The sequence below is a fragment of the Acinetobacter sp. NIPH 2699 genome (assembly GCF_022549355.1).
Taxonomy (GTDB): Bacteria; Pseudomonadota; Gammaproteobacteria; order Pseudomonadales; family Moraxellaceae; genus Acinetobacter.
On record NZ_JAKZGL010000018.1, the window covers coordinates 1 to 57,671 of the forward strand.

Below are 57,671 nucleotides of genomic sequence, written 5' to 3' on the forward strand. Positions count from 1 at the left end.
AGCTATAATCTCGTTGAGTGCGCTTAACTCGTTGTTCTCTTTCGTGTTCCATAAAATAAGTCTCTTAATGTGTAAACTTATTTCAGGACAGGACAGTTGCTGTACTCTAAAAAGGATGTCGTTAGGCATCCTTTTTTTATTTGACAATTTGTATTGTCACAAATAGTATGGAAGTAATTTATATAACACAGATAACTGAAATGGAAATAAAAACAATTGCATTACCGACACGTCAAATCGAAGTAGAAGTGTATGCACCAGCACAGACTTCGGAAAAACAACCTGCAATCTTATTACTACATGAATTATTTGGCATACTCGATGTATATCGAGAAGATGCTCAAGACTTGGCAGATCGTGGTTATCTGGTTTATGTACCCAACTTATTTAGTGGTGGTGCAGTAAAATACTGTATTCGGGCGATGGTCAGTAAAGCAAGCCGTGTGAATGCTGCGGATAGTGAGGTTAACCAAGAAATTCATGTACTCTTAGATGCGTTAAAAACTGATCCAAGATCAAATGGTCGTTTAGGCATGTTAGGGCAGTGTTTAACCGGTGGCTATGTCATTCAGATGGCGAAACGGGATGATATGCTTGCACCTGTTGTTTATCACCATTCATTAGGGGTGCAGGGGGCTGGTGTTCCGAAAAAAGAATCTTTAGATGAGATTCGAATTTTGCAAGGGCATTGGTCTACGGTTGATCCATTTTGTCCTGCGGCGAAACGGAATAAATTAATTCAGCAACTCGGCGATCGTGTAGAAGCTTATACTTATAATATGCCGCATGGTTTCCGCAGCGTGAGTCGTGGATTGCCTGATGCCAAAGTGGTGTGGCAGCGTACAGTTGAGTTTTTTGACCGTGAATTAAAACAAAATGTAATATGAATTATTGCATCAACAGTTTATTATTTATCAGTATTTATCTTTCATATAGAAATAAAAAAGCGAGGGGAAAATGTCTCATAAATATGAATATGCTGGTTTTTGGATACGCGTAGGTGCAGCCATTCTGGATACGATCATTATTATTGTTGCTTTGATTCCATTCACCATGATTTTTGGTGGTGGTAGCACAACTGTATCATCAGATGGTCTTTCTTCATTCCAATTAATGTCAACATTTGATTGGATTTGGCAAATCGTGACAGCAGCTTTTTATATATTTTGCTGGGTTAAATTTGCAGGAACACCAGGAAAACGTTTATTGCGTTTAAAGGTGTTGGATGAGAAAACTGGTGAACATGTATCTGTTGGGCAAGGTATTATTCGTTATATCGGTTATTTCCCAGCAACCTTAGTGTTATTTATTGGTTTAATCTGGGTGGCCTTTGATCCTAAAAAGCAAGGCTGGCATGACAAAATGGCAAAAACAGTCGTTGTCAGAGAGCTGTAGTTTTGATTGTATTCCGATGAAAGTGAAGAAGAGTCATCATTTATGGTGGCTTTTTTTATTTTAGTACACTGAAAATAAATGAAACAGGAAGCATTGTCTCATAAATGATATATAAGTCTTTTATTGTTTCACATAGAATAAAATCGAATAAATAACAATGAGAACAGTATGAGTTCAGAGGCTGATTCAATAAGTTTAATTGCTCCAGTGGTTTTGTTGGCTGCGGCAGTGATTGCTGTGCCTATTTTTAAGCGAATTGGACTAGGTTCAGTATTAGGTTATCTAATTGCTGGCCTGATCATTGGGCCATTTGGTTTTGCATTTTTTCATGAATCGACATCCATCTTGCATATTGCTGAATTGGGCATTGTGATGTACCTATTCGTGATTGGTCTAGAAATGCAACCCTCACATTTATGGAGTCTTAGACGAGAAATCTTTGGTTTAGGTACCTTACAGATTGTAGTCAGTGCCTTAGCATTAACAGGTGTAGGCATTCTATTTGGATTTACATGGCAAGTTGCTTTTATTGCCGCAGCAGGTTTTGTGCTGACCTCAACCGCCATTGTGATGCAACTCCTTGGTGAGCGTGGTGACATTGCTCAACCACGAGGACAGAAGGTAGTTTCAATATTATTATTTGAAGACCTGCTTATCGTTCCATTATTGGCCGTCATTGCATTTATGGCACCCAATCATGTGGTGGAAACGACTTCAGCACGTATGGAAACCATTGGTATAGGTCTGATTGCGATAGCGGGTCTTATCGCAGCAGGGTATTGGTTGCTCAATCCGTTATTTAGATTATTGGCAGCGGCTAAAGCACGCGAAGTCATGACTGCCGCAGCACTTTTGGTGGTATTGGGTGCGGCATTGTTGATGCAAGTCAGTGGCTTATCGATGGCGATGGGTGCTTTTCTAGCAGGTGTACTGTTATCAGAGTCGACTTTTCGACATCAAATTGAGGCGGATATTGAGCCGTTTCGTGGGTTGTTACTGGGGCTCTTTTTCCTCGGTGTTGGGATGTCGCTAGATTTATCCGTAGTCGCACAGAATTGGCAGCTCATTATTAGTGGCGTTTTAGCCATGATGTTTGTCAAAGCATTGATGATTTATATTGTCGCTCGTGTCACTAAAAGTTCTCATACGGATGCTTTGGATCGTGCCTTACTCATGGCACAAGGGGGGGAGTTTGCATTTGTACTCTTTGCTGCCGCAGTCAGTGCTCAAGTAATTGATAATACAATCAAGTCAAATCTTACCGCAATCGTGGTACTTTCAATGGTACTCACACCTCTTTTTGGTATTATTTTTAAGCGATTTACAGAGGAAAAAGATACGATTTCTCTAGAAAACGTCAATATTGCGGAAGGTCTAAGTGGTCGTGTTTTAATGATTGGATTTGGCCGTTTTGGCCAGGTAGCCAGTCAATTATTATTGGCCAGAGGTGTTGATGTCACCATTATTGATAATGACATTGACATGATTCAAAACGCAGAGAAATTTGGTTTCAAAATCTATTATGGTGATGGCGCACGGTTAGATATTTTACATGCTTCTGGGGCTGAAAATGCCCAAGCCATCGTGGTTTGTGTCGATAATAAGGCAACAACCAATAAAATCGTCGAATTGGTAGGACATGAATTTCCACTGTCGAAACTACTGGTGAGATCTTATGACCGCGAACACTCGCTTTATTTGGTTAAGCACAAAGTCGATCACATCGTACGTGAAACCTTTGAATCGGCTATCAAGTTTGGCGGCGTGATTTTAAAAGAGTTAGGTGTCGATCAGGATGAAGTTAAACGGATTACTGATGAAATTCGTGATCGTGATGATGAGCGTTTTGAAACTGAAATTGCTGCGGATGATGTTTATGCGGGTGTCGGTTTACAGTACACGCATACACATCCACGACCTACAGAACCGCTGATTCGACCTAAGCAGGCTGGACGAATTTTAAATGATAACGAAGCACTAAAGGATTTAGAGGATAAATAGAGTTCAGTGCTTTTTGAAATGTAGTGAATAAGCCTTAGTTTGACTAAGGCTTATTTTTAAATCTAAATAATATTAAGACAACAATACCCAGAATAAGCCCCCAAAATGCAGAGCCTATTCCCCAAAACTGCACACCAGAAGCACTACATAAAAAGGTCAATAGGGCAGCTTCGCGTTCCTCAACATTTGAAAAAGCGACCGCAATGTTATGGCTAATGGTCGCAAATAATGCAATACCCGCAAGTGCCACAATAAAGATTTGTGGAAATGACATGAGTAGACTGACTAAGGTCGCCGCGAAAAGCCCCATGAAAATATAGAATAAACCACAACTGATCCCTGCAATATAGCGTTTGCTTGGATCAGGATGAACTTGATCGTCTAAACTTACGGCTGCACTAATCGCTGCCAAATTTACCGAAAAACAGCCAAAAGGTGCAAAAATAGTATGTGCAACACCAGTCCAACCAACCAGTTGATTGACATGAGGTTGATAGCCATAACTTTTGATCATCGCAATACCAGGTAAGTTTTGTGAGGTCATATTAATCACAAATAAAGGTAGAGCTAAACCCAGTAAAGCAGACCATGAAAATGCAGGTTGCATCCATACGGGCTGAGTTAAAGACCATGTAATGGGCTGGAGTTGAAAATCAATAAACAGCGGACAAATCGCAGCACCTAAAATCACAGTCAATACGATGCTATAGCGTGGAAATAGGCGCTTGGAGACAAGGTAAATCACCAACATGCTTAAGATAAAGCCGAGATGGCTTTCTAGACCACTAAAGATTTGAATCCCGAATTTGAGTAGAATTCCTGCCAGCATGGCACAGGTGAGACTGGCTGGAATATGCGCCAATAGCCTTTGAAAAACCCCTGAAAATCCAACGATTGCAATCGCAATACCACAGATGACAAATGCGCCAATGGCCTGATAAAGATCATAATGCCCAGTAGAAGCAATAATCAGTGCGATACCCGGGGTCGACCATGCCGTTGCTACAGGATATTTATATTTCCATGAGAGGATTAAGCCTGATAAGCCGATTGCTAGCCCGAGTGCCCAAAACCATGAGCTGATTTGTGCTGTGTTCGCACCTAAAGATTGGGCACCTTGAATGACCAGAACAGCCGAAACACTAATACCAATCAAAAAGGTAATAAAACCAGCAAATACTGCGGGGATTGAAAAATCTTGAATGAGGCGTTGCATTATATGCATCTATACGTGATTAAAATTTGTTGAAAAGTATATCGTTAATATGCCTTGAATCGTAGTTCTAAGATGATTGAATAAATTGATTAGTCGATCAAAATTTTTATTAAGATAGAGTTGAAGTCGCCAGTCTTAAGCCAAAACCAAAGAACAGAATCCCAACAAGGCAAATGCCACTCGCTGCAAGTTTATAATTGTGTTTGAAAAAACCAGCCAATTTTATACCTGAAAAAATCAAAGCAGTTAAATAGCTGAAGCTCACGATTTGTAAAATGATCGCTAAAAGCAAGAAACTTAATGCTGGATAAGCATAACTTGGTTCAACAAATTGTACGAAGAATGAGAGGAAAAATAAAATTGCTTTTGGATTTAACAAACTGATACTGAGCGCAGTACGATAAGGGTGAACCTTATCTAATTGTGGTAAATCAGCCATTTCTGCACGACGGGGTGGTCGATTCCAAGTCTGATAAGCGCCTTGCAGTAGCTTAAAGCCTAAATAAGCGAGGTAGCAGGCACCAGTTAATTTTAGAATGACAAACAGAATCGGAAAGGCTTTGAGTAATGAGGCTGCACCTAATACGGTACAAATAATTAAAATAAAATCACCTGTAAAAACGCCACCTGCCGCGGCATATCCTGTACGGACACCGTAGCGTGAAGCCACTGACATGACATAGATCGAGTTAGGGCCAGGTAATAATATGATTAAGATTGTACCAATAATATAAGTGGGTAAATCTATGATACCGAACACGATAAACTCATTAAAAAAACCGATTTTCGCTAATATAACAAAAATCGGTTTTTTTAGGTGAAAAATAGATTAATTATGGGGTGATTTCAGCGTCGATACCAAAAGATTGACGCAGTAACAAACTCAATTGATTTCGCGCTTTAATAAAGCCATCAATACCACCTTGGAGGAGTTGAAATGCCATTAAATCGTGTTCGAGTTCGGCTTTAAAACTTTCTTTGGTTTGAGCTGAACGTTCGATTGTTTCAGCTTGTTGAGCTGAAGTCGTTGATAATTGAGCTTCAACAAGCTGTTGATCTTGTTCTAATTGATTTAATAAATTCGGAGCAATGGTCAACAAATCACAACCTGCCAAACCAAGTACTTGGGCTGTACTGCGGAAACTCGCCCCCATGACTTGAGTTGAGATATCTTGTTGTTTGTAGTAATTATAAATTTTCTTAACTGATAAGACACCCGGATCTTTTTCAATGGGGTAGTGTTCAACAGCTTCGGCTTTTTTATACCAATCTAAGATTCGCCCAACGAAAGGTGAGATTAGGGTCACTTTTGCATCTGCACAGGCTTGTGCTTGATGTAAACCAAACAATAACGTGAGGTTACATGGAATCCCTTCAGCTTCTAAAACCTTAGCTGCTTGAATCCCTTCCCACGTAGACGCAATTTTAATCAAGATGCGTGATTGTTGAATACCATAATCTTGATAGAGTTTGGACAGTTCACGTGCTTTGGCAATCGTTGCTTCCGTATCATAAGAAAGCAAGGCATCAACTTCAGTCGAAACACGACCATCAATCAGTTTTAAAATTTCAACGCCAAATTTGACTGTTAAGATATCAATGGTACGTTCAACTAACTCATCACCTTGATAACCCTCTTGTTTTGCTTGTGCATAAGCATCTTCAATCAGTTGTCTACTGTCAGGTTGTTCAGCTGCTGCTGTAATCAGTGATGGATTTGTTGTTGCATCTAATGGGCGAAATTTTTCAATTGCTTCTAGATCACTACTATCTGCGACAACAGTCGTTAAATTCTTTAATTGGTTTAATGCGGTTTGAGTCATTGATATAACGTTCTTTCTTAAACAATATTATGGGTGACTTCATTTATAACACAATCTACAGGAAAGCAAAGCATCGCTTTTTTTAGAGAAATGTTTAGAATTTATTGAAGCTTCCTATTTCATTTGTTGACGTTGATTTCGAATGTACTCAATCAGAAAACGTGCGGCAGCGCCTAATTCGCTTTCACGACTCCAGACAAGATCAACGTAATATTCAAATTTTGGGCTAAAATCATATAAGTTTAAGATTTTTAGCTTCTTCTTTAATTCTGGGTTTTCGTTGAACATTTCTAAGGGAAGAACGCCCCAACCAAGATTCCGGACGATCATCATACAAGCTGAATGATGGTTATCAGTACGCCAATAATCTTTGGAAAAGAGGAGTTCTGGCTTGATGTTTTTGTCACGACTCGCAACAACGATTTGGCGTGTTTGCACCATTTGTTCGAACGACACTTTTTCAAGTTGAGCTAAAGGATGACTTTCAGCAATCACAGGCACCAAAGCTTCTCTTTTTAATTCAACAAACTGTTCACGACTATCCAAATGTTCTCGTTCAAACATCAAGGCCAATTGTGCAGATTGGTCGAGTAACATTTGCAGTGCATCTTCTTGAGGTGCGGAAACGATATTAATCGCAAGGCTAGGGAACTGCTGCTCAAGCAGGGTAATATAATCCGTCCAATTGGTATGTAATAGTTCTGAGACCACGACGATATTTAAAGTGGATTCTAGTCCTGTACTTAAGGCAAAGGCATGCTGTTTCCATTGATTCATTTCAATTAAAAGCTGTTGTGTTTTTTCGTAGAGGACGATTGCTTCTGCTGTTGGAGTTGGCTCACGTCCAATACGATCAAATAGGTTAAGGTCGAGGTCTATTTCCAAATTCGCAATCGACATGCTTACTGCAGAAGGCACTTTGCCTAACTTACGGGCAGCGGCGGAAAATGAACCTGTTTCGATCACGGTTTGAAACATGTGTAGTTGTTCTTGATTTATATTCATTTGTCAAAGCTGCTCATCTATCAAAAAAACTGAAAGAACCTGATTGGATCAATCAACATTATAAAAATAAAATGACTCATATCCAAACAATAGAGTGTTTTAAAAATGTTGATTTCCAAAAGAAGACTCATTCATGCGATTGTCTATGAAGTGATTTTATTGGTCATCATCGCAATTGCGTTAAGTTTTATTTTTAGCATGCCGTTAGAAGTCACGGGTGTTTTAGGTACGATTATGGCCGTGATTTCCGTGATTTGGAATATGATTTTTAACCATTATTTTGAGAAGGTGGAATATAAACACCAGTGGGAAAGAACCATTCCAGTACGTATTTTACATGCGATTGGCTTTGAGGGCGGTTTGATGCTCGCAACCATTCCAATTATTGCTTATATGATGCATATGAGTTTCATTGATGCATTAATTTTAGATTTTGGTTTAACCATGTGTATCTTGGTTTATACCTTTATCTTCCAGTGGTGTTATGACTCAGTAGAAGGTCGTTTCTTCCCAAATGCAAAGTTAGTATCGTAATTTGATTGATAAAGCATTCTTTGGACTGGGTCTAAAGAATGCTTTTTTGTATCTAAATAAAAGACATTTATAAGATTAATTCAATATCATCATGGTCGATGGCCAAGCGTTTGGCCTTCTTTGCAAAAGTTATTCTCGATTAGAAAATTATGCAAAGCTTATCTTATAAAAATATTTTTATTTATCACATGAAAAAGTTAATTTATTTGGAATGTGAATACACATCACAACATTGAATGTAATAACGTTTTAATTTTTGGAATTTTTCTTGAACTGGCTGTATATCCATAGTGTTGCTCCGCAATTTTTCTCTGCTTTGCTGACTACGCTGAAGATTTCGATCATCAGCATTATTCTGGCAATCTTGCTGGGTCTGGTCTGTAGTGTCCTTATTACTTATCGAGTTCGTATACTTGATAAAGTTGCAAAAATATATATTGAAATATCACGTAATACGCCGCTGTTGATTCAACTCTTTTTCCTATATTACGGTTTACCGAAAATCGGGATCAAAATTGATGGATTTACGTGTGGTGTCATCGGGCTGACCTTTCTGGGAGGCAGCTATATGGCCGAAGCCTTTAGAGCAGGATTGCAATCGGTTGCCAAAGGGCAAATTGATTCTGCACAAAGTATTGGACTCAAGCCTTATCAGATTTTTCAGTATGTGATTTTTCCTCAGGCACTTGCCGTGTCTATTCCTGCTATCGGTGCAAACTGTCTTTTTCTGATCAAGGAAAGTTCGGTGGTGAGTGCGATAGCCGTGGTTGAACTGTTGTTTGTGACCAAAGACCTAATTGGGATGGACTATAAGACCACAGAAGCCCTGTTTTTATTGATCATGTCTTATTTAATTATTTTATTGCCAGTGTCCATCTTGATCAGTTATTTGGAATACAGAAGTCGTCGGGTGAGCCATGGGGTTTGAATATTTATTTCAGCCAAGCCATCTCGAACGTTTGATGTATGGTTTGTGGGTGACCGCCCAGATCGCTTTTATTTCCGTATTTTTTTCAGCGATTTTTGGCACGCTTTTAGGTGTCATCATGACTTCTAAAAATCTACTGATCAGAAGTCTGTGTAAGCTGTATTTAGAAGCGATTCGGATTATTCCAATCTTGGTTTTGCTGTTTGTCTTCTACTTCGGTTTTGCCACTTGGTTTAACTGGCAATTTTCTGCTGTTTCAGTGTGCATTTTAGTGTTTGTATTATGGGGAACAGCCGAAATGGGGGATCTGGTTCGAGCTGCGATTAGCTCCATTGATCAGCATCAACGGGATGCTGCTTATGCACTGGGCTTAAGTCATGTACAGGCACTAGGCTATGTGATTTTTCCTCAAAGTTTAAAACGGGTCACGCCTGGAGCGATCAACCTGTTTACCCGAATGATCAAAACCAGTTCTCTAGCGGTATTGATCGGCGTGGTTGAAGTGATCAAAGTTGGGCAGCAAATTATTGAAAATTCTTTGTTGACGGTACCAACGGCTTCATTGTCGATCTATGGCTTTATTTTTATTTTGTATTTTTTGATCTGTTATCCCTTGTCTCGGTTGGCAGCACATCTGGAAAAAGCTTGGGAGTCATCATGACCTTGTTATCTATACAACAATTACAGAAATCATTTGCACAAAGTCATATTTTACAAGGTATTGATCTCGACGTAGAACAAGGTGAAGTGGTGGTGATTTTAGGGCCATCAGGTTGTGGTAAGAGCACTCTGTTACGGTGTATCAATGGGCTTGAACCTATACAAGGCGGAGAAATTTCTCTGGCTGGCTCTGGTGTGTTGGGTAAAGATTTACCTTGGGTGGATGTGCGTCAGAAGATCGGCATGGTCTTTCAGAACTATGAGCTCTTTGGGCATATGAACGTAATCGACAATATTCTGTTGGGTCCTTTAAAAGTACAGAAGCGACAACGTGCAGAGGCTGAACAGGTCGCAGATGCACTACTCAAACGGGTTGGGCTGTATGAACGCAAGCTGGATTATCCAAGACAGTTATCTGGTGGTCAAAAACAGCGTATTGCGATTGTTCGGTCACTGGTCATGCAACCTGAAGTGATTTTGCTGGACGAAATTACTGCGGCGCTTGACCCGGAAATGGTTCGGGAGGTTCTGGATGTGGTGCTGAAATTGGCCAATGAAGGCATGACCATGTTGATCGTGACGCATGAGATGTCTTTTGCGCGCAAGGTGGCTGATCGCATTATTTTTATGGACAAAGGCAAGATTGTTGAACAGGCACCACCACAGCAATTTTTTGAGCAGCCGCAAACAGAGCGAGCAAAGGCTTTTTTAAATATTTTGGCATATTGAACGATTTAATAATGAATATGAGAACATATATGAGCAGAGTACAATCATTCAAAACTTTCAGCAGTATTCTTTTGTTGGCTGCCTTATTCAGTGCATGTAGTAAAGCACCACAAACAGAAACGACTCAGGCGGATCATTCACTGGATCAAATCAAGAATCAGGATGTGTTAATAGTCGCAGTTTTTGCAGATAATCCACCATTTGGCTATGTCGATAGCCGTGGGGAACATCAAGGTTTTGATATCGAGCTGGCAAAACAGGTGACCAAGGATCTGTTGGGTGATGAAAACAAAGTACAGTTTGTGATCACTGAGGCAGCCAATCGGGTCGAATTCTTGAAATCCAATAAAGTTGATGTGGTTTTTGCCAGTTTTTCTGTCACACCAGAACGTCAGGAAGTGGTGGATTTTGCTGAGCCTTATTTAAAAGCCGCATTGGGAATTGTTTCACCTAAAAAGACAGCCATCACAGCAGTGGAACAGTTACAAGGGAAAACCTTGATCGTTAATAAAGGTTCAAGCTCAGATATATTTTTCACGAAAAATTATCCAAAAGTTAAGTTGCTTAAGTTTGAGCAAAATACTGATGCCTTTAATGCCCTTAAGGATGGTCGTGGTGATGCTATTTCGCAGGATAGTACTTATGCATTGGCTTGGGTTGCAAAAAATCCAGAATATGTGGCAGGTATCCAGCAGATTGGCAATGAAGATTTCATTGCTCCTGCGGTTAGAAAAGGTAATACCCAGTTATTGAATTGGCTGAATACCGAAATTACACAATTAAGAAATACGGGGGAGGTACAAAAAATCTACGACCAAACCCTTAAACCTGTTTATGGCGAAAGTGTAGATGCCAACGTTTTTTTAAATGTGGCTCAATCATAATTTCTCACTATTCTCAATACACAACTTAAAACATAAACCTAATCAGAGGTAGAATAATGACCAGTTTAAGCTTTAAAAATCTAAAATATTTGTTTGCAGCATCATTAATCGGTATCAGCTTATCTGCATGCGATAAAAATAATCAGCATCCAACCGAACAGGATCAGCAAGTATCGAGTATTGAGCAAATTAAGAAAAATGGTGTAGTTCGGATTGGTGTGTTTAGTGATAAACCACCATTTGGTTATTTGGATGAACAAGGGAAAAATCAGGGATTTGACGTTGAAATTGCTAAACATGTCGCCAAGGATCTGCTGGGAGACGAAAATAAAGTCGAGTTTGTTTTGACGGAAGCCGCGAATCGTGTGGAATACTTAAAAGCCAATAAAGTCGATATTATTTTTGCCAACTTTACGGTTACACCAGAACGTCAAGAAGTCGTGGATTTTGCTAGCCCATATTTAAAGGTTGCCTTGGGCGTGGTATCTCCTAAAGGTCAGGTAATTACCGATATTGCCCAGCTAAAAGATAAAACCTTGTTGGTTAATAAGGGGACAACTGCGGATGCATTCTTCAGTAAACAACATCCAGAGATTAAACTGCAAAAGTATGAGCAAAATACCGAAACTTTTGATGCTTTGAGAGATGGTCGTGGCGTAGCACTTGCACACGATAATCTACTGGTCTTGGCTTGGGCTAAAGAAAATCCGAATTATACGGTGGGTATTACCAGTCTAGGACAACAGGACTTGATTGCACCCGCGGTGAAAAAAGGCAATCAGGAACTTTTAGATTGGCTCAATCAAGATCTTGAAAAACTGGCAAAAGAAGGTGTCATTCATCAAGCCTATGAGAAAACTTTAAAACCAGTGTATGGCGATGCGATTGCCGCACAAGATCTGATCATTGAATAACAGCATATTAATTTGATTTAAAAAGCGGCACTAATAAGATGCCGCTTTTTAAATGTTACTTTCATACTGAAAACTTGGTACTGTCATAAAGAAAGTGGTTTATATCATGGAGTTTTTAAATTTGGATATATATATTCACTAGACCACTTTCATCATTATTTAGCCTCTTTGTCTTCCTCCCATCGGAAGAATGAGGAACGATTGAAGTTCCGCAAGGGGATCTATGAAAGACGTCTACTTAGATTTGATCAAAATGGCAAACAGAAAAATAATCTTAGGTCAAAGCAATAAGATCAAAATGGGTTATATATGGACAGTATTGAGAATAGGAAAAAAGTACGATGAATTTAAAAGGAAAAACAATTGTACTTACTGGTGCATCTGGTGGGATAGGTGAACAGGCTGCAATTCAACTGGCTTTATTAGGTGCAAATATTTGTTTGATTGCTCGTCGTGCAGACGAATTAGAGCGTGTACAGAATATTATCCACGGACAAGGTGGTAATGCATGGATTTATCCTGTTGATATTACCTTGGATGAAGACGCGAAACAGTGTATTGAACAAATCTTAAGTGAACATGTAAAAGTTGATGTATTAATTAACAATGCTGCTCGTTCTATACGTCGTCCTATTACTCAAGCATTGGATCGGTTACATGATTATGAGCGGACCATGCAAATTAATTATTTTGCAGCATTACGTTTGACATTAGGCTTCTTACCACACTTTCTCGCAAATGGTCGTGGACATATTATCAATATATCAACGATGTCTACTCAAGTACCCATTCCCTTGTTTTCAGCATATTTAGCCAGTAAATCTGCATTGGAATCCTTTTCTCGATCACTCAGCATGGAGTTAGGCGATCAAGGAATTGACGTGAGTATTGTATATTTTCCAATGGTACGAACCCCGATGTCATCTAAAACCACTATCTATAAACATATGCGTATGCTGGATACCTCTACGGCAGCGAGTTGGATCGTCAAGGCTGTACAGCAAAAATCATATCGTATAACGAGTACCAGTGGTGCAATTGCAAATGCTTTGCTTAATACAGCACCTGCTACTGTCATGAATTTAACTCGACCGTTATTTCGCTTGATGGATCGTCGGCTAGAAAAAAAGTTAAAAGATAAATCCAGCTAACCTTTTGTTAACGTATAAAGAAAGAGCTAATTCATTGTAAATGGATAAGTAAGTTGATTGGATTGCTTGTGTCAATAACTTAGATAATAGCGAGTTTATAAGGCGTCTATCTTATTTCTACTGCTGTTTTTTTACTTTCTAGATTCATATCCACATAAAAAACAACATGCTAAACTAGGCTACTTGTCTTTCAAATTGCATGATTTTCTCTATGTTTCAGCAAGAAATCTCTCAATTAAACTTACAACAACTCAAAGCAGGCGAAAAACGCTGGATTGGTTCCTTACTAGGATCATCAGCCGCACTATTATTTAAAGAAATTGCCACGCAAAGTTCAAACCTATATGTGATTGTGACGAGGAATAATCAGCACCTTGCACAGTTAGAAAGTGAACTCGAATTTTATGGTATCAAACCAGTAATTTTCCCAGACTGGGAAATTTTACCTTATGACCGATTGTCCCCACACCAAGATATTGTTTCAGAACGCTTGGCTATTTTATCCAACATGCCACAAAAAGGCATTTTACTTGTTTCAGCCAGCACCTTAGCGCAACGAGTTGCACCTTATTCATGGGTCGTCGGTGAACACTTTGATATCAAAGTGGGACAAAAGCTAGATTTAGAGGTGCAGAAAAAGCAACTGGTTCAGGCTGGCTACCGTTTAGTTGATACCGTCTATGATCATGGTGAGTTTGCTGTTCGCGGCAGCATTATGGATATTTTTGCATCTGGGCAAGAACAACCGATCCGAATAGATCTATTTGATGATGAAATAGAAAGCCTAAAATTCTTTGATCCCGAAACGCAACGAACCACAGAATCCTTAAAAAACTTTACAGTTTTACCTGCAAAAGAATTTCCGCTAAAAGAAGGGCGCTCTACCTTTAGAGATCGTTATGCAGAAAGTTTTCCGACCGCCAATCCGAAGAAAAATCCCATTTATCAAGATGTATTAGAAGGGATTGCGACGCCTGGATTGGAGTTCTACTTACCATTGTTTTTTGATAAAAAGACAATGGAAGCACAAAGCACGCTAACGATGTACTTACCAAAGAATTGCATTGTCATTACAAATAATGAAGTTGAAGATGAATTAATCAACTTTTGGAAAGAAGTCGTACGTCGTTACGAAGATCGCCGTCACAATATCGATCAACCGATTCTTCCACCTGAAGAATTATTTTTAACGCCAAACCATGTGTTGCAGGCGTTAAATCAACTTCCACGAATTATTGCATCTGCTGACGCTTTTGAAAACAAAGCTGGTGTACTGAATTTAACGGCTGAGCCACCGACTAAACTTGCAGTTGAGCCAAAAAAAGAGCAGCCTTTTGAAGCGGTCAAACGTTATGTGGATCGAAGCAATCACCCTGTTTTATTGGTGGCTGAAAGTGCGGGTCGTCGTGAAACCTTAAAAGATGCATTACGTTCAGCTTTGGGTGAAATTACGACAGTAGAAAGTTTTGCTCAATTCCAAAAAGAAAAATTACGTGTTGCGATTACCAATGCACCTTTAGATCGTGGGTTATTGTTAACTGATCAACTCTCCGTTATTTCAGAAAATCAGTTGTATGAACATCGTGTCATGCAACGCCGTCGAAAGCGTCAACAAGAAGTTTCTGAAGAGTTCTTAGTCCGTAGTTTAACTGAGTTAAATATTGGCGCGCCTGTGGTTCATATTGATCATGGTGTGGGACGTTATGCTGGTTTGGTTACACTGGAAATTGATCAACAAGATTATGAGTTCTTACAACTTGATTATGCGGATAGTGCAAAAATATATGTACCTGTCACTAACTTACATTTAATCAGTCGTTATAGCGGTGGTGATCCTGATCTTGCGCCTTTACATAAAATTGGTACGGATACGTGGAGCAAAGCCAAACGCAAAGCTTTAGAACAAATTCATGATGTTGCTGCTGAGTTGTTGCATATTCAGGCACGTCGTCAAGCTAAACCTGGCTTTGCTTTTGAGCTTGATCAAATGGCATATATGCAATTTTCCAGTGGTTTTGCTTATGAAGAAACGCTGGACCAAGCCAACGCCATTGATGCCACATTACATGATATGCAATTGGCTAAGCCGATGGATCGTTTAGTCTGTGGTGATGTCGGTTTTGGTAAAACCGAAGTTGCGATGCGAGCAGCTTTTGTCGCAGTGCAAAATGGTAAACAAGTCGCTGTACTTGTGCCGACGACATTATTGGCACAACAGCATTTTGAATCATTTAAAGATCGCTTTGCTGATACCGCCGTTAGAATTGAGGTTTTATCTCGTTTTGGCAGTAATAAAACACATTTAAAAATCATCGAAGATTTAGCAGATGGTAAAGTCGATATCGTGGTGGGAACGCATAAGATCCTACAAGAAAATATCCAATTTAATCATTTAGGTTTAATGATTGTAGATGAAGAACACCGCTTTGGGGTTCGAGACAAAGAGCGGATCAAAGCTTTACGTGCCGATGTCGATATGTTGACCTTAACCGCAACACCGATTCCGCGGACATTGAACATGGCATTTTCTGGCATGCGTGATCTGTCGATTATTGCTACGCCTCCTGCACGTCGTTTAGCGGTAAAAACCTTTGTGCAAGAACATACCGATGACTCAATCAAAGAAGCCATTTTGCGTGAGTTATTGCGTGGTGGGCAGGTATATCTTCTACACAATGAAGTGGAAAGCATTGAGCGAGCGGCTGAAACGATTCGTACTTTAGTCCCTGAAGCACGTGTCGCAGTTGCACATGGGCAAATGCGCGAACGTGAACTCGAACAAGTGATGCAGCAGTTCTATCACAAAGAATATAATGTTTTGGTGTGCTCGACGATTATCGAAACAGGGATTGATGTCCCAAATGCCAATACTATTATTATTGAGCGTGCTGATAAGTTAGGTTTAGCGCAGCTCCACCAATTACGTGGGCGTGTTGGTCGTTCGCATCATCAGGCTTATGCATACTTATTGGTACCTTCGCTGAAGCACTTAAAAGGGGATGCCGAAAAGCGTTTAGATGCGATTCAGCGTGCTTCAACTTTAGGTGCTGGCTTTATGCTGGCGACAGAGGATTTGGAAATCCGTGGTGCGGGTGAGCTGTTAGGTGAGCAGCAAAGTGGTTCTATGCATGCCATTGGTTATAGCTTGTATATGGAAATGCTTGAAAAGGCGACCAAAGCGATTCAAAAAGGAAAAACACCAAACTTTGATGCGCCATTGTCATTGACTGCTGAGATTAATCTTCATATGCCAGCACTCATTCCAGACGATTATTTGGGTGATGTACATCAGCGTTTACTGTTCTATAAGCGTATTAGTAATACCGATACGCAGGAAAAGTTGGACAATATCCGCATGGAATTGATCGACCGTTTTGGTATTCCACCACAATCAGTTAAGCAACTCTTTAGCGTTCATCAAATCCGCTTGAAAGCTGAACAACTTGGGATGACCAAAGTTGATATCAATAGCAATGGGGGCTATGTTGAATTTTCACCTGATACCCCAGTACAAGCGGTCAGCATTATTCAATTGATGCAGAAAAATCCAACTTATTATCGAATGGAGGGTGGTCAACGCTTGAAAATTATGGTGCAGCTTGCTGAATATGATAAGCGTATTCAATTCATTATTGATTTATTGAATAAATTATTAAGTGAAATGAATGACTAGAAAAAAACCATGATTTGTTGGTTAATTGAGCAAGTTGGTTTTTTTACAAGCTAACGACTTTCTTTGATTAAAGCCTTATGTAATAAATGAGGAAAATCATTGTTATTTGTAATCAAATAGCATACTTAGAATATTCACATCAGAACTGATGTGATAGTATTGATCATCATTATTCTGCATCATTTATAAAGATATGTTTAGTTTGCATCCCCAACTTGCTCAAGATACATTTTTTGTAGGCGATTTCCCGCTTTCAACATGTCGTTTAATGAATGATATGCAATTTCCTTGGTTGATCCTTGTGCCACGTGTGCCAGGGGTTACAGAGCTGTATGAACTCAGCCAAGCAGATCAGGAACAGTTTTTGCGTGAATCAAGCTGGTTATCCAGCCAACTTGCGCGTGTATTCCGTGCGGATAAAATGAATGTTGCTGCTTTAGGGAATGTTGTACCTCAATTGCATTTTCATCATGTCGTGCGCTATCAAAACGATGTGGCGTGGCCTAAACCAGTATGGGGAACACCTGCTGTTCCTTATAGTAATGATGTGTTGGCACATATGCGCCAAACATTAATGCTTGCATTGCGTGGTCAAGGTGATATGCCATTCGATTGGCGTATGGACTGATCTAAAAATAGAAGAAGAATAGTATTCTATAATAAGAAAGGAGGATAGAGTGCCGCTAGATAGGTTGATTGATAAAGAACCTAGACAGTTCGCTTACTTCCATCGTTTGATGGGATATTCGATTCTGTCACTCATTTTGGTAATTTATACATTTACCTCATCGAGTGCTAACTATCAACTTTATATCCTCCCTTTATTATTGATTTATTTTTTATTTTGTCCTCGACTCGAAAAATGGCTGCAATATAAATACGATAAAAAAACTGAAAAAAATGTTTTTTTCGCCAATGAGGCGATCATTGTTGCCATCGTTCTTGCTGCACTGCATCTAAGTTTAGTTCCAACCTTTGTTATTATTTTTGCCTTATTATATGTTGGATTGAACAATAGAATTTCTTTACCGATTGCCTGTCTGATCGGACTTATTGGCGTTATTACGTTTTATTTTAGTACTTTTTTTATTTTTGGCGCTGAGCAGTATTTTGAACCGACTAACCCTGAACTGACCGTGGTCAGTTTGTTGGGTCTAATGGTCTTTATTGTGATTGGTAATTATTACCAGCATCGTCGATTGAGTATCTTGGGGCAGCAACGCCAGCATTACCATAATCAAATGACACGTTATATTGCCTTTGCAAATCAGCTTAGTCGCTATGCGCCACTACAACTGTGGCAATCGATCATGCGTGGTGAAGCTGAAGCAAAAATTGAATATAAACGTAAAAAACTCACCATTTTTTTCTCTGATATCCAAGGTTTTACCGAGCTTTCAGAAACGCTTATTCCAGATGATTTGGCTTTTTTACTCAATGATTATCTAAGCCATATGACTGAAATTGCCAAACAGTATGAAGCGACTGTAGATAAGTTTATGGGCGATGCCATTCTTATTTTCTTTGGTGATCCAAACTCGCAAGGTACCGAACAAGATGCAAAATCTTGTGTGGAAATGGCGATTGCGATGCGTCAACAAATGAAATTGTTACGTGAGCGCTGGAAGAAAATGGGCTATCCCGCACTGCATATACGCATGGGAATAAGTACAGGTTATTGTCACGTAGGTAATTATGGTGCATCGCATCGTATGGCTTATACCATTGTTGGTCGTGATGTGAATTTGGCATCACGATTACAATCTGCCGCAGAAGTAGACGAGATTTTAATTGCAGATGACACACATCAACTCATCAAAAGTGAATTTTTATGTGTGCCTAAAGTGCCTATTTATTTAAAAGGAATTCAAGGCCCTGTTAAAACTTGGCAAGTGATGGAGAAATTCACTGGCAAGAAATCTGATACGCAAAAATGGTTTGATTATGATTATAAGGGCTTTCATTTGGTCTTGAACCTAGAAGAAGTCCAAAACTACGAATATCCTGAGTTGGTCGAGATTTTAGAAACAATGATTGAGCGTATTCAGACGCATCAAAAAATTACCAATGCGCAGGGTGTTCCGAAACTCACATTGGATGATGAAGTTAAACAATAAACGCTGAGTGATCATATTTTATTTTCAGCATAAAAAAATCCTCTTTTAAAAGATTAAAAGAGGATTTTTTAAATCATGAAACGATTAGCTTAATGATTTTCAGAAGCATGATTGATGGTGTATTTAGGAATCTCAATTTCCAGATCTTCATCAACAATGGCCACTTGGCATGATAGGCGAGAGTCAGGCTCTAAACCCCAAGCACGGTCAAGTAAATCAGCTTCGATATCATTCATTTCTTCAAGGCTGTCAAATCCTTTACGAACAACGACGTGGCATGTGGTACATGCCGCAGACATGTCACAAGCATGTTCAATTTTAATGCCTTGCTTGAGCAAGCTTTGGCATAAATTGGCATTATGTTCGACTTCAAATTCAGCACCTTCAGGACAAATTTGGGCGTGAGGGAGCACTTTAATACGTGGCATATTGATCACCTATACCGTTAGTTTGAGTTTGACCAATCTTCAAGTTTTGTACCCTTTAAGGCATGGTCAATATGTCGGTTCATACGAAGTGCAGCAAATGCATCACTATGAATTTTAAGTTGTTGAACAGCTTTTTCTATTGCTTCAAGCTCATTGGTTTCAAGACGAACTTTTAAGGCTTCGGCAGCTAGGATTAAATCACGAGCTTGTTGCTGAGTTAATAAGTCCGTATCTGCTTTTAAAGCTTGTTCCAAAGCTTCCAGCTCACGCTGTGCTTCAACTTTGGTTTCTTGCAAATGACGGAGTTGTTTATCTTCCTCGGCATGTTGGAAACCTTCTATCAGTAAGCGTTCGGTATCTGTTGATGACAAGCCATAAGATGGTTTGATATCAATTTTAGCTTGAACGCCAGAAGTATTTTCTTTAGCAGAAACAGTGAGAAGTCCATCTGCATCGACTTGGAAAGTCACCTCAATACGGGCTTGTCCAGCAGTCATTGGTGGAATACCATGTAAAACAAAACGGCCTAATGAACGACAGTGTTCGACTAAATCACGCTCGCCTTGTACAACATGAATCAACATTGCTGTCTGACCATCTTGATAGGTCGTGAATTCTTGGCGACGTGCAACAGGAATAGCGGTGTTACGTGAGATTAAGCGTTCAACTAGACCACCCATGGTTTCTAAGCCAAGAGAAAGTGGGGTGACATCGAGTAATAGCGAACCATCCTGACTATTTCCAATCAGTTGATTGGCTGTAATCGATGCGCCAATTGCAACGACTTCATCTGGATTTATCGTGCACAATGGTTCACGTTCAAACAATTCAGCTACCGCTTTTTTTACAGCATAAGAGCGCGTTGAGCCACCGACTAAAACCACGTTTTCAATATCAGCTAATTTAAGTTTTGCATCACGTAAAACACGTTTACATACGCTTATGGTTTTATCGAGTGCCACTTGAATGATGGATTCAAACGTCGTGCGGTCTAAAGTCAGACGGTCATCTAATAGTTTTAATTCAGCAGATTCGTGGTCTGTTAAATATTCTTTTGCTTGGCGAGCGGCAACAATGAAAACAGCATATTCTTCATCGTTTAGTGTCTCAATGCTGAGTTGTTTCTTTGCCCATTTTACGATGAGACGATCTAGGTCATCACCGCCAAGAGCAGTGTGGCCACCAGTGGCTAAAACCTCAAATACACCTTGGGAAAAACGCAAGATAGATACGTCAAAAGTACCGCCACCTAAATCGTAAATAACATAGTTACGATCAGTGCTTAGATTGGTTTCTTGGTCAAGACCGTAAGCAACCGCAGCAGCAGTTGGTTCGTTTAACAAACGTAAAACATTTAAGCCTGCCAGTTGGGCTGCATCACGTGTCGCTTGACGTTGTGCTTCATCGAAATAAGCAGGAACAGTAATGACAGCACCATTCACTGGATTGTTGAAGCTTGCTTCCGCACGTTCTTTAAGTTGTTTTAAAATTTCAGCAGAAATTTCCACAGGGGTTTTGCGACCTGCTGGTGTTTCAAAAGCTGGCATTTCATTTTCAGCACCAACAAGTGTATATGGGTGCTGGAATTTAATATCTGATTGTGAACGACCCATAAATCGTTTAACTGAAACGATCGTATTTTTTGGATCGGTCATCATAAAGGGTTTGGCTTCATAACCAAAGGTTGTTGTATCCTTTGCATAATGAACAATAGAGGGGAGTAAGACTCTATTTTTTTCATCTTGTAGAACTTTCGGTTTTCCCGATAGCACTGTCGCCACTAAAGAGTGGGTTGTCCCTAAGTCAATGCCAATCGCAATACGGTGTTGATGCGGGGCAGTAGATTGACCAGGTTCAGCAATTTGCAAAAGTGCCATGCGTGAGTTATCCCTTGAAAATAATCGGTTAAAGCGGACTAAAAATCATCGTCTAAATCGAAGCTATCTTCTGCATCGAACATGCGATCTTCAGCTTTATCAATATCATTCATAACACGTTGGAAGAAACGCAGCTTACGTACGGTATCGCGTGCTTCAGCCCAGTCTTCCTCTGTATAATCGATTTTAAACTCACGCACTAAACTATCAATCCACTGTTGCACATCTACTTTTAATGTATGGAGTTGATCTGTCGATGTTGCTTCATCGAGTTGCTCACGCATTTCCAGTGCAGATTGTAAGAACTCAAAATCATTGATAGATTGATCAAGATGATGATCCTGCTTTTTTAAGGCAAGCAAATACGCAGCGCGGCTATCAACGTGTGATAAAACTTTATACGCTTGATTGATGTCGCTTGACTTGATCAAAGCTTGATCTTTATCACTGGTCTTATCTGGGTGATATTGCTGTTGCAAACTTAAAAACTGTTTTTTTAAAGCTGCTAAATCTATATCGAGTGCTTCGGGTAATAAGAACAACTCAAAATGATTCATGGGAGATGAATTCCGCTATTGTTAAATACGTTAAAACAGTGCGGACACACTGTTTTGACGAAAAGAAAGGAGCGTGTGCTTAAACAGTAAATGATTCACCGCAGCCACATTCACCTTTTTGATTTGGGTTGCTAAATTCAAAGCCTTCATTTAAGCCATTTTTCACATAGTCCATTTCTAAACCATCGAGATAAACTAAGCTTTTAGGATCAACAAAAACTTTAACACCAGATTGTTCAAAAATTTGATCATGTGCGTCTATGTCATCAACAAATTCGAGCACATAAGCCAAGCCAGAACAACCTGAAGTTTTCACACCAACACGAATGCCTTCACCTTTACCTCGATTTTGGAGGTAATTGCTGATATGAGTCGCAGCATTTTCAGTTAAATGGATCATGAAAACTCCAATGTTTGATCGGTCATCAATTAAGCTTTAACTTTTTTGCCGCGATAATCTTCAATCGCAGCTTTAATCGCATCTTCAGCCAATACAGAACAGTGTACTTTTACTGGTGGAAGTGCTAGCTCAGTTGCAATATCAATATTCTTGATCGCTTGTGCTTGATCAAGCGTTTTGCCTTTTAGCCACTCGGTGACCAAAGAGCTTGATGCAATTGCAGAACCGCAACCATAAGTTTTAAAACGTGCTTCTTCAATTACGCCATTGTCGTCGACTTGAATTTGTAAGCGCATAACGTCACCACATGCAGGTGCACCGACCATACCTGTGCCTACGTTTTCTGCATTCTTGTCTAAAACACCAACATTACGAGGGTTTTCGTAATGATCAATTACTTTTTCGCTATAAGCCATGTTGCTTCTCCAAAACTCGGGGTCAGCCTAATATTAATATGAGGGTGAAAATACGTTTTTCAATTGAAAGTTCAATGAATTAGTGTTCAGCCCACTCAACTGTCGAAAGGTCAATACCTTCTTTATACATATCCCAAAGCGGAGAAAGTTCACGCAATTTCTCAACAGCGGCTTTGGTAATGGTTAGCACGTGGTCAATATCTGCTTCAGTCGTGTATTTACCAAAACTAAAGCGGATTGAGCTATGTGCTAACTCATCAGATAGACCTAAAGCTCGTAAAACGTATGACGGCTCTAAGGTTGCAGATGTACATGCAGAACCACTTGAAACTGCTGCATCTTTTAGTGCCATCATGAGTGATTCGCCTTCAACAAAGTTGAAGCTGACGTTTAAGTAATTTGCAACGCTTTGAGTTTGATGGCCATTTAAGAAGACTTGTTCAAGGTCTTGTAAACCATTCCATAACTTGTCACGGAGCTGACGAATACGCGTTTGTTCTGCTTGTAGATTTTTGCCAGCAATTTCAAAAGCCTCGCCCATACCTACAATTTGATGCGTCGCTAAAGTACCAGAACGCATACCACGTTCATGACCGCCACCGTGCATTTGTGCTTTTAAGCGAACACGTGGACTGCGGCGAACGAAGAGCGCGCCAATCCCTTTGGGACCATAAATTTTGTGTGCAGAGAAACTCATCAAATCGATTTTCATGGTTGAAAGATCAATTTCAACTTTACCAGCAGCTTGAGCCGCATCCACATGAAAGAATGTTTTGTTTGCACGCGTCAATTCACCGATTGCAGTAACATCTGTTACTGTGCCGATCTCATTATTGACCATCATCAATGAGACCAGAATCGTATCAGGACGTAGTGCAGCTTGAACCATTTCAGGGGTAATTAAACCTGTACGTGGTTCAGGCTCTAAATAAGTAATTTCGAAACCTTGTTCTTCAAGTTCACGGCAAGGATCTAACACAGCTTTGTGTTCGATTTTACTTGTGATGATGTGTTTGCCTCTTGAAGCGTAGAACTGAGCAATACCTTTTAGGGCTAAGTTGTCAGATTCAGTTGCACCAGAAGTCCAAACGATTTCGCGTGGATCAGCCTTGATTAAATTTGCAACTTGCTCACGAGCATATTCCGCTTTTTCTTCAGATTGCCAACCATAAGCATGCGAACGTGAGGCAGGGTTACCGAAAGACCCTTCGAAGGTTAAGCATTCCATCATACGTTCCGCAACTTCAGGAAGCACGGGAGTGGTTGCTGCGTAATCAAGATAAATTGGACGTTTCATGTCAAATACCTGTAACCGATAGAAGGGCTGAATCTAAACTTACTGAATTTTGACGGACTGCAACGGTTTGAACGTTGTCACGTGCGACTAGATCGGCAAGGGTGATTTTTGCAAGATAATCGGCAATATGGTGGGAGAGTTCTTGCCATAAGTCATGCGTTAAACACATTGCACCATTTTGGCAGTTGCCTTTATGGTCACAACGCGTTGCATCGACAGTTTCATTTACAGCTTCAATAATTGCTAGTACTGTGATTTCACTTGCACGACGCGCAAGATGATATCCGCCATTTGCACCACGAACGCTTGAAACTAAGCCGTGTCGTTTGAGTTTTGCGAATAACTGTTCTAGATAAGCGACTGAGATGGATTGACGATTTGCTATTTCAGCAAGCGTGATCGTTTGTTCAGTTGGCTGCAAAGCTAAATCAAGTAGAGCAGTCACTGCGTAACGACCGCGAGTAGTAAGGCGCATGATTCGATACACATGGTTAGACTAGATGTCTAAATTTTATGAATTCCGACTAAAATAGTCAAGTTTTTTAATTGCCATTATGCAAGTGAAAAGTAAAATATCAGAGAATTATTGTATCCACGCATTATAAACAAAAAAAGCAATAAAAATAAAGCTCAATACCGCAAAGCTGATATTGATCAAACGCTGACGTTTTTGTAGACGAAGAATGCGATTTTGGTGTTGCTTAACTTCAACGAGCAAGCTGTTGATTTCGGAACGTTGTTGATCAATTTTTTCTAGAAGTGGGGCGATCCGATGCTGCGATGCAATTGTGTCGGCATCATCACCAAACGCATTAAACCACTGTTTCCAGTTTACCAATATGCTAGATAAGGTAAAATGAGGAACCAAGTCGATGAATTGCTCAGCGAGCGTTGAATCTCCTAAAATACGCATATTGCTAATGCTACGTTGATTATTGAATACAAAGATTTTGACGAGATCGATCAGTGTACTGTTAATTTCTAAATCTATTTTTCGATCGAGTGCTTTCATATCAAATAACAACCCTTTTTCTGTGAATTGAATATAAAAGTCAAAGAAAGGGATGTAGCTGTTAATACGAATCGTAACTTTTTGATCAATTAAATTTTTTGCTTGCAAACGCAGCGCAGCATCATGTGTGAGGATGAAAGAGGAAAAAGTTTCTAAAACAATGATGACAATGTTTAGCAACAAATGGGGGTGTTTATGTCTTTGTTGCGTATCACTCATAAGTCTCTTTATCCTTACCTATTTAATCTAAAAAAACAAAGCCTGTAAAACTTGAGTATCCTTACTCAACTGTTAAAAACAATTTACATGACTATATTGCTTTGTAGAACAGTTTTTTAAAACGATCAAGTCCTAATTTTGATATTATAAAAACATTTTTATGGTTAAATACGACATGTTGTTTGTAAAGTGCTTAGGAGCAATGGTTCATGGATAAGGCAAATAGAGAGAATGTGAGTGAAGATGCGGAGGCAGGAACTAAGCTAAAATCAAAGAGTTCTAAGAAATCCGCGCTTGATTTTAAAAAATACACACAACAAATTTGGCTAGCAGGTTTAGGAGCATTTTCTCGAGCAGAGGAAGAAGGGAATAAATTATTCGACTCGTTAGTCAAAGTGGGCGAAGAGTTAGAATCAAAGACAGTTGATTTTGCTGATAACACAGTTGGGAAGGTGACTGAGAAAGCCAAAGAATCTGTCACGGATACTAAAGATAAGGTTGAAAAGATTTTAGATAGTGGCGTGAACCACTCTTTAAATCGAATTGGTTTGGTTACACCGAAGGATCTTCAGCATATTGAGCAGTTGTTGGTGCAACTTCATATTAAGGTCGATGCTTTAATCGAAGAAAATGATCAACTTAAGGCTAAATTGAATAAAAAGTAAAAAATTTGCTAGCAACTCGTCCGTTTATGTCGTATTTCGGTATTTATTTTAATTAAAAGGTCTTTCTAGTATTGCGTTCTCCCCTAAAGCATTGCTATAAAGGCTGCATGGCCTTTTAAACTATAGCCTTGGATCTTAACAAACGATATTAAGAGGATATTTTTTATCATGAATAAATCAGAATTAATTGATGCGATTGCTGAAAAAGGGGGAGTGTCTAAGTCGGATGCCGGTAAAGCACTTGACGCGACAATTGCATCAATCACTGAAGCACTTAAAAAAGGTGATACGGTTACTTTAGTCGGTTTTGGTACTTTTAGCGTAAAAGAACGTGCTGCACGTACTGGTCGTAATCCTAAAACTGGTGAAGAGCTTCAAATCAAAGCAAGCAAAGTACCTAGCTTTAAAGCTGGTAAGGGTTTAAAAGATTCGGTTGCGTAATCTTTCTAAATCAATAAACGCACCATTTCGGGTGCGTTTTTTATTTATCGAATGAAAAAACTAATTTGATCCTCATTCGGCATTCATTCACTTTGGTTTTTCAGTTAAAATTGCCCCGAAATAAAATATTGGAATACTTATGGAATCATTTCGTACAGTCATTAAGGGTTGGCTTGGCAAAGTCCTATTATTTTTGTTTTTGACCCCTTTAGCACTTGTAGGTATTGAAGGATATTTTAGTGGTGGCAATAAAGTCGATGTTGCCAAATCGGTAAATGGTCAGGATATTTCTAATAAAGAATTAGAAAATGCAATCAAGAACTATAAAGACCAATACTTATCATTGGTTCAAGGTGATGAATCGCTGCTCAATCTGCCTGTTATTCAGGAAAAAGCCTTAGATGCACTTGTTGCACGTAGTTTATTGTCGCAGCAAGCAGATAAGTTAGGAATCTCCTTAAGTGATGTGCAGCTTGAGCAAATGTTGGCTCAACAGCCGGGTTTTCAAGAAAATGGCAAGTTTTCTCAACAATTATATGAAAACTATTTACGCTCTGCGGGTATGACCAATCAGGGCTTGATCGCGAGTCTGCGCCAAGATCATGCATTGAAAATGATTTCTTCAACGCTAGTAGAATATGCATTGGTCAGTCAGTCCGATTTGCAGCAATTGGCTAATCTGCAAACGGAGCAGCGCACGCTACATTTAGCAAGTATCAAATTAGATGACTACAAAAAAGGAATAACAGCCACTAATCAAGAAATCACTGATTACTACAACAAGCATAAAAATGAATTTAAGCAAGTTGCAAGTGTCGATGTTGATTATGTGGTTTTAAGCCCAGCTTTATTACCTCAAGCAAATCTGGCAGTAACCGAAGCTAATTTACAACAGGCTTATGCAGCATTTGTGGAAAAACAACAAAAAGATGTAAAGCGTGAAGTTAAGCACATCTTGATCACAACAGATGAACGTGATGATGTGGCTGCTCAAAAGCTTGCCAATGATGTCTATGCCAAAATTCAAGCAGGGATGACATTTGCTCAAGCAGCAGCGCAATTCTCTGACGACCCTACCTCAAAAACACAAGGTGGTTTGGTTGAGTCTTATGCACCTGGCGCTTTCTCTGCTGATTTTGACAGTGCGGTAAATGCGCTAAAGAATGGTCAAGTTTCAAAACCAGTGAAAACTCAGTATGGTTATCATATTATTGAGACAAACACACCAGAAGCAAACATTCCATCATTCGAGTCTGAAAAAACACGTTTAACCGCAGAAGTTGAAAAGACCAAAGTTGCTAATTCATTTAGTGATACGGTGAATAACTTAAATGAAATGGTTGTAGGCGGGGACTCCTTGGATGTGGTTGCACAAGAGATTAAAGCGGCACGTATTGAATCTGCACATACAGTGACTTTAGCAACACAAAATCCAGTGTTAAGCGATCTAAGTGTCAAAGCAAAATTGTTTAGTGATGATGTAAAAAATGGTGATCGTAATGCATCATCCAATATTCAATTGGCGAATGGTGATACGGTTTGGATTAAAGTTCGTGATTATCATCCAGCAGGGACTAAACCTTTGTCCCAAGTTACAGCTGATGTAAAAGCCAAAGTAATTGAAGATAAGGCTTATAAAGCAGCACAAGCGAAAGTTGCGAAAACCTTAGCGGATTTCAAGACTCAACCCGCTGCTAACGTCGTTGCTCAATCAAATGTTGCTTTTGAGAATGCAGGTACTTTTGCACGCTCTCAAGGTTTGAAACGTGCGATTGAACGTGCCGCATTTAGTCTTGCAGCACCGAGCAAAGATGGGATGTGGTCTGCAACAACGACGAAGTTACCAAATGAGTTGGTGATCGTTGCGGTTTCAAAAGTAGATAGCAGTGTAGCAAGTGGTTTGCCAGCAGAGGAGTTGAAGGAGTTAAAACAGCTTTATCAGCAGTTCCGTGGGCAACAAATTCTGGAAGACTATACTGAATATTTAAGATCACAAGCAGAAATCAAATAAGTTTGATTGAAGCAAAAAAGCCAGTTTTCTTAAAACTGGCTTTTTTTATGCAGAGTTGAAAATTATTTCTTCTGAATAAATTTTGCTTCCTCTGATTGAGGGTATTGGGTCAGCAATTTGGTTTTGTACTGATTTGCTTGGGCTGTATTCTTATCTACTTCATTTGCGATGCTGTAAAGTTGATATAAGGCACGTGAGGCTCTAGCCGAGTTTGGGTAATTATTGGCGACCGTACTATAGTTTTGTTTAGCAGCGCTATAGTCGGCTGGAGTAATTGCCAAATAAAATTCTGCAAGCCAAAAATATGCATTACCGATATAAATGCCGTTTGGATGATTCTTAATGAAATTCTGCATAGGTTGAATCGCTTGTTTCGCGCCACCTTGTTTATATGCATCCAATGCAACTGTATAAGCTGCTTTCTCTAACTCAAGTTGATTGTTCGCATTGATATTGGCGGCTGCTGCACTTGGTTGAGGCTGTGCTTCAACGGGTGTTGGCGCAATCGTATTTGAAACGGGTTGTGAGGCATCAATTGGTTCGTCGGCATGTTCTTCAGGTGGATCGATTTTCTGAGAAAGTAATTCTAAGCGTTGGTCTAAGTCGGTATAGCGATTTGTGAGTTCTTTTTTTAGTTGTTCAATTGCGTTGTCATGCTCTTCAAGCTGACCGCGTAATTTACGAACTTCTTCTTCGAGTCTTTGATTTTTTTGAATGAGATCCCAATTTAAGTTTGAGCCTACATTTACGGTATTGCCATTATTGGCAGTCTGTTGGCTTAATGCTCGAGATTCAATTGGGACATTGGCATATAAATGTGCACTGCTGAGTAAGGCAACAAAAAGTACAGAATGCTTTTTTAGCATGAAGATTTATCCATAAAGTTGAAAAATAAAGCTGTGAAATGTTAACAGACCCTACACACAGCATATATACGTTCTGATTAAGTCATTAAAACAGCAACTCGTTTAAATGCAATAAGCATTTACAATCTTCAAGCATTTTTGGTGGGAATTGGTTTATTGTTGTTCAATGTTTGTACATCTTTTTAAAATGCATCGAGAGTAAGATTGTAATTGATGAGGAATTAGACGGTTGAGCTAAAAACTCACTAAAAAACAGAGACAAGTCTTGCAACTCAAATAAAAATCTCTATACTTTGTCTTGCAATGGTAGCCCTGCTGGTAGCTTCGCAATTGTACTCTACAAACCCCGCCAGGACCGGAAGGTAGCAACGGTAGTAGAATTATGATGTGCCGAAGTCATGCTGGTGGGGTTGCCACCATTTTTTATTTCCAATTATTCTTCATCGCTCGTTCGAGCAATTGCTTTTAAAATCACATCCATATCAAAACCTCGATACTGTAAAAACCGAATTTGCTTTGCCTTGATTTTTGGATCTTTAGCAATATCTTGCCCAAATTTTTTGATCTTCAGTTGATAGGCTTGCTCAAGCCAGTTAACTTCTTTTAGTTCATCTATAATCAGTTCAGCATCAAGTTGTTTGCTTTTTAAGGTCTGTTTGATGCGTTGTAAGCCTTTTCCTTTTCGAATTTGGCTTGCAAGCGTGAGTTCAGCGACCCGTTGATCACTCTGATAGTTTTGCTGTGCCAATTCTGCAACTAAATCATTAACTTCTTCAGGGTTGGCTGCATATCGGTTGAGTCGCTCAATCAGCTCTGCTTGTGAATAATCACATCGAGTCAGTAGAGCGAAGGCATACGAGCGTAGTCTTTGCCCTGTGAGTGTTTTGGGCTTGTCAGATTTATGGGTGTTAAACATTCTTTCCTCTGAAATAAAAACGCCCCGAAGGGCGTTTTGGTTTAGCTTTCTAACAAATCAGGTTCTTTTTCATCTTCAGTTTGCACTGCTTCATTATTCTTGGTTAAAAGCAGTTCACGAATCAGCTTTTCAATTTCTTGAGCGATAAGCGGATTCTCTTCAAAATGACGAATCACGTTATTTTTACCTTGGCCAATCTTGTTGCCTTTGTATGAATACCATGCGCCTGCTTTTTGAACAAGTTCTTGTTGAACGGCAAGATCAACCAGTTCACCCAACTGGTTGGTGCCTTTACCATACATGATTTGGAAAACTGCTTCTTTAAAAGGCGGTGCCATTTTGTTTTTAACAACTTTAACTCTGGTTTCGTTACCCGTGATTTCATCGCCTTCTTTAACTGCACCGATACGACGAATATCTAAGCGGATAGAAGCATAGAATTTAAGTGCGTTACCACCTGTTGTGGTTTCGGGACTACCAAACATGACACCAATCTTCATACGAATTTGGTTAATGAAGATCACCATACAGTTCGAGCGTTTTGCATTACCTGTGATTTTACGCAATGCCTGACTCATCAAACGTGCTTGCAAGCCCATGTGTGAGTCACCCATTTCACCTTCAATTTCGGCTTTAGGTGTAAGGGCAGCAACCGAATCGACAACGATCATGTCAATCGCACCAGAGCGAACTAACATATCTGCAATTTCTAAGGCTTGTTCACCATTGTCTGGTTGAGAAACCAATAGGTTATCAATATCTACGCCTAGTTTACGTGCATATTGAGGATCTAAGGCATGCTCAGCATCGATAAAAGCACAGGTACCGCCAGTCTTTTGACATTGTGCGATTGCTTGCAATGTCATGGTGGTTTTACCTGATGATTCTGGGCCGTAAATCTCGATGATACGACCTTTAGGTAATCCGCCAATTCCTAATGCGATATCTAATGTTAAAGAACCTGTAGAAACAGCCTCAACTGCCAGTACAGTGTTATCGCCTAAGCGCATTACTGTATTTTTACCGAATTGTTTCTCAATCTGGCTTAATGCAGCTTGTAGCGCTTTGCTTTTATTATCATCCATCTCAAAACCTCAAAACTTTATCTTCTTAACGACTAACCCAAGTGGATGTATTGAATCTCAACTTGTTGGGACTTGGGTATAGTGGCAGATTCTCGTTGTTTATTCTACATCGTATCTGTGTCTGTGCGACACGAGATGACGTACCCATAATTAGAAATTTTTACTCATCATGGAATGTCCATGATTGCGTATTTTCCTGTTTAAAACGATTGATATCACGACGATCTTTCTTACTTGGTCGATGATCAGGTCGGGCTAGATTATGCAATTTTCGCTGTGATGCTTGCAACTCTCGACGCTCGATACTTTCAGTTGTTTCTTCATAAAGTTGTTGAGCCATTGGCGCACCGCCGCGCACGGCAGAAAGGGCTTTTACCAGCACGGTTTTTTTCTCAAAACCTTGTTGAATGGTGAGTTGCATTCCAACACGCACATCTCTTGATACTTTGACGCGTTCATTGTTGTGATGTACTTTGCCGCCTTCTATGGCAGCTTTAGCAATTGAGCGTGTTTTAAAAAAACGTGCTGCCCAAAGCCATTTATCAATTCGCATGGCTTCCATGCTTGCTGGTTCATGCTGTTTTGGCATCTATTACCTGTGAGTTTTCAAGATAATCAAAGAGTTCAGTTAAATGATCAAGTGCAGGATAAGCAAGTTCTGTGGTATTTCTTGAGGGCTTAGCACTTGATGGTTGTAAAATGCTAAATAGACGTGAAATACCAAAGTTTTCAGCACCGTTGAGCACAGCCACTGTATCATCTACAAACACAGCTTGGGCTGGGTCGAATGGATGTAACTGCTGGAGTGCTTGCCAAAATTCAATATCTTCTTTGGCGTAGCCTAGTTCTTCACTACTGATCATCAATTCAAAATATGGGCTAAGTTCGACATTTTCAAGTTTGAGTTGTAGTCCAGCCCGATCAGCATTGGTCAATAGCCAACAACGATAACCTTGTGTGGTTAATTGTTCGAGTAGTTCATGGCAGCCAATACGCGCTTGGATTTTATCTCGATGCTCATGTTGTAGTTGCAGCACATCAACACCGACTTTAGCCGTCCAGTACGCCGAAGAATACCAAGATAGTGTATGCTTATGTTGTTGGTAGAATTGAAATAGTGTCTGTTGACTTTGCTCAAGATTGCATTGATGCACTTGAGCATGGCGCTCAGGCAAACAATGATTCCAGATAAAATCATCAAAAGCTAAATCAAGTAATGTGCCATCCATGTCAAACATGATAATTGGCTGCTGTAACTCTGAATATGACATAAGGTTGATCTATGTTTATTAAAACGCTTGCCCCACAAGATCACATCATCTTGCAACTTGTTCCAATCATGGCGCAGGCTAGTCAAATATTACTGGAAGAATATCAAAATTATTGTGCAGGTGGTGAGTTTAATATTCAGGAAAAAAGTGATGATTCTCCTGTGACCCAAGCAGATTTAAAAGTAAATCATTTCTTATTGAAGCATTTAGCTGAAATTACACCAGATTTACCTGTTTTATCAGAGGAAAGTGATTATTCAGCACGACAAGCATGGCCGCGTTGCTGGATGCTTGACCCATTAGATGGAACCAAAGAGTTTATTCATGAGCGTGATGAATTTACCATCAATCTCAGTTTAATTGAGGATCATCAGACGACATTTGCCATTATTGCTGTGCCATGTGAGCAAGTGATGTACATTGGTTATCGCTCACAACTCCCTTATAAATACAGTTTTAGTCGTCAAGAATGGTTCCAATATCAGATTGAAGCACACGATAATGAAGCACCCATCCAAGTGGGGCTGAGCCATAATAGTAAAAACCCTAAATATAAAAACTTTATTGAACCGATTTTGCAGGAGCATGAAGTGATTCGTCGTGAAGCGGGCAGTGCATATAAGTTTTGTATGATGCTAGAGGGCGAAATTGATATTTATCCACGTTTTCATCCAACTTCAGAATGGGATACCAGTTCAGGACAAGCCTTTTTGGAAAGTATTGGTGGTGGTTTAATGACCTTGGCGGGAAAACCATTTCAATACAATCAGCGTGCAACCGTATTGAATGGCGGTTTTATCGCATTTAGAGATCAGGATTGCAAAAATATTGCTTATGATGCGTTGAGTCATTCAGGCATTTTAGATTGAGAGTTATTTCGCTCATGCTATAGTGGGGTAAATTTCAGCTCTGATTTTAAATATGGCCCTGCATTTATTACCGAAAAGCATGTTTGAGGCGATTGATTTGCTGCCTGATGCTTCAACGCCTGTGACTTTATTTACACGTCATTCTTTGCGTGAGTTGGTCAATGGAAAAGGTTTGGCAGGTTATGATTTGCAGTTGACTGAGCAGGGGCGTGATCTGGCGTATGCATGGGGACAATATTTAATTCAAAATACAGATCGGGCCATACAACATTGTATTTCCAGTCCGATTCAGCGTTGTATTGATACTGCCGCATTGATGATCGAGGGTGCGGATGATGTGCATAAAGCAATCAATACCCATACCATTGAAATTGTAGAACAGCGTTTGTTGGTTGAACCGGGAAGTTTTGTTTTAGATATTCAACAGGCAGCTCCATTTTTCCATAAACAAGGAGCCTTGGGCTTTATTAATAGTTTTGTCAATAATGCCTTACCAGGCATGAAGCATCCAATCACGGGTGTGTTTGACGTCTTAGAATTACTTTACCATACCCATCCAAGGAAACATTTGGGTTTAAGCTTGGCGGTCAGTCATGACACAATCCTTGCGGCAATCGTTGCTGTGATTTCAGGTAAAACTCAAATTGAACAAACAGACTGGCCTGAGATGATGGAGGGTTTATTTGTGTGGTTTGAAGGTGAGGACTTTGCGAGCAGCAAATTGAAATGGATTTGGCGTGGAAAGGAAGACGAGTTGATCATTGAGCATTTTCAAAATAAATAAAATTTCATGTTGGTTGATAAAGCATAATTCATATTTTTGATAAATTTCTCATAGAAATTTTTATCTCCTTTTTTAATTTTAAAATTAATTACCTAGCGATCAATTTAAGCTGATAATATAAGTAAATATATGATTTTATTTAACTAAATATTTAACAAAATTTATCGTTAACGATAATTCATTGTATTTTAATTGGGGAAATGTGATGCAATTACGACTTAAATATTTAACAGCTTGTCTGCTTCCAGCTCTGTTGTGTGCTTGTGGTGGTGGGAGTGGGGGAGCAGAAAGTACGGGTGGCGGCGACAACGCTATTCCGCCTATATTAAATAATTATCCAGAACCCACTCAGGATCTGATTGATGAGTCAATTCTGGGTTTCTATGACTATGACAAATTGGGTCAAACGCGGTTACTACGAAATGATCTAAATGGTGGTTTCGCGGCAATGATTCAGTTTGCACAGAATCATGTGGTCAATCCTAACAACAATGAAAAAGCTTCAATGCCAAGGCTGACCAGTGAAAAGGATGCCTTATTGTTGGTCACTCCATTAGTAGAAATGGGGGATATTCAGGCTTTGGATGCCGAAATTTATCATGAAAATAAACTTTTAAGGACGATTCGCTTAATCGAACCATCGCAAATCGCTGCATCAGATCAATCTAATTCTGATGGACGTCCAGCCGTGAGTTATTCAAAACGGGCATGGAGTGCGGCTTTAAAATGGGATGAGATTCGAGCAGGTTTGCATATTCGGATTATTGATCCCTTAAATAATCGTAATGGTGACTTAACAGCAGACAATATTGATTTAGCGGCACCGGCTGAATTGATCGTGCAAAACATCCGCTTGGGTCTGCTGACTGATCCACCAAAATCGAATGGTCATTATATGTTGTTAGCGCCTGAAAAGGCTGGAACGGATTATTTCCAAACCATCCCGGCTGCTCGTATGATCGTAACGAAATACGAGGACCTTAAACTAGATAAAGTCATGGTGGCAAGTGGTGTTATTTATGATGTTGCCAGCGCTACAACGGGTGATGTCTATAGCGGTGATATGCGTGAAAACACAGCGAAATCGACTTTTGGTGTGGGTATTAATTTAGCGAATTGGGGAATCACCAGTGCATCGATGGCAAGTCAGGAGCAGCCACAACTCACCCAAAGCGTGATTGCACATCATGCACGAGGTAAATATAGCAATGGTGATGTGACCCATGGTTTAAGTGGGGGCAATGGTATGTTGACCTTAATTGATTCTGTGGGTAATGAGTTTAGTCATGAAATTGGGCATCATTTTGGCTTAGGACATTATCCCGGTTCGGTAGGCGAGAATATGTTTTGGGCAGCCCATCACGCCGATAGTGGTTGGGGGTATATTGCCTTTAGAAATAAAATGCGTAGTAATTTAAATTGGACCACAACCAATCTTGGCGATGGCAATAATGGTGTAGCAAATTTTCTAAACAAATATGCTTATGGCTGGGATGCCATGTCTGGTGGGGCAACGACAAGCAGTATTTCTAAGTATACGCATTATACTGGCTATAGCACTTATACAAAAATTCAACCTGCATTGGATCGTTATGTTTGGGATGTGAACTCTCCAACGGGTTATAAAAAATGGAATTCAACCACTCGAGTTATGGAGGTTGTTCAACCTAAAGTGCCATCCTCAAATCATGTTTGGTACAACAGTATCGATGGAAACTATTTAAAACCACGATTGTTTAGTGTGCCTGTTTATACGATTCTAGGTGGTTATGATCCAGTCAATCAGGTTGGCTTGATTTATCCTGCTGCAAAAGGCAACTGGGGTAATGTGTTTAATTTACCTCAAGTTGATCCGAATCATACGACAGCGAATTGCTGGCTCAATGTTCAGTTCGCTAAAGGGACCCAAAATATTGCATTAGCGCCGCAACGAGTGAATGCGGACAGTCATGCCAATAAATTCCATATCAATCTTGCACAAAGTGATGCCCCAGAAAAAGTAAATTTATATTGTAAAAAAGCCAATCAAGCTGCTGTTTTACTTTCAACGGTAACGATCGCTGCAAAAGATACAGTTGCTTTGCCACCTTATGTCGAAATTGGTAAAGAGAAGGGTTATTCGGCACTCAGCGCAATTGAACTACCACAATTAGAGCAGGCATTACTCGAAAATAAAGGGAAAGCTGTAGCGAGCTTATCTCCAGAATCAAAGTTACTTTTTGATTCATATCGATCATTTAAAGATCAACTGTCAGTGGAAGCCCAAAATGAAATGTCCCGATATATCCAACAGCAGGCGATTTTACATCGTTTAAATCGCTGGATGAATCATTACCATGAGGAGCTAACGACTCCGAAGACTGATGCTGTAAGTGCATTGAATACATTTATTGAGACGCTTGGACTGAAAAGCGACTTTAATCTGAATTCGGCTGTTGTTTTGATGAATCGAACGCATTGTCTTAAAGCTGAACCGCTAGAAAATGGCAAATTAAATGCATATATCAGTGGTTCAAGTGGGTGTGTAGGTGATGATTCTGAGAAGTGGATGTATGATGCTTTGGGTAAAATTCATAATAAAAAATATGTTGATCAATGTTTAACAACCACATCGGGTAATGTGATCAATCTTATGCCCTGTTCTTATGATTCGAGTACTCAAGTTTGGTCGGTGGACTTATCATCACAAGCGATTAAACAAGCAAATCAATGTTTCGATTTGGAAGGCGGTTATTTGACAAATAATCGTGCACGATTAATTCGCTACGCTTGTACAGGTGGAGCCAATCAAAAGTGGACGATTCCTGACGTCAATCATAGTTTAATGCTTGCAGGGTTATCCGCTAACAATTTAGCACAAATGACAAGGTTATCGGTCAATCCTTAATGTCTTTGGGGAAGAGATAGTAATTGATTGATATATGGTTCTTTATCAATATTGCGATTGCTTTTAGTGATAAATAAAAGATTAGGCCTATTGAAATTTCAATGGGCCTTGCTTATAAAAACAAAGAATTTACTTTTAAAAATAGTTTTTATTCGTCATTATATAAAAATAAAAAGAGAAATTAGACACATAACTGGATAAAAATATGTCATTAAACACTATTTATTTGTGGGAGCCTGAAATTTTCACAGGTAAAGTTCCCTCAGAAGATCACTCATATCAAGTGGCATGTGAATTACATCAACAATATAGCCATATTCCTAGCCATGGCAAAACACTGCGGGCATGGCTTTCACTGTTTGCTGATAAAATTTGTGATCCTCAAAATCAATCTTTTTTCCCAGAACAAACCCAGCAATGGATTCAGAGTGTTAAAGAAGAGTTTTCGCAAAATGTTTGTGCCATTATTCAGTTAAATGCTTTAGCGCAAGATGCACAAAATGATGCAATATACCGCGTGTTTTATGAGGCGGTGCGTGAAACTGGGGTTGGCTTTTATGAGCCAAATTATAATGTATGGGCAATTGGTGAATTGCAATCACCAGAAAATGCAGTTGAACAAATGCTGCAACCTTATCTATTAGAACCATTAGAAATCCAACAAATAAAGCAGCTCGATGCTCAACCGATATTGGCTTGGGAAGATGGCTATTTTCAAGCACCGAAAACGATGCCGCAAGCTGAACAACTCATTAGTCAGTGGTTTGAACAACAAGCTTATACAAAGAACTTACAACTCGATGTTTTTAATATCGCACATGACTTTATTTCTAATTGGGGAAATATAGGTCGTCCCGAACTGGCATTAGATACAGGCTATCGTTGTTTCCTATTAACGCAAAAGCAAGCTGGTATTTTTTATCAGTTGAAAATGGTGTTAAGAAAGCTGACGGTTAGCCCAATGTTATCCTTTGCGATGGATTTTACGGACTATTTTATCCCTCAGCATCTACAAGAGCAGTTGCCTGAACGTTTAATTTTCCGTTTACGCTCTATGGATATTTATCAACGCTCAACATCGAATAAGCGTTCTGATGTGTGTTTTAACTTGATGGGGCGATGGGACAGTGAAGCAGATATTCAGGATTTTTTTAGCAATCTAAATGAGTATATCAATTTTATCTTTTTCCATTTGGGGCAAGGGCGATTAGAAGCACTACAAGCGTGGGCTTATGGTGATATGCCGCCAGATATGATGATTGATTTAGATTTCCGCTTTGAGCTGATGATGATTGCTTTGAGTCAAGATGCAACGCAATTAGAGCTGTGTTATCAGAACCATAAAGCAATACTCACAAAGAATAAAGCCCGTGCGCATGACTTGGGTTTATTGGAAGACAGTTATAAGTTCTGTCAAAAGCTGATGAAGATGGTAAAAGATGAGGGGACTGGTCTACCGCCTTATGTGAAAAATTAATGACAATAAAAAAGCCCGAAAACGGGCTTTTTTACATGCATCAAATTAGTTAGCCAAAGCTTTAACTTGTGCGTTTAAGCGGCTCTTATGACGAGCTGCTTTATTTTTGTGGATGATGCCTTTATCAGCCATACGGTCGATTACAGGAACAGCGATTTTGTAAGCTTCTGAAGCAACAGTATAGTCACCCGCAGCGATTGCATTTACTGTACGCTTGATGTAAGTACGAACCATAGAACGCAAGCTTGCGTTGTGTTTGCGTGCTTTAACGTTTTGACGAGCACGTTTTTTAGCTTGAGCAGAGTTTGCCACTCGTGCACTCCTTAAAAATAAGTTGGTCTGGGCGGGCTGAAGTTAAAACCAAATAATTGGCAACATTCACCAGCCCGTAAACAAGTGGCATATTTTGAGGAAACTACGCCCCGAAGTCAAGCCTTGTAATGTTTTTAAGTGCATTTAACAGATGATAATCTCGCAAGAAAACGTTACATTAATCTAAATGATGAATTGGAAGAACTATAAATGAGCATCGGTGATAAAAAAGCAATCGTAATTGGTGCAACTGGCTTGGTTGGTCAGGCCTTGGTCCATGAATTACAGCAGTCAGATGACTTTCATTCTATTACTGTGGTTGTGCGTAAAAAATCAAATATATTAGAGCCTTATAGTAAAGTTACCCAACTCATTGTAGAAGATTTACTTTTACTCAATGATGAAGATGTCAATGCTTATACACATGCATTTAGTTGTTTGGGCAGCACCATAAAACAAGCTGGATCAAAACAAGAATTTTATGCAATAGATTACGAAATTAACGCTCATTTTGCTGATTTAATTCAGGATAAAAATATTCATCTTTTAGTGGTGAGCGCCTTAGGAGCGAATGCTAATTCACCAGTTTTCTATAATAAAGTTAAAGGTGAGCTAGAAAACTACTTAAAAAGTTTATCGATTTACAAGTTATCTATTTTTCAACCTTCGCTTTTAATTGGTAAACGCAGTGAAATGCGTTTTCTAGAGGATATGGCCCAAACTTTATTTAAATTGGTTGAAAAAAAATGGACTAAACCGTTTAAATTTAAGCCTGTAACAGCCGAGCAATTGGCGCATACTATGCTGGTTTCAGCTCTAACCCAAACAGCGGCTTTTAAGCTGTACGATAATTTGAGTATACAACAAACCCAATAATGGAGAACTTCGGTGACAACAGCAGCTTTTGTAACGTGTGATTTGTTAGATGATAATCCTGAAAAAGACTTGCAAGTGGTAACGCCATCGTTAGATGGTAAGTTTTTTAAAAGTTATGGTGCGCGTAAAACTTTTGGCGGTCAAATTGTTACCGTCAAGTGCTTTGAAGATAATTCTCGGGTAAAAGAGCTTTTGGCTACAGACGGTACTGGCAAAGTACTGGTGGTTGATGGTGGTGCTTCGATGCGTTGTGCATTGATGGGGGACTTAATTGCTGAGTCCGCTGTTAAGAACCATTGGAATGGTGTGGTGATTTACGGCTGTGTACGTGATGTGGATGCAATTGCAGCGCTTGATTTGGGTGTGCATGCATTGGCTGCAATTCCGCAAAAAAGTAACCGTAAGGGCATAGGTGAAGTTGATGTTGCACTGTATTTTGGTGGTGTGACGATCAATTCTAGTGATTATATCTATGCAGATAATAATGGAATCGTGATCGCAAAAGAAAAACTGGTCGACTTCTAAAAGGATCACGCTATGCTGAATATGGTGAATCATCAATTTAAGGTTTTACAATCCGTTGTTGCCACTCTGATTGAGGGTGGGCGAGGTGTGATGGGAACACCACAACCGAAGCAGCCAACAAAAGCATTAAAGCTCTATGAGTTTGAGGGTTCACCATTTTGCCGTCGTGTTCGTGAAGTGATTACCTTATTAAATCTGGATGTGGAAATTTATCCATGTCCTAAAGGTGGTCAAAAATATCGTCAGATCGTAAAAGAGAAAGGTGGGAAAAGACAGTTTCCATTTTTGATTGATGAAAATACCGGTGATCAACTGTATGAGTCACAACAGATCATTCATCATCTTTTCAAACATTATGGAAAAACTGGGCAAACGCCAAAGAAATTTAGTCATTATCCTAAGCTTCCTTATGTGTCAACCTTAGCGACGGTTGTCAATGCAGTGCGTGGTGTTTGGATTAATAAACAAATTATTGATCGTCCTGCACCTGAGCAATTGTTGGCGTTATGGAGCTTTGAGGCGAGTCCTTATACACGTTTGGTTCGTGAAGTCTTAACGGAGTTAGAGCTGCCTTATATTTTGCATAATGTGCCTAAAGAGCGCTGGCAAGACATGGGACCAGCAGTGTTACGTTTAAAACCAGGACAATATATTCCATTGCCGAATGGCAAGCGTGAAAAAATTGTTGAAATCATGGGGCGGGATATCCAAGTGCCATATTTGGTTGATCCAAATACAGGTGTGAAGATGTTTGAGTCGGCGAAGATTGTTAAGTATCTGAAAAAGCAATATGGTTCATAAATCAATAGATTAAATGGTTTCAGGAAAGCATCTTTTAAGGTGCTTTTTTATTGATATTAAGATTCTCAGTATTGTCTAAATTGAAAGATAGTTTGCAAAAACAGGTGTAGAAATTCAAAAGAAATATCATAAAAAAGGGCTAAATCTAAAAGATTTAACCCTTTTTAAAGTGTTAGAAATTATTTTTCAATAATCGCTGTTACACCTTGACCACCAGCAGCACAGATCGAAACTAAAACACGACCTGAACCTTTTTGGTTAAGTAACTTCGCAGCAGTTGCAATGATACGACCGCCTGTTGCAGCAAATGGGTGACCAGCCGCTAAAGAAGAACCTTTAACGTTAAGTTTGCTCTTATCAATTGAACCTAAAGGTGCATCTAGACCTAAACGTTCTTTACAGAATTTCTCATCTTCCCAAGCTTTCAAAGTAGAAAGAACTTGTGATGCAAAAGCTTCATGGATTTCATAGTAATCGAAATCTTGAAGTTTAAGACCAGCACGCTCAAGCATACGTGGTACTGCATAAGCAGGTGCCATCAATAAGCCTTCTTTCTTACCTACGAAATCTACCGCAGCAGTTTCAGAGAAGGTTAAGTAAGCAAGTACTTCGTGACCATTCGCTTTAGCCCATTCTTCAGACGCTAAAAGTACGCAAGAAGCACCATCAGTAAGAGGTGTAGAGTTACCCGCTGTCATTGTTGCAGCTTCGCCTTTACCAAATACTGGTTTTAATTTTGCTAGTTTTTCAGCAGTAGAATCAGCACGTAAGTTATTGTCACGGCTTAAACCCATAAATGGTGTGATTAAGTCATCGAAGAAACCTTCTTCATATGCTTTTGCCATTTTTTGATGAGACGCAGCAGCAAGTTCATCCTGTGCTTCACGAGCAATATTCCACTCTAATGCTGTGATTGCAGCATGATCGCCCATTGCAAGACCTGTACGTGGCTCACCATTTTTAGGTGCATCCATTAAATCTTTCAGGTTGATTTTAGACAATGCTTTTAAACGATCTTTACCTGTTTTAGCGATGTTGAGTTCAAGTAATGCTTTGCGTAAACCATCACCGAATGCGATAGGTGCATCAGACGTTGTATCTACACCACCTGCGATACCGACTTCGATTTGACCTAGTGCAATTTTGTTTGCGACAAGGAATGCAGCTTGTAAACCAGTACCACATGCTTGTTGAATATCAAAAGCAGGCGTTTCTGGTGCAAGTTGAGTATTTAACACACACTCACGGGTCATGTTAAAGTCACGGCTGTGCTTTAATACTGCACCAGCAACGACTTCGCCTAAACGTTGACCTTGTAGGTTGAAACGTTCAACCAAACCATTTAATGCAGCTGTTAGCATATCCATATTAGACGCTTTAAAATAAGCACCATTTGAGCGAGCAAATGGAATACGATTACCGCCAATAATGGCTACACGACGGACAGTGTTTTGGCTCATGGTTTTATCCTGTTGAACAGAAGGTTTGGTTGTCTTAGCGGGTGCTGCTTTTGCAGTTGTAGATGAAGCAGTGCTTTTAGTCGTACGGCTTGTAGAACGAACACGAGTCGTTTTAGTTGTCGTACTTGCTGCTTTAGGAGTTGTGCCAGCACTCTTACTCTTGGTAGGAGTTGCTTTTGATGTATTTGACACAGTCTCTTGAGCAGAATTCTCGACTGCTGGATTTTCTTGAGTTGTTTTGCTCATAAGGCTTTTCCAAGCATAATTGCGATATTCTTGGTATAACAATAGCATATTTACGATATTGCGGTATTGACTAGAATGACGCTTTAGACCACATTCAGGTCAAGACATCGGAACATGAACTCAAGTATGATTTGTTGTGAGTCAATCAGACATTGATTTCATGTTATTTCACTAACATGATGCATGTGTTTGTAAAAAATTCATTTGTATGAGAGATAATAACCATGACTGATCAATACCAAGCATTTACGCAATCACCTTTGGGTAAATTTGTTGTAAAAAATCTAGGTTTACCATCACCAGTTTCGTTAGATCGTTTTGAAAGCGCTCAACCTGTTGTGAATGGTGCAGTTTTGCTTGGCGCAGCACCTTCAAGCACAATTTCTGGCGCAATTGCTCAAGTGCTTAGCAATATCCATGCGGATAGCTATGTGGGTAATAATGTTGAATTACAACAAACTGCTGCAAAAGTAGGGTTAAATCTTCGTCCTCTTAATGCAGATGATAAAGAATCTAAATTTAAAGCAGTTGTCTTTGATGCTTCTGGTATTCAAGATTCTGAACAACTTAAAGAGTTGTATAACTTCTTTAATCCAATCGCACGTCAAATTTCAAGCTCGGGTCGCGTGATTGTCATTGGTACGACTCCTGAAACTGCTAAAACAGTGAAACAGGCGATTGCACAACGTGCGCTTGAAGGTTTCGTCAAGTCAGCAGGTAAAGAGTTTAAAAAAGGTATTACTGCTCAAGTGGTTTATGTCGATCAAGGCGCTGAAGCAAATCTTGAATCAACTTTACGTTTCTTAATTTCTCCACGTTCTGCTTATGTATCTGGTCAAGTGATCCGTATTTCTAAAGCGGATGTTGTTGATTTAGATTGGGCGAAGCCACTTGCTGGTAAAACTGCATTGGTGACTGGCGCGAGCCGTGGTATCGGTGAAGCAATTGCGCATGTACTTGCTCGTGATGGCGCTCATGTCATTTGTTTAGATGTTCCACAACAGCAAGCTGATCTTGAGCGTGTTGCTGGTGAAATCGGTGGTTCCGTATTGGCAATCGATATTACTGCTGCAGATGCTGGTGAGAAAATCAAAACTGCGGCGGCTAAACTAGGTGGTTTAGATACGATTGTTCATAACGCAGGGATTACCCGCGACAAAACTTTGGCAAACATGAAGCCAGAGCTGTGGGATCTCGTAATCAACATTAACTTGTCTGCAATTGAACGCGTTAACGATTACTTACTATCAAATGATGGTTTAAATGCAAATGGTCGTATCGTTTGTGTATCATCAATCAGTGGTATTGCGGGTAACTTGGGTCAAACCAACTATGCTGTTTCTAAAGCAGGTGTGATTGGCTTAGTTAAATTTACCGCGCCAACATTAAAGAACGGTATTACCATTAATGCTGTTGCGCCAGGTTTTATTGAAACTCAGATGACTGCTGCGATTCCTTTTGCGATTCGTGAAGCTGGTCGCCGTATGAACTCGATGAACCAAGGTGGTTTACCTGTAGATGTTGCTGAAGCAATTGCTTGGTATGCGTCTACGGGTTCAACAGGTGTGACTGGTAACGTTGTTCGTGTATGTGGTCAAAGCTTGTTAGGTGCGTAAGCATTAGGGTTTTGAAGAGGGGTGCTTGTGCATCCCTTTTTTATAAAAAATATTGAAAGGTTTCTTATGAATACACGCCATTTTAGTCAATTACCAAAACCTTATTTAGCTTATCCAAAAGTCATTCAAGGTTTAATTTTCAAAAAGCCAAAAGGCGAAAAAGTATTGCCACAAGTTGAGTATGTGGTGGATACACTTAAAATTGATACAAAACACTTAGAAAGCTACAACGAAATCTGTGGTTTTAAAAATGATGGTTTCGTACCTGCCATCTATTTAGCTGTTTTGTCTCAAAGTTTGCAAATGCACATGATGACCAGTGAAGCATTTCCATTTGCGATTTTAGGTTTGGTGCATATCCGTAATCAAATTAAGCAAACACGCAACATTGGTGTAAATGAGCAAATTACTTTGTCATGTAAATTTGGTGAACTCCAGCCACATGATAAGGGTTTACAGTTTGACTTTATCACCACGGCTAAGGTGGGTGGTGAAGTGGTGATGGAAAGCTTAACCACTTATCTATCTCGCCAAAAAACTGAGAAAAAAGCGGTTGAGAAAGCCAAAGAGAATCAAGCACCTGATTATCAAGTTCAAGGCGAGTGGGATATCTCTGAGAATACAGGTCGCCGTTATGCAAAGATTTCAGGAGATTTTAACCTGATTCATATTCATGCAGTAACAGCAAAGGCTTTTGGTTTCAAACAAGCGATTGCTCATGGGATGTGGAGCAAGGCGAAAGCGTTGGCAAGCATTGAACTTCCAGAGGCTTATGAAGCTGATGTTTGGTTCAAATTACCAATGTACTTGCCTTCAAAAGTTGAGTTTTTGACTGCTGCTGAAGCGAAGCAAACTGAGTTCTTGATTCGTAATCTGAAGTCTAAAAAGCCACATGTTGCAGGTGCTATAAAAGCACTTTAATACGAAATTGTATTTTGAGTTATCCCTTTTGTCCGCAAGAGGGATATTCTAAAAACATAAATATTATAAGGATATGTGCATTGATGAAAGAAATTTTATTTGCTGATACGCATCATTATCATGGCAATGTGGATGAACGGTTTATTGACCTAGCAAAACAATTTAGCCGTTTGCAAGATGCTCGAAGTCACTTAGGCGGCGCTGCTTTAGTCGTCTATTTCCAAGGGCAAAAAGTTGTCGATATTTTTACAGGTAAAAAATCTCACGAAGAAGATTGGCAATCCGATACCTTGTCGATGTGTTATTCAACAGGTAAGGGTGTTTTGGCAACACTTGCACATATTTTGGTGAGTGAAGGCTTACTTGATTACGATACACCGATTGCACAGTATTGGCCTGAATTTGCTCAAAATGGTAAGGCCAATATGACCTTGCGTCATGTCTTATCCCATCAAAGCGGTTTGTTTGATATCCGCAATATGATTGATGAAGCGAAAGAAATGCTGGATTGGTCGCATATGTTAAATGTTGTTGCAGTAGCAACGCCACGTTTTACAGCAGGTCAAGGTTTTGCATATCAACCACTGACTTATGGCTGGATCGTCGGTGGGATATTGGAAAAAGCGGCAAAACAACCTCTAAGCTGGTTAATGGAACGTTATTTAGTTCAGCCTTTGGCGTTGGATGGTGCGTATTTTGGCGTGCCAGAACAGGAATTAACTCGTGTAGCTCGTCTTTTAGAAAGGCCAAAAGTTCCTACGTCACCGAAACCATCAACGAAAAAACATGATCAACCTCGTAAAGCCTCTTGGTCTGAAAAATTATTACGACTCTCTGGACAAAATCCTCAAGATTTCCAAGATGCGATGATTCCTAAGGGCATGCGTGGTTTTAGTTTTTTTAGTGATGTCGGTTTACAAGCAGCGATTCCAGCTGCAAATGGGGTGTTTACGGCAGACAGTCTTGCGAAAGTGTATGCCATGCTTGCCAATAAAGGGCTGTGGAATGGACAACAGTTAATTCGTTCAGAGGTGTTCGAGCAGCTTAGTACCGTTCAAAGCAAGGCTCGTGATCGGGTAATGCCCATTCCAATGCATTGGCGTTTAGGTTATCACCGTATTTTGACCTTAGGTAAAGCAACTAAGCATGGTTTTGGGCATATCGGTTTTAATGGTTCAGGCGCTTGGTGTGATCCTGATCGTGAACTTAGTTTTGCATATACGCATAATTTTAATATCACATCAGCAACAGGGGATTATCGTTTGTGGGGATTAAGCCAAGAAGCCCTACGCTGTGCAGATGCGGCTCTGACTGGTCGAAAAGGGTGGTTTTAAACCACCTTTTTGCAAATAAGTTGAACTTTAATAATGTTTAGAAAATCATGGTTTGAATGCTAAATTTAGTTGAAGCTTGATAAGGTAATTAAAATTATTAATAGTCAGTTGCTGGTATTTAAAGTTAAGTAATTAAAGACTACTATTATTTATAAAAACTAAACAATAGCGGTCTTTTTGTGCCCAATCACTCATTTATTGCCAGAATTTAGCAGTAGTGTTAAGTAAGGTCTAAATTGATTGCTCAATCGGTGTTATTGCACGTAAATTTGAGCTGAGGAACATATATCTATACAATTGTGATAAAAATAAATTAATGATATTTAATGAATATTTAAAAAATTAAAGCTTGATGATGGTGCTTCATTTTGTTAAAGTTTTCTGTGTAAAAAATACACAAAAAAGGATCTATAAATGAAATTTGGGCTCAAAGCGATTTGTTTGGCTGGCGTACTGGTCACTTCAGCTGTATATGCTTCAACGACATTATCTCCAAATCAAATTAACAATAGTGGCAGTATTCCAAATGGCCATGCTGATTTGAAATTTATTTTATCGAATGGAAATTGGGTAAAAAATATATACTTGCCAAATACTGCCAATCACCAAGACAAGATCACCATTCAATCGAGTGCGGGCTGGAACAGTTATTTAGATACGTCCAATACAAATTTGCCGATTGAAGTACTTGAAATTCAAAGTGGTGATACTTTCCAGTTTGTATATGATGCAAACCTGAAAAAATGGGTGACTCAGCTTGAGGCTGTTAGTCCAACCAATGGTGCGCAATTTGAAGAAATTGCACTGAATAATACGAAATTGCAGCATATTCTACTTGCTGATGGTAAGTGGGCGAAAACGATCGCGCTACCATCAAATGTTAATGATGGTACTTTGGTTCAAATCACGTCTACTGCTGCGTACCCATCAGCAATTTCTAAAGATAATTTACTGTTCCCAAGTAGCTTCAACCTTAACAAGGGAAGTGAATATTGGTTGAAATACAATGCTCAATTACAGAAATGGATACCTGAGTTTATTAAACCTGTAAAAATTAATGTAAAAGATATTGGGGCAAGTTTAAGTGCGGTGACTACCCCCGTGACAGAAATTAACTTTGCGGATGCAAATTGGGTTTCAAACTTTAGCTTACCAACGACTGCGAATGATCGTGACCGTATTTGGATAAAATCAACTGCGACTTGGTCAGCCAAAATTAATAATACCAACACGAATAGTAGTGCAACGTTGAGCCTTAAAACAGGTGATCAATACGAATTTATGTTTGTAAGTGATAAAGGTCATTGGGTCTTGATGTCTGCACCAACCAAGACGATTGATGCAAATAGTAATATTGCTTCCGTTCTGCCAAATATGACTGAACCTACACTAAAAGTAAAAATCTCGAATAATAATTGGAAACAAACGATCAACTTACCTACAGGCGCACAGGTCGGTGATAAAGTCATCTTATCGTCAACAGCGGATACAGATAGTTTTATTCTGGCTGCGAATGGTTTATCGACGACGATAAAGAAGGATGAAAATCGTCGTTTTATCTTCACCAGTCAAGGCTGGGCTATCGATAGTTATACCATTGATATGTTATTCGTCAACAGTCCTGAAGTATCTTCAATCATTGGAGAAAGCGCCGCAAAACTTCGTCTCATCGAAGGATTAAATTTAACCAATATTACGGCTGAAAACTCATCTGCTAAGTTTTATTTAAGACAAACTGGATACATAACTTATAAGATGCCAGCAGCAACCTTATTGGATGCAATCTATGTTGGTCGTTCTGATACAACCGTGCAAAGTGAACGAAAACGAGTTTTAGCGGATGGTGTGTATTATCAGGGTAATGAGCCTGGCGCTGGTGGTTGTGGTTGGGCTTGGATTAATGCAAGTGCTTATAATATGATTGGTGCGAATGATATTGCTGGATGTTCGGTTGCAGCTATGCGTCATGAGGTAGGACATAATTTGGGTATATATCACAATGATTCTACCAATATTGGTTCAGGTTTTGCTCATCCGTTAGGAAGTACGGCATTGGGTGGTAACAATCTGAATTTTTATTCTAGTCCTTATCTGTATAATCCTAAATATGGTGTGCGTTTAGGTGAAGAAGGTAAAAAGGATGCAGTCAGCGTGATTAATACGACGGCAGTCCGAATTTCACAATACAATTAAGTGATTTTTAGAACATGAAACATTCAAAAATTATTTTTCTACTTGTGGTCACGTTCATCGTGACCGCAGGTTTAATTTTCTTCTTAAAGCCAGATCATGTTGCTGCATCAACACAAGATGATGCCTCAACAAAAATAAAGTCATCAACTCCAGAGCTTTCAATTTTTCCGAGAGAAAACTTAAATCTTTCTAAATCGGCATTGGAAATAGCCGCAAAAGAAACGGTTTTGTTTCATGAAATTCAAGATAACGATTTGAAAGTGAGCAGTGCATTACCATTGTCAAAAAGTGGCAAAGGAATGGCGGTTCGTTATAACCAAAACATTATTGAAACCAAAAATATCGGAGATATTGTCAAGTTTCAAATGCTTGAGTATGGGTTAAATCGTAGTGGTGAAATTGTTGAAATTGAAAAAGTAGATGATGATATTTTTCGCTGGCATGGGCGTTTCCAACAAGGAAGTCCTGAGCGAAATTTCTTTACCATTACTCAAAGTCAAAAAGATCAGTATACGATTATTCAGATTTATAGCGATAAAGGAAACTATACCGCTGAAATCAAAAACGGTCAGGGTCTTGTGCAGCGTATGGATGAAGGCGTTGAGGATCATGAGTTGCATGATCATGAACACTAAGGTCTGGCATTTAACTCAGCACGGAGTATGACTTCGGTATGACGTTTGAAATCTGCTTCATTTAGACCATTGAGCCCTAGTTTATAAATCCCTTCGAGTCCACACACAAATGCAATCAATCGCCAAGCAATGTCTTGGCTGTTTGATTCAAATTGAAACTCACCATGCGTTTTGCCTTCATCAATCATTTTAACAATAGACCTATGCCAATCCTGCATCGCAATGTTGTAGGCATTTTTTATTTCTTGATCTTGATCAATTAAAACTTCAGCTTCATTCCAAAGGCGTAGGTAGGGTTGAATCTGTTCTATGTTTTCACACCCCAATAATAAGGACAGGCGTTGTAAGGAATTTACGGTATTGACTTGGCTTTCAATTTCATCGAGTTGTTGCATGAGTTTGATAAAAGCTTCAGCTTTTAAATGTGAATTTGACGAAAAGTGATGATGAACTTGTCCAGTAGACGTTTGTGCCTCAGTTGCAATACGTCGTACAGTCATTGCTGAAAATCCTTCATTTAAAGCAACGTGCATCGCTGCTTGCAAAATCATTTCACGACGTTGTTCTCGATTTAAATAAGCCATTTTTTCCAAACCTGATGAGCTATGTCACAAACAGCAACAAACTAACTTAAATTTTAAAATTGGACAAGTGTTCAATTTTGATTATAATAGCAGCATCTTGAACATCTGTCCAAATTTAGAGGCATTTATGTCACGCAAGTGGTTAATTCTTGCAATCGTTGTATTGATCTATCTCCCTGTTTCGATTGATGCAACCGTTTTACATGTTGCGACCCCGACATTGAGCGAGTCGCTTTCATTATCAGCAAATGAATTGTTGTGGATCATTGATATTTATTCATTGGTCATGGCGGGTCTTATTTTGCCGATGGGGGCATTGGGCGATCGTATCGGCTTTAAACGTTTGATGATTATTGGTGGCGTTTTATTTGGTCTAGCATCATTAGCGGCTGCATTTTCCTCAACCGCATGGGCGTTGATTGGTTCACGTGCTTTATTGGCAGTCGGTGCGGCAATGATTTTGCCCGCAACGCTATCTGCGGTTCGTAATACCTTTCTGGATGAGAAACAACGTAACTTTGCCTTGGGTATTTGGGCAACTGTAGGTGGTGGTGGAGCAGCTTTTGGTCCGTTGGTCGGCGGTTTTTTACTGGAGCATTTTCATTGGGGCTCGGTATTCTTGATCAATGTGCCAATTGTGTTGTTGGTTCTGGTCTTGGCTGCTTGTGTCGTACCTAAGCAAGCAGGGCAACCAAAGCAGAGTCTGAATTTATTACAAGCCATCGTTCTTGTCGTCGCAATTCTGAGTATGATTTATGCGATTAAATCTGCCATGCATGGGTTTTCGATCAGTGCTATTTTCATCTTTGCCGTAGGGCTAAGTTTATTGATTGGTTTTGTTCGTAAGCAACTGACATCGCCTTCACCCATGATCGATATTCAGTTGTTTAAGCATCCGGTGATTGCTACGGGTGTGGTGATGGCCATTGTTTCCATGATGGCTTTGGTCGGTTTTGAATTACTCATTTCTCAAGAGCTTCAGTTCGTCTATCAACTTTCACCACTCGCAGCAGGGGCATTTATTTTACCGTTTATGGTGGCGATTAGTTTAGGTGGTCCGATCGCGAGTCTGCTGGTGAACCGTTTTGGTCTACGTTCAGTTGCATCTTTGGGTATGTTGATGAGTGCAATCAGTTTGTGGGGACTGGCAAATACTGATTTTGTGCAAGCACAAATGCAAGCGTGGGCTTGGATGGTGTTACTTGGTCTGAGTGTAGAGATTGCTTTACTTGCTTCAACATCTGCGATTATGTCTTCTGTTCCTCCCAGCAAGGCAACGGCAGCAGGTGCGATTGAGGGAATGGCTTATGAGCTAGGTGCTGGTTTAGGCATCGCCTTTTTCGGTTTAATGCTTTCGTGGTTCTATGCCAACTCGATCGTGATTCCAGCCAATTTACCTCATCATTTGCTAGAACAAACCAGCAGTTCAATTGGCGAGGCGATGCAAGCCAGTAAACAATTACCACCAGTGATTGCTGAAACCGTAATGCAAGCTGCGAAAGATGCATTTAGCGAATCACATCGTTCAGTGTTGAATGTTGCTGCATTCTTATTCTTGGTACTGACGATATTTATTTGGTTCGCTTTGCCGAGAAGAGTGGTTACAGTTGAAGAATAGGTTTAATTCCCCTCATTCAAATCAAGCATCTGGATGAGGGGGGGCCGTTATATGAGAACTACGATTCTCTCATTTTATTTATGCGATGAGCATTTTCTTTGATGAGGTTCTGGTTAGCGCTGATACAAGATTCTCAATTTTTTGTTTTGCAGCAAGGAGCGAGTCTTGATGCCTTTGATCGCCAAACTCTTGATATTCAGATCGGATTTCAAAGAATTGATTTACCCCTAAATAATGACTCAGTACTTTGATGTGTGTGCCAAGATGATTCATATGTTCCCTGATTTCACCTTCACCAAAACCAAATTCACCGCATGAACTGAGTAAAATTAGAGTCTTATTTGAAAATATTGGTTCAAGCGGAAAGTCACCTCTGGCTAAATCAAAAGTAAAGGTTTTATTGATTCGTATGATTTGATCAAACCATGCTTTGAGTGCGGCAGGCATACCGTAATTATACATGGGGGTGGTGATCAAAATAATGTCTGTGCTTGCAACTTCATCAATATATTGATCCGATTCAGCCAGTACCACTCGATGTGCATCAGTACGTTTGGACTCTGGTGTAAATACCGCTTCAAGCCATTTTTGTGATACAAAGTTTGGTGTTTGCTCTCCAATATCTCGATAAATGATCTGATCATCAGAATGCTGTTTTTTCCAATGTTTTATTAAATGTTGACCCAACATTTTAGAGATAGAACTATGTTTTTCACCTTCACCATAAAATGAACGGACGCTGGCATCAATATGTAGTAGGGTAGTCATTTGAAATTTACTCGATCTTATAGAACAGACTTTAAAGTTTGAAGATTTGTATATGAGCTGACAAATGACATTATTTTTGTATAAGATGAGTTTTTCTCATCCTAGAAAAGAAGTGCAGGATGCTCAAGCGATTACCATCACTGAATAGTATTAAAGTTTTTGAAGCAACGGCACGATTAAAAAGCTTTAAAGCTGCTGCTCACGAATTAAATGTGTCTCCCACAGCCGTTTCACATCAGATTAGTGAATTAGAAAAAGAATTAGGGATTAAATTATTCGTCCGAGGATTCAGAATGGTAACGTTGACGGATGAGGGTGAAAAGCTTGCGGCGGTCAGTACAAAATTGATCTCTGAATTAAAGCAAACTTTGTCTGAACTTACAGCCCATTCTAAGAAAATTACGATAAGCACTACACATTCATTTGCAGCGATGTGGTTAGTGCCACGATTGAATGATTTTAAAACGTTATATCCCGATATTGATATACAGATTAAAGCGGATGATCAGTTGGTTGATATAAACCATGATTTAAGCTTCGATATGGCGATTCGTTACGGTATTGCTGATCTTAAAGATCCTCACGTTACAGAGGTTGTCAAAGACACTTTTGGTTTATTTGCAACTCAACAATATTGGGCGAATTTAACAGATCAACCGCAGATGCGGCTGTTTATGACTCAGTGGAAAAATGCAGATTTATTAAAACACGATCATATGGATTGCTTATCGAAATTGTTGGAGCAAGGGCATCCGAAACCTGATTTTTTTGAGGATGAAAATCAGGTGATTCAAGCGGCTTTGGCGGGATTAGGGGTTGCGGTTGTCAGTAAAATTTTAGTGCAGCAATCAGTTGCACAAGGTTGGTTAGGCGAAAATGGCTCAAGCCAAGTTGAGTTGGAAAGTGCTCTAAGCTATTACACCGTTCTCCCTAAGCGACATATAGAGCACAAGGGGATACAATCTTTTCAACAGTGGCTTAAGCAGCAGTTCACTGATGTTTAAGGTAAATTGATCTCAAGTCCACGCAGAATTTTACACAATTGAATCATTGGTAAGCCCATCAACGTGGTTTGATCATCACCCAGCATTTTCTCAAACAAACTAATTCCTAGTCGTTCACACTTGAAACTGCCAGCACAATGTAAAGGCTGATCAATTTCAATATAACGTTCAATTTCAGCAAGCGTGAGTGTTCGAAATTTCACTTGGTAATGTTCAACCAGTGTGGTTTCAAAACCCGATTGCGCGTGTTGAACGCTTAAAGCTGTACTAAAGAAAACGGTTTTCCCTGAGTTGGCTTGTAGTTGTTGAACGGCATTTTCAACGGTTAAAGGCTTACCAATAAATGCATAAGGTGCGTGTTCCCGCCAAGCCACTTGATCAGAACCGATCACAATGGCTGTGGGATGTTGTACTGCAATGACACGTGCTTTTTCATAAGCCAAACGTTTTGCTAAATCATCAGCATGGATCTCACCATCTGCCGATTCATCAATATCAGGTGAAATGCAGCGATAAGCTAAGCCTAAGCGATCCATTAAATCTTTACGTGTTTGGCTGCTTGAAGCCAAAATAAGTTCACACGGGTTCATTACACAGCGTATTCCACAAGGATATTGAGCGGAACATAGTGCAGAACGGCATTATGGCAGGCGTTTAGTTTGATTGGTGGCGCTTGACCTGCTTCATAGGCTTCCACCCAACGTGTCACACAGATACACCAAAAATCCCCAGGTTTTAGCCCAGGGAAACTCATTTCTGGCAACGGCGTGATCAGGTCATTGCCTACTTTTTGTGAAAAATTTAAAAATTCAGATGTCATTTGCACGCACATGGTGTGCTGACCTAAATCGGTCGTCGATGTGTGGCAGAAACCATTACGAAAGTAACCCGTAATTGGGTCATAACAACAACTGGCTAAAGGTTCGCCAAGTACGTTTAAACGGTTAATTTTAGGATCTGGATGAATAGACATAATAATAAAAAGATGTAAAGACGAGAGTTATCATAATCAAAAGTGAGGCTTTCGGCAGCTTTTCTACAAAAAAAACTCACCTTTATTTTTGAGAATCATTTAAAATTGTGCCGTTTTTAAAATCAATTAGAGAGCCATCCATGAATTTCCAGCGCATGACTGACCTTGATTTAGCAGGTAAACGTGTTCTTATTCGTGAAGACTTAAACGTTCCTGTAAAAAGTGGGGAAATTACCAGCGATGCACGTCTACGTGCAGCATTGCCAACCATTAAAGCTGCTTTAGAAAAAGGCGCGGCTGTTATGGTGTTTTCTCATCTTGGTCGTCCTGTAGAGGGTGAGCCAAAACCAGAACAATCACTTGCACCTGTAGCCGCTTACTTAAGTAAAGCTTTGGGTCAAGACGTTAAATTATTGACTGATTATTTAGATGGCGTTGAAGTTGAAGCGGGCCAAGTGGTATTACTTGAAAACGTTCGTTTCAACCATGGCGAAAAGAAAAATAACGAAGAGCTTGCAAAGAAATATGCTGCACTTTGTGATGTTTTCGTGATGGATGCATTTGGTACAGCGCATCGCGCAGAAGCTTCAACTGAAGGCGCTGCTCGTTTTGCTCAAGTTGCTGCTGCTGGTCCTTTATTGGCTGCTGAGTTAGATGCATTGGGTCGTGCTATGCAAACCCCTGAAAAGCCAATGGTGGCAATCGTTGCAGGTTCTAAAGTATCAACTAAGCTGGATGTATTAAATTCATTATCAACGCTTTGTGATCAATTGATTGTTGGTGGCGGTATTGCAAATACATTCTTGGCTGCTGCTGGCTTCAATGTGGGTAAATCACTTTATGAAGCTGACTTGATTGAAACTGCGAAACAAATTGCTGCAAAGGTGAGTGTTCCATTACCGACTGATGTTGTGGTTGCTGATGCAAGTCAAATCAACTTTGATGATTTCTTAGGTTCTTTGGCAAATGCCCAAGCCGTTGTGAAAAAAGTTGAAGATGTGACTGACACTGACATGATTTTAGACGTTGGTCCAGAAACGGCAACAGCCTTTGCTGAAATCTTAAAATCCTCAAAAACGATCCTTTGGAATGGTCCAGTGGGTGTATTTGAGGTTGATCAGTTTGGTGAAGGTACGAAAGCACTTTCACTTGCAATCGCTGAGTCAGCTGGTTTCTCCATTGCGGGTGGCGGTGACACACTTGCTGCAATTGATAAATATGAAGTTGCTGATCAAATTGGTTATATCTCAACAGGCGGTGGTGCATTCTTGGAATTTGTAGAGGGCAAAACTTTACCTGCTGTAGCGGTATTAATTGAGCGTGCTCAATAAAGATTTAATCTTTTGATTTATAAGAAAAGATGGATGAGGAGAGTCGATGAAAATCGGCTCTTTTTCTTTTATGCTGTCTTGTAGTCATAAAAATGTCATATTGTTGACATATCATTGTCATCAAACTAACCAGTGATGATGGGAAGCTATAATGAATTTGAAATTAACACTTATTGCTTTAATGATTGCGCCAGTCATGGTGTTGACTGCCTGTGCAAAGAAAGAAGAAGCGAAAACTGCTGAACAAGCAGAAGCTGAGTCAGTTCAAACAACAACTGCACAACAAGCAGCGATTGATGCGCTTGATCAGCCAGTCTTAGACGAACACAATACTGATATTGAAGATGCTGATACAGAAGTTGCAGCAAGTGAACTTCAATAAGATTTAACAGATATACGGAAGCCGATGCTTATGCATCGGCTTTTTTTATATCATTTTAGTTTGCTTTACAGTAAAAGGTCAGTGTTGTTTGATAGTCATCGTCTTTCGATAAAGATGCTTTCGTACCTGTAATCGTGCCAAGCATACCCGCGGCAGCTTCGACCATTCTTCCAGTTTGTTCATCGACAACACCTTTTAACACGCCTTGATACGCCGTTTTTTCATCAACCACAACAGCTGAGGTGTTGCGAGTACAGGTCTTCTGTGCAGCACTAATCGCATTGTTTTTAGCAATAAGACTGGTTTTACCAATACCGGTCACTTCATATTGATTATTTTCTTTTTGAATGGCCAAAGTATTGGTTGGGGTAGATGCACATGCAGTTAAACCCAGCGCTAAACCACCGATTAAACTTAGAACTAAATTTTTTTTCATTGCTTTTTCTCTAGGGATGAACATCATCTTATTATTGAAACATATAATTTTTAATTACTTTTGCAGCTTGTGTACAGTTTGTTATGACACTTGGTAAGGGGAGTTATCCTATTAATCTATATTGTGTGTTGGGTTCTACGCTGCGATGACATTCATTGATGAATATTCAACAAGCCCCAATTAGACATAGTGAAAATTATTCAGATTATGCTAATCTAGCAAAATCCTTGCCTTAGTTAGATTCATGTCAATGACGGACTCAAATATAGAGACAATTCATCAAAATATTCATCAACGTCAATCTATTGGGCAGTTAATTGAACCAGCACCGAATACTCAACAACTCGAAAAAGCAATTCAAGCTGCATTAACAGCGCCTGATCATCATCGTTTAAAACCGACGAGGTTTGTGGTGATCACAGCCGAGCATCGTGCTGCTTTTGGCGAATATTTGGCCAAGGCTTTAGCTGATTTAGGTGAAACAGATCCCACGCATTTGGAACGGGCAAAACATCATCCGTTTCGCGCACCGATGTTGGTTCTAGCATTAACAACGCTGCAAGATCACCCTAAAGTGCCGCATTTTGAGCAGATTCTCAGTACAGGTGCTGCCATTCAGAACCTTTTGTTGTCTTTGCAGGCGCAAGGTTTTGCAAGTATGTGGCGTTCTGGTGCTGTGGTCGAGTCAGATTGGCTTAAACAACAATTAGGATTGCAAGCGCAAGATTTGATTTCAGGTATTATTTATATTGGTACGGCTGCTAAAGCGATTGCACCACGTGCAGAAATAGAGAGTCAGAATTTTGTAAAAATATGGCAATCGACCTAATCTTATTTTTGAATGATTAAACCAAGAAATTAGTTTCAGGATAAAAAATGGCAGAGTTAAAATTTAGCGACTTAGTTGAACCCGTTGCAGTGGATCAAAAAACAGCATTAAGAATCACTGTTCTCGGTGGTGGTAGTTTTGGTACCGCAATGGCTAATTTAGCTGCGCGGAATGGTTGCGATACCATGATTTGGATTCGTGACGCAGCCGTTGCTGAGGAAATCAATCAAACACACGTCAATAAACGCTATTTACCTGATTACACCTTAGAGTCGACTTTACGTGCAGTCGCAGATTTAGAGCTGGCTGTTCGTGATCG

At 39.7% G+C, this 57,671-nt stretch carries 58 protein-coding genes and 1 other RNA gene (1 of these 59 running past the window's edge); 35 read left to right on the forward strand and 24 right to left on the reverse strand.

The features are described 5' to 3' along the window. Positions 1-200: 200 nt before the first annotated feature. The 3 genes from MMP72_RS14145 (at position 201) to MMP72_RS14155 (ending at position 3,396) form a co-directional block, all read left to right on the forward strand. Entirely contained in the window at positions 201-887 is a 687-nt protein-coding gene (locus tag MMP72_RS14145; protein WP_241318314.1) for a dienelactone hydrolase family protein, read from the forward strand. Positions 888-957: 70 nt separating this feature from the next. Then, a complete protein-coding gene (locus MMP72_RS14150; protein WP_241318317.1) occupies positions 958-1,395 on the forward strand; it encodes an RDD family protein in 438 nt (145 codons plus the stop codon). A gap of 168 nt (positions 1,396-1,563) precedes the next feature. Beyond that, positions 1,564-3,396, forward strand: coding sequence for a monovalent cation:proton antiporter-2 (CPA2) family protein (locus tag MMP72_RS14155; protein ID WP_241318319.1), 1,833 nt, complete (start codon positions 1,564-1,566; stop codon positions 3,394-3,396). Between the two features lie 43 nt (positions 3,397-3,439). On the opposite strand, the gene MMP72_RS14160 is transcribed toward MMP72_RS14155, so the two are convergent. The 4 genes from MMP72_RS14160 to MMP72_RS14175 all read right to left on the reverse strand — a co-directional run bounded on the left by MMP72_RS14160 (position 3,440) and on the right by MMP72_RS14175 (position 7,440). Continuing rightward, complete coding sequence (locus MMP72_RS14160) at positions 3,440-4,612, reverse strand: benzoate/H(+) symporter BenE family transporter (protein ID WP_241318321.1); 1,173 nt, start codon at positions 4,610-4,612, stop codon at positions 3,440-3,442. Positions 4,613-4,721: 109 nt separating this feature from the next. After that, complete coding sequence (gene leuE / locus MMP72_RS14165; protein WP_241318324.1) at positions 4,722-5,372, reverse strand: leucine efflux protein LeuE; 651 nt, start codon at positions 5,370-5,372, stop codon at positions 4,722-4,724. Positions 5,373-5,445: 73 nt separating this feature from the next. Further along, a complete protein-coding gene (tal, locus tag MMP72_RS14170) occupies positions 5,446-6,435 on the reverse strand; it encodes a transaldolase (RefSeq protein WP_241318326.1) in 990 nt (329 codons plus the stop codon). Between the two features lie 114 nt (positions 6,436-6,549). Continuing rightward, positions 6,550-7,440, reverse strand: coding sequence for a LysR family transcriptional regulator (locus MMP72_RS14175; RefSeq protein ID WP_241318328.1), 891 nt, complete (start codon positions 7,438-7,440; stop codon positions 6,550-6,552). A 105-nt stretch (positions 7,441-7,545) separates the two neighbouring features. Here MMP72_RS14175 and aceI point away from each other — a divergent pair, with 105 nt between their 5' ends. The 10 genes from aceI to MMP72_RS14225 all read left to right on the forward strand — a co-directional run bounded on the left by aceI (position 7,546) and on the right by MMP72_RS14225 (position 19,030). Beyond that, positions 7,546-7,974, forward strand: a complete 429-nt coding sequence (gene aceI, locus MMP72_RS14180) for a chlorhexidine efflux PACE transporter AceI (RefSeq protein WP_241318330.1) — start codon at positions 7,546-7,548, stop codon at positions 7,972-7,974. A 268-nt stretch (positions 7,975-8,242) separates the two neighbouring features. Beyond that, on the forward strand, positions 8,243-8,902 hold the full coding sequence (locus MMP72_RS14185; RefSeq protein WP_241318332.1) for an amino acid ABC transporter permease: 660 nt from the start codon (positions 8,243-8,245) through the stop codon (positions 8,900-8,902). After that, positions 8,892-9,563 (forward strand): amino acid ABC transporter permease, encoded by a 672-nt coding sequence (locus MMP72_RS14190; protein ID WP_241318333.1) that lies wholly within the window; start codon positions 8,892-8,894, stop codon positions 9,561-9,563. Before MMP72_RS14185 ends, MMP72_RS14190 begins: the two co-directional genes overlap by 11 nt. Beyond that, entirely contained in the window at positions 9,560-10,291 is a 732-nt protein-coding gene (locus MMP72_RS14195; protein WP_241318336.1) for an amino acid ABC transporter ATP-binding protein, read from the forward strand. Before MMP72_RS14190 ends, MMP72_RS14195 begins: the two co-directional genes overlap by 4 nt. 29 nt (positions 10,292-10,320) lie before the next feature. Beyond that, positions 10,321-11,175 (forward strand): transporter substrate-binding domain-containing protein, encoded by an 855-nt coding sequence (locus MMP72_RS14200; protein WP_241318338.1) that lies wholly within the window; start codon positions 10,321-10,323, stop codon positions 11,173-11,175. 56 nt (positions 11,176-11,231) lie between these two features. Continuing rightward, a complete protein-coding gene (locus MMP72_RS14205; RefSeq protein WP_241318340.1) occupies positions 11,232-12,089 on the forward strand; it encodes a cysteine ABC transporter substrate-binding protein in 858 nt (285 codons plus the stop codon). 341 nt (positions 12,090-12,430) lie between these two features. Then, entirely contained in the window at positions 12,431-13,240 is an 810-nt protein-coding gene (locus MMP72_RS14210) for an SDR family NAD(P)-dependent oxidoreductase (RefSeq protein ID WP_241318342.1), read from the forward strand. Between the two features lie 211 nt (positions 13,241-13,451). Continuing rightward, on the forward strand, positions 13,452-16,913 hold the full coding sequence (mfd, locus tag MMP72_RS14215) for a transcription-repair coupling factor (protein ID WP_241318344.1): 3,462 nt from the start codon (positions 13,452-13,454) through the stop codon (positions 16,911-16,913). 193 nt (positions 16,914-17,106) lie between these two features. Further along, positions 17,107-17,541, forward strand: coding sequence for an HIT family protein (locus MMP72_RS14220; protein WP_241318346.1), 435 nt, complete (start codon positions 17,107-17,109; stop codon positions 17,539-17,541). Between the two features lie 49 nt (positions 17,542-17,590). After that, positions 17,591-19,030 carry an adenylate/guanylate cyclase domain-containing protein gene (locus tag MMP72_RS14225; RefSeq protein WP_241318348.1) on the forward strand — a complete coding sequence of 480 codons (1,440 nt, stop codon included), beginning with the start codon at positions 17,591-17,593 and terminating at the stop codon, positions 19,028-19,030. An 89-nt stretch (positions 19,031-19,119) separates the two neighbouring features. On the opposite strand, the gene fdx is transcribed toward MMP72_RS14225, so the two are convergent. The 8 genes from fdx to MMP72_RS14265 form a co-directional block, all read right to left on the reverse strand. Beyond that, positions 19,120-19,458 carry an ISC system 2Fe-2S type ferredoxin gene (fdx, locus tag MMP72_RS14230; RefSeq protein WP_241318351.1) on the reverse strand — a complete coding sequence of 113 codons (339 nt, stop codon included), beginning with the start codon at positions 19,456-19,458 and terminating at the stop codon, positions 19,120-19,122. A 17-nt stretch (positions 19,459-19,475) separates the two neighbouring features. After that, positions 19,476-21,335, reverse strand: coding sequence for a Fe-S protein assembly chaperone HscA (gene hscA / locus MMP72_RS14235; protein WP_241318353.1), 1,860 nt, complete (start codon positions 21,333-21,335; stop codon positions 19,476-19,478). A gap of 38 nt (positions 21,336-21,373) precedes the next feature. Next, on the reverse strand, positions 21,374-21,892 hold the full coding sequence (gene hscB / locus MMP72_RS14240; RefSeq protein WP_241318355.1) for a Fe-S protein assembly co-chaperone HscB: 519 nt from the start codon (positions 21,890-21,892) through the stop codon (positions 21,374-21,376). A gap of 79 nt (positions 21,893-21,971) precedes the next feature. Then, on the reverse strand, positions 21,972-22,292 hold the full coding sequence (gene iscA, locus MMP72_RS14245; protein WP_241318357.1) for an iron-sulfur cluster assembly protein IscA: 321 nt from the start codon (positions 22,290-22,292) through the stop codon (positions 21,972-21,974). Between the two features lie 29 nt (positions 22,293-22,321). Further along, positions 22,322-22,708 (reverse strand): Fe-S cluster assembly scaffold IscU, encoded by a 387-nt coding sequence (iscU, locus tag MMP72_RS14250; protein WP_004671591.1) that lies wholly within the window; start codon positions 22,706-22,708, stop codon positions 22,322-22,324. Between the two features lie 79 nt (positions 22,709-22,787). After that, positions 22,788-24,005, reverse strand: a complete 1,218-nt coding sequence (locus MMP72_RS14255; RefSeq protein ID WP_241318359.1) for an IscS subfamily cysteine desulfurase — start codon at positions 24,003-24,005, stop codon at positions 22,788-22,790. A 1-nt stretch (position 24,006) separates the two neighbouring features. Beyond that, positions 24,007-24,480 (reverse strand): Rrf2 family transcriptional regulator, encoded by a 474-nt coding sequence (locus tag MMP72_RS14260; protein WP_241318361.1) that lies wholly within the window; start codon positions 24,478-24,480, stop codon positions 24,007-24,009. 108 nt (positions 24,481-24,588) lie between these two features. After that, entirely contained in the window at positions 24,589-25,236 is a 648-nt protein-coding gene (locus tag MMP72_RS14265) for a hypothetical protein (protein ID WP_241318363.1), read from the reverse strand. A gap of 209 nt (positions 25,237-25,445) precedes the next feature. On the opposite strand from MMP72_RS14265, the gene MMP72_RS14270 reads away from it, so the two are divergent. The 3 genes from MMP72_RS14270 (at position 25,446) to MMP72_RS14280 (ending at position 28,353) form a co-directional block, all read left to right on the forward strand. After that, the gene (locus MMP72_RS14270) at positions 25,446-25,901 is read left to right on the forward strand and encodes a phasin family protein (protein ID WP_241318365.1); all 456 of its coding nucleotides are present in this window, start codon (positions 25,446-25,448) and stop codon (positions 25,899-25,901) included. A 168-nt stretch (positions 25,902-26,069) separates the two neighbouring features. Further along, positions 26,070-26,342, forward strand: coding sequence for an HU family DNA-binding protein (locus tag MMP72_RS14275; protein WP_004639426.1), 273 nt, complete (start codon positions 26,070-26,072; stop codon positions 26,340-26,342). Positions 26,343-26,481: 139 nt separating this feature from the next. Then, entirely contained in the window at positions 26,482-28,353 is a 1,872-nt protein-coding gene (locus MMP72_RS14280) for a SurA N-terminal domain-containing protein (RefSeq protein ID WP_241318367.1), read from the forward strand. Positions 28,354-28,415: 62 nt separating this feature from the next. Here MMP72_RS14280 and MMP72_RS14285 read toward each other — a convergent pair whose 3' ends face one another. Next, positions 28,416-29,219, reverse strand: coding sequence for a YbgF trimerization domain-containing protein (locus tag MMP72_RS14285; protein ID WP_241318369.1), 804 nt, complete (start codon positions 29,217-29,219; stop codon positions 28,416-28,418). 313 nt (positions 29,220-29,532) lie between these two features. Here MMP72_RS14285 and ffs point away from each other — a divergent pair. Continuing rightward, an RNA gene (ffs, locus tag MMP72_RS14290) (signal recognition particle sRNA small type) lies at positions 29,533-29,629 on the forward strand. A gap of 23 nt (positions 29,630-29,652) precedes the next feature. On the opposite strand, the gene MMP72_RS14295 is transcribed toward ffs, so the two are convergent. The 4 genes from MMP72_RS14295 to MMP72_RS14310 all read right to left on the reverse strand — a co-directional run bounded on the left by MMP72_RS14295 (position 29,653) and on the right by MMP72_RS14310 (position 32,491). Beyond that, the gene (locus MMP72_RS14295; protein ID WP_241318372.1) at positions 29,653-30,135 is read right to left on the reverse strand and encodes a regulatory protein RecX; all 483 of its coding nucleotides are present in this window, start codon (positions 30,133-30,135) and stop codon (positions 29,653-29,655) included. Positions 30,136-30,176: 41 nt separating this feature from the next. Next, positions 30,177-31,220 (reverse strand): recombinase RecA, encoded by a 1,044-nt coding sequence (gene recA / locus MMP72_RS14300; RefSeq protein ID WP_241318374.1) that lies wholly within the window; start codon positions 31,218-31,220, stop codon positions 30,177-30,179. Between the two features lie 160 nt (positions 31,221-31,380). Continuing rightward, entirely contained in the window at positions 31,381-31,809 is a 429-nt protein-coding gene (locus MMP72_RS14305) for a S4 domain-containing protein (RefSeq protein ID WP_241318377.1), read from the reverse strand. Continuing rightward, a complete protein-coding gene (locus MMP72_RS14310; protein WP_241318379.1) occupies positions 31,793-32,491 on the reverse strand; it encodes an HAD-IA family hydrolase in 699 nt (232 codons plus the stop codon). The genes MMP72_RS14305 and MMP72_RS14310 overlap by 17 nt, the downstream gene beginning before the upstream one ends. 11 nt (positions 32,492-32,502) lie before the next feature. Between MMP72_RS14310 and MMP72_RS14315 the strand changes: the two genes are divergently transcribed. The 4 genes from MMP72_RS14315 (at position 32,503) to MMP72_RS14330 (ending at position 38,508) form a co-directional block, all read left to right on the forward strand. Next, positions 32,503-33,360 (forward strand): 3'(2'),5'-bisphosphate nucleotidase CysQ, encoded by an 858-nt coding sequence (locus MMP72_RS14315; protein WP_241318381.1) that lies wholly within the window; start codon positions 32,503-32,505, stop codon positions 33,358-33,360. Positions 33,361-33,412: 52 nt separating this feature from the next. Continuing rightward, on the forward strand, positions 33,413-34,144 hold the full coding sequence (locus MMP72_RS14320; protein WP_241318383.1) for a histidine phosphatase family protein: 732 nt from the start codon (positions 33,413-33,415) through the stop codon (positions 34,142-34,144). 205 nt (positions 34,145-34,349) lie between these two features. Next, entirely contained in the window at positions 34,350-37,031 is a 2,682-nt protein-coding gene (locus MMP72_RS14325; RefSeq protein ID WP_241318385.1) for a M66 family metalloprotease, read from the forward strand. Positions 37,032-37,236: 205 nt separating this feature from the next. Beyond that, entirely contained in the window at positions 37,237-38,508 is a 1,272-nt protein-coding gene (locus tag MMP72_RS14330; protein WP_241318387.1) for a hypothetical protein, read from the forward strand. A gap of 45 nt (positions 38,509-38,553) precedes the next feature. Here MMP72_RS14330 and rpsT read toward each other — a convergent pair whose 3' ends face one another. Beyond that, complete coding sequence (gene rpsT, locus MMP72_RS14335; protein ID WP_241318389.1) at positions 38,554-38,820, reverse strand: 30S ribosomal protein S20; 267 nt, start codon at positions 38,818-38,820, stop codon at positions 38,554-38,556. A gap of 210 nt (positions 38,821-39,030) precedes the next feature. Here rpsT and MMP72_RS14340 point away from each other — a divergent pair, with 210 nt between their 5' ends. From MMP72_RS14340 to MMP72_RS14350, 3 genes are read left to right on the forward strand one after another with little or no spacing between them, the layout of a single operon-like run. After that, entirely contained in the window at positions 39,031-39,696 is a 666-nt protein-coding gene (locus MMP72_RS14340; RefSeq protein ID WP_241318391.1) for an NAD(P)H-binding protein, read from the forward strand. Between the two features lie 12 nt (positions 39,697-39,708). Then, positions 39,709-40,221, forward strand: a complete 513-nt coding sequence (rraA, locus tag MMP72_RS14345) for a ribonuclease E activity regulator RraA (RefSeq protein WP_241318393.1) — start codon at positions 39,709-39,711, stop codon at positions 40,219-40,221. 12 nt (positions 40,222-40,233) lie between these two features. Further along, on the forward strand, positions 40,234-41,022 hold the full coding sequence (locus MMP72_RS14350) for a glutathione S-transferase N-terminal domain-containing protein (RefSeq protein ID WP_241318395.1): 789 nt from the start codon (positions 40,234-40,236) through the stop codon (positions 41,020-41,022). A gap of 179 nt (positions 41,023-41,201) precedes the next feature. Here the strand turns inward: MMP72_RS14350 and MMP72_RS14355 are convergent, their stop codons facing one another. Next, entirely contained in the window at positions 41,202-42,728 is a 1,527-nt protein-coding gene (locus tag MMP72_RS14355) for an acetyl-CoA C-acetyltransferase (RefSeq protein WP_241318397.1), read from the reverse strand. Positions 42,729-42,952: 224 nt separating this feature from the next. Here MMP72_RS14355 and MMP72_RS14360 point away from each other — a divergent pair, with 224 nt between their 5' ends. From MMP72_RS14360 to cpaB, 5 genes are all read left to right on the forward strand, one after another. Continuing rightward, on the forward strand, positions 42,953-44,344 hold the full coding sequence (locus MMP72_RS14360) for a 3-oxoacyl-ACP reductase (protein WP_241318399.1): 1,392 nt from the start codon (positions 42,953-42,955) through the stop codon (positions 44,342-44,344). Positions 44,345-44,410: 66 nt separating this feature from the next. Further along, entirely contained in the window at positions 44,411-45,265 is an 855-nt protein-coding gene (locus MMP72_RS14365) for a MaoC/PaaZ C-terminal domain-containing protein (protein WP_241318401.1), read from the forward strand. Between the two features lie 80 nt (positions 45,266-45,345). Continuing rightward, the gene (locus tag MMP72_RS14370; protein ID WP_241318403.1) at positions 45,346-46,599 is read left to right on the forward strand and encodes a beta-lactamase family protein; all 1,254 of its coding nucleotides are present in this window, start codon (positions 45,346-45,348) and stop codon (positions 46,597-46,599) included. Positions 46,600-47,013: 414 nt separating this feature from the next. Then, positions 47,014-48,792 (forward strand): metalloendopeptidase CpaA, encoded by a 1,779-nt coding sequence (gene cpaA / locus MMP72_RS14375; protein ID WP_241318405.1) that lies wholly within the window; start codon positions 47,014-47,016, stop codon positions 48,790-48,792. Between the two features lie 14 nt (positions 48,793-48,806). Beyond that, on the forward strand, positions 48,807-49,427 hold the full coding sequence (cpaB, locus tag MMP72_RS14380) for a metalloprotease secretion chaperone CpaB (RefSeq protein WP_241318407.1): 621 nt from the start codon (positions 48,807-48,809) through the stop codon (positions 49,425-49,427). Here the strand turns inward: cpaB and MMP72_RS14385 are convergent. After that, positions 49,424-50,011, reverse strand: coding sequence for a TetR family transcriptional regulator (locus MMP72_RS14385; protein ID WP_241318409.1), 588 nt, complete (start codon positions 50,009-50,011; stop codon positions 49,424-49,426). The genes cpaB and MMP72_RS14385 overlap by 4 nt on opposite strands. Positions 50,012-50,138: 127 nt before the next feature. On the opposite strand from MMP72_RS14385, the gene MMP72_RS14390 reads away from it, so the two are divergent. Further along, positions 50,139-51,629, forward strand: coding sequence for an MFS transporter (locus MMP72_RS14390; protein ID WP_241318411.1), 1,491 nt, complete (start codon positions 50,139-50,141; stop codon positions 51,627-51,629). A gap of 78 nt (positions 51,630-51,707) precedes the next feature. On the opposite strand, the gene MMP72_RS14395 is transcribed toward MMP72_RS14390, so the two are convergent. Next, complete coding sequence (locus MMP72_RS14395) at positions 51,708-52,397, reverse strand: NAD(P)H-dependent oxidoreductase (protein ID WP_241318413.1); 690 nt, start codon at positions 52,395-52,397, stop codon at positions 51,708-51,710. A 119-nt stretch (positions 52,398-52,516) separates the two neighbouring features. On the opposite strand from MMP72_RS14395, the gene MMP72_RS14400 reads away from it, so the two are divergent. Then, positions 52,517-53,401 carry a LysR family transcriptional regulator gene (locus MMP72_RS14400; protein ID WP_241318416.1) on the forward strand — a complete coding sequence of 295 codons (885 nt, stop codon included), beginning with the start codon at positions 52,517-52,519 and terminating at the stop codon, positions 53,399-53,401. On the opposite strand, the gene MMP72_RS14405 is transcribed toward MMP72_RS14400, so the two are convergent. Together MMP72_RS14405 and MMP72_RS14410 are read right to left on the reverse strand one after the other, a co-directional pair. Then, complete coding sequence (locus MMP72_RS14405) at positions 53,398-53,991, reverse strand: Maf family nucleotide pyrophosphatase (RefSeq protein WP_241318418.1); 594 nt, start codon at positions 53,989-53,991, stop codon at positions 53,398-53,400. The two genes, MMP72_RS14400 and MMP72_RS14405, sit on opposite strands and share 4 nt — an antisense overlap. Continuing rightward, complete coding sequence (locus tag MMP72_RS14410) at positions 53,991-54,374, reverse strand: DUF2237 domain-containing protein (RefSeq protein ID WP_004671539.1); 384 nt, start codon at positions 54,372-54,374, stop codon at positions 53,991-53,993. Before MMP72_RS14410 ends, MMP72_RS14405 begins: the two co-directional genes overlap by 1 nt. A gap of 140 nt (positions 54,375-54,514) precedes the next feature. On the opposite strand from MMP72_RS14410, the gene MMP72_RS14415 reads away from it, so the two are divergent. Together MMP72_RS14415 and MMP72_RS14420 are read left to right on the forward strand one after the other, a co-directional pair. Continuing rightward, a complete protein-coding gene (locus MMP72_RS14415) occupies positions 54,515-55,705 on the forward strand; it encodes a phosphoglycerate kinase (protein ID WP_241405950.1) in 1,191 nt (396 codons plus the stop codon). Between the two features lie 151 nt (positions 55,706-55,856). Next, complete coding sequence (locus MMP72_RS14420; protein ID WP_241405951.1) at positions 55,857-56,087, forward strand: hypothetical protein; 231 nt, start codon at positions 55,857-55,859, stop codon at positions 56,085-56,087. 55 nt (positions 56,088-56,142) lie between these two features. On the opposite strand, the gene MMP72_RS14425 is transcribed toward MMP72_RS14420, so the two are convergent. After that, the gene (locus tag MMP72_RS14425; protein ID WP_241405952.1) at positions 56,143-56,523 is read right to left on the reverse strand and encodes a hypothetical protein; all 381 of its coding nucleotides are present in this window, start codon (positions 56,521-56,523) and stop codon (positions 56,143-56,145) included. A gap of 250 nt (positions 56,524-56,773) precedes the next feature. Between MMP72_RS14425 and MMP72_RS14430 the strand changes: the two genes are divergently transcribed. Further along, a complete protein-coding gene (locus MMP72_RS14430) occupies positions 56,774-57,352 on the forward strand; it encodes a nitroreductase (protein WP_241405953.1) in 579 nt (192 codons plus the stop codon). A gap of 47 nt (positions 57,353-57,399) precedes the next feature. Further along, positions 57,400-57,671 carry the beginning of an NAD(P)H-dependent glycerol-3-phosphate dehydrogenase gene (locus MMP72_RS14435; protein ID WP_241405954.1) on the forward strand. 802 nt of this gene lie beyond the right edge of the window, so the window shows 272 of its 1,074 coding nt (coding positions 1-272); it begins with the start codon at positions 57,400-57,402; its stop codon lies beyond the right edge, outside the window.

Coding starts and splice junctions, on each gene's coding strand:
- MMP72_RS14145 (WP_241318314.1), top strand. CDS start 201: ATGGAAATAAAAACAATTGCATTACCGACACGTCAAATCGAAGTAGAA.
- MMP72_RS14150 (WP_241318317.1), top strand. CDS start 958: ATGTCTCATAAATATGAATATGCTGGTTTTTGGATACGCGTAGGTGCA.
- MMP72_RS14155 (WP_241318319.1), top strand. CDS start 1,564: ATGAGTTCAGAGGCTGATTCAATAAGTTTAATTGCTCCAGTGGTTTTG.
- MMP72_RS14160 (WP_241318321.1), bottom strand. CDS start 4,612: ATGCAACGCCTCATTCAAGATTTTTCAATCCCCGCAGTATTTGCTGGT.
- tal (WP_241318326.1), bottom strand. CDS start 6,435: ATGACTCAAACCGCATTAAACCAATTAAAGAATTTAACGACTGTTGTC.
- MMP72_RS14175 (WP_241318328.1), bottom strand. CDS start 7,440: ATGAATATAAATCAAGAACAACTACACATGTTTCAAACCGTGATCGAA.
- aceI (WP_241318330.1), top strand. CDS start 7,546: ATGTTGATTTCCAAAAGAAGACTCATTCATGCGATTGTCTATGAAGTG.
- MMP72_RS14190 (WP_241318333.1), top strand. CDS start 8,892: ATGGGGTTTGAATATTTATTTCAGCCAAGCCATCTCGAACGTTTGATG.
- MMP72_RS14195 (WP_241318336.1), top strand. CDS start 9,560: ATGACCTTGTTATCTATACAACAATTACAGAAATCATTTGCACAAAGT.
- MMP72_RS14200 (WP_241318338.1), top strand. CDS start 10,321: ATGAGCAGAGTACAATCATTCAAAACTTTCAGCAGTATTCTTTTGTTG.
- MMP72_RS14205 (WP_241318340.1), top strand. CDS start 11,232: ATGACCAGTTTAAGCTTTAAAAATCTAAAATATTTGTTTGCAGCATCA.
- MMP72_RS14210 (WP_241318342.1), top strand. CDS start 12,431: ATGAATTTAAAAGGAAAAACAATTGTACTTACTGGTGCATCTGGTGGG.
- mfd (WP_241318344.1), top strand. CDS start 13,452: ATGTTTCAGCAAGAAATCTCTCAATTAAACTTACAACAACTCAAAGCA.
- MMP72_RS14220 (WP_241318346.1), top strand. CDS start 17,107: ATGTTTAGTTTGCATCCCCAACTTGCTCAAGATACATTTTTTGTAGGC.
- fdx (WP_241318351.1), bottom strand. CDS start 19,458: ATGCCACGTATTAAAGTGCTCCCTCACGCCCAAATTTGTCCTGAAGGT.
- hscA (WP_241318353.1), bottom strand. CDS start 21,335: ATGGCACTTTTGCAAATTGCTGAACCTGGTCAATCTACTGCCCCGCAT.
- hscB (WP_241318355.1), bottom strand. CDS start 21,892: ATGAATCATTTTGAGTTGTTCTTATTACCCGAAGCACTCGATATAGAT.
- iscA (WP_241318357.1), bottom strand. CDS start 22,292: ATGATCCATTTAACTGAAAATGCTGCGACTCATATCAGCAATTACCTC.
- iscU (WP_004671591.1), bottom strand. CDS start 22,708: ATGGCTTATAGCGAAAAAGTAATTGATCATTACGAAAACCCTCGTAAT.
- MMP72_RS14255 (WP_241318359.1), bottom strand. CDS start 24,005: ATGAAACGTCCAATTTATCTTGATTACGCAGCAACCACTCCCGTGCTT.
- MMP72_RS14260 (WP_241318361.1), bottom strand. CDS start 24,480: ATGCGCCTTACTACTCGCGGTCGTTACGCAGTGACTGCTCTACTTGAT.
- MMP72_RS14265 (WP_241318363.1), bottom strand. CDS start 25,236: ATGAGTGATACGCAACAAAGACATAAACACCCCCATTTGTTGCTAAAC.
- MMP72_RS14270 (WP_241318365.1), top strand. CDS start 25,446: ATGGATAAGGCAAATAGAGAGAATGTGAGTGAAGATGCGGAGGCAGGA.
- MMP72_RS14275 (WP_004639426.1), top strand. CDS start 26,070: ATGAATAAATCAGAATTAATTGATGCGATTGCTGAAAAAGGGGGAGTG.
- MMP72_RS14280 (WP_241318367.1), top strand. CDS start 26,482: ATGGAATCATTTCGTACAGTCATTAAGGGTTGGCTTGGCAAAGTCCTA.
- MMP72_RS14285 (WP_241318369.1), bottom strand. CDS start 29,219: ATGCTAAAAAAGCATTCTGTACTTTTTGTTGCCTTACTCAGCAGTGCA.
- MMP72_RS14295 (WP_241318372.1), bottom strand. CDS start 30,135: ATGTTTAACACCCATAAATCTGACAAGCCCAAAACACTCACAGGGCAA.
- recA (WP_241318374.1), bottom strand. CDS start 31,220: ATGGATGATAATAAAAGCAAAGCGCTACAAGCTGCATTAAGCCAGATT.
- MMP72_RS14305 (WP_241318377.1), bottom strand. CDS start 31,809: ATGCCAAAACAGCATGAACCAGCAAGCATGGAAGCCATGCGAATTGAT.
- MMP72_RS14310 (WP_241318379.1), bottom strand. CDS start 32,491: ATGTCATATTCAGAGTTACAGCAGCCAATTATCATGTTTGACATGGAT.
- MMP72_RS14315 (WP_241318381.1), top strand. CDS start 32,503: ATGTTTATTAAAACGCTTGCCCCACAAGATCACATCATCTTGCAACTT.
- MMP72_RS14320 (WP_241318383.1), top strand. CDS start 33,413: ATGGCCCTGCATTTATTACCGAAAAGCATGTTTGAGGCGATTGATTTG.
- MMP72_RS14325 (WP_241318385.1), top strand. CDS start 34,350: ATGCAATTACGACTTAAATATTTAACAGCTTGTCTGCTTCCAGCTCTG.
- MMP72_RS14330 (WP_241318387.1), top strand. CDS start 37,237: ATGTCATTAAACACTATTTATTTGTGGGAGCCTGAAATTTTCACAGGT.
- MMP72_RS14340 (WP_241318391.1), top strand. CDS start 39,031: ATGAGCATCGGTGATAAAAAAGCAATCGTAATTGGTGCAACTGGCTTG.
- MMP72_RS14350 (WP_241318395.1), top strand. CDS start 40,234: ATGCTGAATATGGTGAATCATCAATTTAAGGTTTTACAATCCGTTGTT.
- MMP72_RS14355 (WP_241318397.1), bottom strand. CDS start 42,728: ATGAGCAAAACAACTCAAGAAAATCCAGCAGTCGAGAATTCTGCTCAA.
- MMP72_RS14360 (WP_241318399.1), top strand. CDS start 42,953: ATGACTGATCAATACCAAGCATTTACGCAATCACCTTTGGGTAAATTT.
- MMP72_RS14365 (WP_241318401.1), top strand. CDS start 44,411: ATGAATACACGCCATTTTAGTCAATTACCAAAACCTTATTTAGCTTAT.
- cpaA (WP_241318405.1), top strand. CDS start 47,014: ATGAAATTTGGGCTCAAAGCGATTTGTTTGGCTGGCGTACTGGTCACT.
- cpaB (WP_241318407.1), top strand. CDS start 48,807: ATGAAACATTCAAAAATTATTTTTCTACTTGTGGTCACGTTCATCGTG.
- MMP72_RS14385 (WP_241318409.1), bottom strand. CDS start 50,011: ATGGCTTATTTAAATCGAGAACAACGTCGTGAAATGATTTTGCAAGCA.
- MMP72_RS14390 (WP_241318411.1), top strand. CDS start 50,139: ATGTCACGCAAGTGGTTAATTCTTGCAATCGTTGTATTGATCTATCTC.
- MMP72_RS14395 (WP_241318413.1), bottom strand. CDS start 52,397: ATGACTACCCTACTACATATTGATGCCAGCGTCCGTTCATTTTATGGT.
- MMP72_RS14400 (WP_241318416.1), top strand. CDS start 52,517: ATGCTCAAGCGATTACCATCACTGAATAGTATTAAAGTTTTTGAAGCA.
- MMP72_RS14405 (WP_241318418.1), bottom strand. CDS start 53,991: ATGAACCCGTGTGAACTTATTTTGGCTTCAAGCAGCCAAACACGTAAA.
- MMP72_RS14410 (WP_004671539.1), bottom strand. CDS start 54,374: ATGTCTATTCATCCAGATCCTAAAATTAACCGTTTAAACGTACTTGGC.
- MMP72_RS14415 (WP_241405950.1), top strand. CDS start 54,515: ATGAATTTCCAGCGCATGACTGACCTTGATTTAGCAGGTAAACGTGTT.
- MMP72_RS14420 (WP_241405951.1), top strand. CDS start 55,857: ATGAATTTGAAATTAACACTTATTGCTTTAATGATTGCGCCAGTCATG.
- MMP72_RS14425 (WP_241405952.1), bottom strand. CDS start 56,523: ATGAAAAAAAATTTAGTTCTAAGTTTAATCGGTGGTTTAGCGCTGGGT.
- MMP72_RS14430 (WP_241405953.1), top strand. CDS start 56,774: ATGACGGACTCAAATATAGAGACAATTCATCAAAATATTCATCAACGT.